50 protein-coding genes and 2 pseudogenes (1 of these 52 only partly in view) are annotated in these 57,671 nt (G+C 69.5%); 24 read left to right on the top strand and 28 right to left on the bottom strand.

Translation table 11 applies throughout. The annotated features are described in order from the left end of the window. The 8 genes from gyrA to dnaA all read right to left on the bottom strand — a co-directional run. Positions 1 to 297: the start of a DNA gyrase subunit A gene (gyrA, locus tag ABD808_RS28705; protein WP_344902906.1), read on the bottom strand. It extends 2,208 nt beyond the left edge of the window; 297 of the gene's 2,505 nt are visible here — the first part of the coding sequence; it begins with the start codon at positions 295 to 297; its stop codon lies off the left edge, out of view. Positions 298 to 563: 266 nt separating this feature from the next. Beyond that, on the bottom strand, positions 564 to 2,501 hold the full coding sequence (gene gyrB / locus ABD808_RS28700; protein ID WP_344902903.1) for a DNA topoisomerase (ATP-hydrolyzing) subunit B: 1,938 nt from the start codon (positions 2,499 to 2,501) through the stop codon (positions 564 to 566). 410 nt (positions 2,502 to 2,911) lie between these two features. Continuing rightward, positions 2,912 to 3,394 (bottom strand): DciA family protein, encoded by a 483-nt coding sequence (locus ABD808_RS28695; RefSeq protein WP_344902900.1) that lies wholly within the window; start codon positions 3,392 to 3,394, stop codon positions 2,912 to 2,914. Continuing rightward, positions 3,391 to 3,597, bottom strand: a complete 207-nt coding sequence (locus tag ABD808_RS28690; RefSeq protein WP_344902897.1) for a hypothetical protein — start codon at positions 3,595 to 3,597, stop codon at positions 3,391 to 3,393. The genes ABD808_RS28695 and ABD808_RS28690 overlap by 4 nt, the downstream gene beginning before the upstream one ends. A 50-nt stretch (positions 3,598 to 3,647) precedes the next feature. Beyond that, positions 3,648 to 4,790, bottom strand: coding sequence for a DNA replication/repair protein RecF (recF, locus tag ABD808_RS28685; protein ID WP_344902894.1), 1,143 nt, complete (start codon positions 4,788 to 4,790; stop codon positions 3,648 to 3,650). 46 nt (positions 4,791 to 4,836) lie between these two features. Further along, positions 4,837 to 5,757 carry a phosphogluconate dehydrogenase (NAD(+)-dependent, decarboxylating) gene (gene gnd / locus ABD808_RS28680; protein ID WP_344902891.1) on the bottom strand — a complete coding sequence of 307 codons (921 nt, stop codon included), beginning with the start codon at positions 5,755 to 5,757 and terminating at the stop codon, positions 4,837 to 4,839. A 193-nt stretch (positions 5,758 to 5,950) separates the two neighbouring features. Further along, positions 5,951 to 7,093, bottom strand: coding sequence for a DNA polymerase III subunit beta (gene dnaN, locus ABD808_RS28675; RefSeq protein WP_344902888.1), 1,143 nt, complete (start codon positions 7,091 to 7,093; stop codon positions 5,951 to 5,953). A 676-nt stretch (positions 7,094 to 7,769) separates the two neighbouring features. Then, on the bottom strand, positions 7,770 to 9,959 hold the full coding sequence (gene dnaA, locus ABD808_RS28670) for a chromosomal replication initiator protein DnaA (protein ID WP_344902885.1): 2,190 nt from the start codon (positions 9,957 to 9,959) through the stop codon (positions 7,770 to 7,772). 622 nt (positions 9,960 to 10,581) lie between these two features. On the opposite strand from dnaA, the gene rpmH reads away from it, so the two are divergent. The 5 genes from rpmH to ABD808_RS28645 are packed head-to-tail and all read left to right on the top strand — an operon-like array spanning position 10,582 to position 13,095. Next, positions 10,582 to 10,719 (top strand): 50S ribosomal protein L34, encoded by a 138-nt coding sequence (gene rpmH / locus ABD808_RS28665; protein ID WP_344902882.1) that lies wholly within the window; start codon positions 10,582 to 10,584, stop codon positions 10,717 to 10,719. A gap of 34 nt (positions 10,720 to 10,753) precedes the next feature. After that, positions 10,754 to 11,107 carry a ribonuclease P protein component gene (rnpA, locus tag ABD808_RS28660; protein ID WP_425548989.1) on the top strand — a complete coding sequence of 118 codons (354 nt, stop codon included), beginning with the start codon at positions 10,754 to 10,756 and terminating at the stop codon, positions 11,105 to 11,107. Positions 11,108 to 11,121: 14 nt separating this feature from the next. Next, positions 11,122 to 11,517 (top strand): membrane protein insertion efficiency factor YidD, encoded by a 396-nt coding sequence (gene yidD, locus ABD808_RS28655; RefSeq protein ID WP_344902876.1) that lies wholly within the window; start codon positions 11,122 to 11,124, stop codon positions 11,515 to 11,517. After that, a complete protein-coding gene (yidC, locus tag ABD808_RS28650) occupies positions 11,510 to 12,571 on the top strand; it encodes a membrane protein insertase YidC (RefSeq protein ID WP_344902873.1) in 1,062 nt (353 codons plus the stop codon). The genes yidD and yidC overlap by 8 nt, the downstream gene beginning before the upstream one ends. Before the next feature lie 38 nt (positions 12,572 to 12,609). After that, a complete protein-coding gene (locus tag ABD808_RS28645; RefSeq protein WP_344902870.1) occupies positions 12,610 to 13,095 on the top strand; it encodes a Jag family protein in 486 nt (161 codons plus the stop codon). 461 nt (positions 13,096 to 13,556) lie between these two features. Here ABD808_RS28645 and ABD808_RS28640 read toward each other — a convergent pair whose 3' ends face one another. Then, entirely contained in the window at positions 13,557 to 14,027 is a 471-nt protein-coding gene (locus ABD808_RS28640) for a DUF6458 family protein (protein WP_344902867.1), read from the bottom strand. A gap of 183 nt (positions 14,028 to 14,210) precedes the next feature. Between ABD808_RS28640 and rsmG the strand changes: the two genes are divergently transcribed. From rsmG to ABD808_RS28625, 3 genes are all read left to right on the top strand, one after another. After that, complete coding sequence (rsmG, locus tag ABD808_RS28635; RefSeq protein ID WP_344902864.1) at positions 14,211 to 14,888, top strand: 16S rRNA (guanine(527)-N(7))-methyltransferase RsmG; 678 nt, start codon at positions 14,211 to 14,213, stop codon at positions 14,886 to 14,888. Between the two features lie 275 nt (positions 14,889 to 15,163). After that, positions 15,164 to 16,042, top strand: coding sequence for a ParA family protein (locus ABD808_RS28630; RefSeq protein ID WP_425548996.1), 879 nt, complete (start codon positions 15,164 to 15,166; stop codon positions 16,040 to 16,042). Further along, on the top strand, positions 16,039 to 17,052 hold the full coding sequence (locus ABD808_RS28625) for a ParB/RepB/Spo0J family partition protein (RefSeq protein WP_344902861.1): 1,014 nt from the start codon (positions 16,039 to 16,041) through the stop codon (positions 17,050 to 17,052). Before ABD808_RS28630 ends, ABD808_RS28625 begins: the two co-directional genes overlap by 4 nt. Positions 17,053 to 17,202: 150 nt before the next feature. On the opposite strand, the gene ABD808_RS28620 is transcribed toward ABD808_RS28625, so the two are convergent. Continuing rightward, positions 17,203 to 18,144 (bottom strand): D-alanine--D-alanine ligase family protein, encoded by a 942-nt coding sequence (locus ABD808_RS28620; RefSeq protein ID WP_344902858.1) that lies wholly within the window; start codon positions 18,142 to 18,144, stop codon positions 17,203 to 17,205. Positions 18,145 to 18,303: 159 nt separating this feature from the next. Beyond that, positions 18,304 to 19,536: an aminotransferase-like domain-containing protein gene (locus tag ABD808_RS28615; RefSeq protein ID WP_344903528.1), complete on the bottom strand. Its 1,233-nt coding sequence runs from the start codon at positions 19,534 to 19,536 to the stop codon at positions 18,304 to 18,306. Positions 19,537 to 19,722: 186 nt separating this feature from the next. Between ABD808_RS28615 and ABD808_RS28610 the strand changes: the two are divergent. Further along, positions 19,723 to 19,884: pseudogene (locus ABD808_RS28610) on the top strand (phospho-N-acetylmuramoyl-pentapeptide-transferase); the annotation flags it as partial. Positions 19,885 to 21,077: 1,193 nt separating this feature from the next. Further along, positions 21,078 to 21,605: a GNAT family N-acetyltransferase gene (locus tag ABD808_RS28605; protein WP_425548988.1), complete on the top strand. Its 528-nt coding sequence runs from the start codon at positions 21,078 to 21,080 to the stop codon at positions 21,603 to 21,605. Positions 21,606 to 21,695: 90 nt separating this feature from the next. On the opposite strand, the gene trxA is transcribed toward ABD808_RS28605, so the two are convergent. After that, positions 21,696 to 22,010: a thioredoxin gene (gene trxA, locus ABD808_RS28600; RefSeq protein ID WP_344902853.1), complete on the bottom strand. Its 315-nt coding sequence runs from the start codon at positions 22,008 to 22,010 to the stop codon at positions 21,696 to 21,698. A 137-nt stretch (positions 22,011 to 22,147) separates the two neighbouring features. Further along, positions 22,148 to 23,101 carry a thioredoxin-disulfide reductase gene (trxB, locus tag ABD808_RS28595; protein ID WP_344902850.1) on the bottom strand — a complete coding sequence of 318 codons (954 nt, stop codon included), beginning with the start codon at positions 23,099 to 23,101 and terminating at the stop codon, positions 22,148 to 22,150. Positions 23,102 to 23,228: 127 nt separating this feature from the next. On the opposite strand from trxB, the gene ABD808_RS28590 reads away from it, so the two are divergent. Next, complete coding sequence (locus ABD808_RS28590) at positions 23,229 to 23,801, top strand: dienelactone hydrolase family protein (RefSeq protein WP_344902847.1); 573 nt, start codon at positions 23,229 to 23,231, stop codon at positions 23,799 to 23,801. Positions 23,802 to 23,884: 83 nt separating this feature from the next. Here the strand turns inward: ABD808_RS28590 and ABD808_RS28585 are convergent, their stop codons facing one another. From ABD808_RS28585 to ABD808_RS28560, 6 genes are all read right to left on the bottom strand, one after another. Beyond that, positions 23,885 to 24,652, bottom strand: a complete 768-nt coding sequence (locus ABD808_RS28585; RefSeq protein ID WP_344902844.1) for an anti-sigma factor family protein — start codon at positions 24,650 to 24,652, stop codon at positions 23,885 to 23,887. Next, positions 24,649 to 25,272, bottom strand: a complete 624-nt coding sequence (gene sigM / locus ABD808_RS28580) for an RNA polymerase sigma factor SigM (protein ID WP_344902842.1) — start codon at positions 25,270 to 25,272, stop codon at positions 24,649 to 24,651. Before sigM ends, ABD808_RS28585 begins: the two co-directional genes overlap by 4 nt. 282 nt (positions 25,273 to 25,554) lie before the next feature. Further along, positions 25,555 to 27,150: a protein kinase family protein gene (locus ABD808_RS28575; protein ID WP_344902839.1), complete on the bottom strand. Its 1,596-nt coding sequence runs from the start codon at positions 27,148 to 27,150 to the stop codon at positions 25,555 to 25,557. A 172-nt stretch (positions 27,151 to 27,322) separates the two neighbouring features. After that, positions 27,323 to 29,008 (bottom strand): murein biosynthesis integral membrane protein MurJ, encoded by a 1,686-nt coding sequence (murJ, locus tag ABD808_RS28570; RefSeq protein ID WP_344902836.1) that lies wholly within the window; start codon positions 29,006 to 29,008, stop codon positions 27,323 to 27,325. A gap of 445 nt (positions 29,009 to 29,453) precedes the next feature. After that, a complete protein-coding gene (locus tag ABD808_RS28565; protein WP_344902833.1) occupies positions 29,454 to 31,823 on the bottom strand; it encodes a DUF6049 family protein in 2,370 nt (789 codons plus the stop codon). Between the two features lie 175 nt (positions 31,824 to 31,998). Further along, complete coding sequence (locus ABD808_RS28560) at positions 31,999 to 32,541, bottom strand: YbaK/EbsC family protein (protein WP_344902830.1); 543 nt, start codon at positions 32,539 to 32,541, stop codon at positions 31,999 to 32,001. A 375-nt stretch (positions 32,542 to 32,916) separates the two neighbouring features. On the opposite strand from ABD808_RS28560, the gene ABD808_RS28555 reads away from it, so the two are divergent. After that, positions 32,917 to 34,515: a CCA tRNA nucleotidyltransferase gene (locus ABD808_RS28555; protein WP_344902827.1), complete on the top strand. Its 1,599-nt coding sequence runs from the start codon at positions 32,917 to 32,919 to the stop codon at positions 34,513 to 34,515. A gap of 20 nt (positions 34,516 to 34,535) precedes the next feature. After that, a complete protein-coding gene (locus ABD808_RS28550; RefSeq protein ID WP_344902824.1) occupies positions 34,536 to 35,825 on the top strand; it encodes an adenosylmethionine--8-amino-7-oxononanoate transaminase in 1,290 nt (429 codons plus the stop codon). 50 nt (positions 35,826 to 35,875) lie between these two features. On the opposite strand, the gene ABD808_RS28545 is transcribed toward ABD808_RS28550, so the two are convergent. The 4 genes from ABD808_RS28545 to ABD808_RS28530 form a co-directional block, all read right to left on the bottom strand. Beyond that, entirely contained in the window at positions 35,876 to 37,201 is a 1,326-nt protein-coding gene (locus ABD808_RS28545; RefSeq protein WP_344902821.1) for an MFS transporter, read from the bottom strand. Between the two features lie 216 nt (positions 37,202 to 37,417). Further along, positions 37,418 to 39,187, bottom strand: a complete 1,770-nt coding sequence (locus ABD808_RS28540; protein ID WP_344902818.1) for an ABC transporter substrate-binding protein — start codon at positions 39,185 to 39,187, stop codon at positions 37,418 to 37,420. Positions 39,188 to 39,348: 161 nt separating this feature from the next. After that, positions 39,349 to 40,428, bottom strand: coding sequence for an inositol-3-phosphate synthase (locus ABD808_RS28535; protein WP_344902815.1), 1,080 nt, complete (start codon positions 40,426 to 40,428; stop codon positions 39,349 to 39,351). Positions 40,429 to 40,539: 111 nt separating this feature from the next. Next, complete coding sequence (locus tag ABD808_RS28530) at positions 40,540 to 41,139, bottom strand: PadR family transcriptional regulator (protein WP_344902812.1); 600 nt, start codon at positions 41,137 to 41,139, stop codon at positions 40,540 to 40,542. A gap of 101 nt (positions 41,140 to 41,240) precedes the next feature. Here ABD808_RS28530 and ABD808_RS38665 point away from each other — a divergent pair. The 4 genes and pseudogenes from ABD808_RS38665 to ABD808_RS28515 form a co-directional block, all read left to right on the top strand. Beyond that, a pseudogene (locus tag ABD808_RS38665) lies at positions 41,241 to 41,339 on the top strand (hypothetical protein); the annotation flags it as partial. A gap of 889 nt (positions 41,340 to 42,228) precedes the next feature. After that, positions 42,229 to 44,817: a transglycosylase domain-containing protein gene (locus ABD808_RS28525; protein WP_344902809.1), complete on the top strand. Its 2,589-nt coding sequence runs from the start codon at positions 42,229 to 42,231 to the stop codon at positions 44,815 to 44,817. Between the two features lie 370 nt (positions 44,818 to 45,187). Further along, positions 45,188 to 47,683, top strand: a complete 2,496-nt coding sequence (locus ABD808_RS28520; protein ID WP_344902806.1) for a transglycosylase domain-containing protein — start codon at positions 45,188 to 45,190, stop codon at positions 47,681 to 47,683. A gap of 182 nt (positions 47,684 to 47,865) precedes the next feature. After that, a complete protein-coding gene (locus ABD808_RS28515) occupies positions 47,866 to 49,287 on the top strand; it encodes a glycosyltransferase family 87 protein (protein ID WP_344902803.1) in 1,422 nt (473 codons plus the stop codon). 159 nt (positions 49,288 to 49,446) lie between these two features. On the opposite strand, the gene ABD808_RS28510 is transcribed toward ABD808_RS28515, so the two are convergent. The 3 genes from ABD808_RS28510 to ABD808_RS28500 form a co-directional block, all read right to left on the bottom strand. Beyond that, positions 49,447 to 49,836, bottom strand: coding sequence for a DUF4190 domain-containing protein (locus ABD808_RS28510; RefSeq protein ID WP_344902800.1), 390 nt, complete (start codon positions 49,834 to 49,836; stop codon positions 49,447 to 49,449). A 250-nt stretch (positions 49,837 to 50,086) separates the two neighbouring features. Next, positions 50,087 to 50,854: a deoxyribonuclease IV gene (locus ABD808_RS28505; protein WP_344902797.1), complete on the bottom strand. Its 768-nt coding sequence runs from the start codon at positions 50,852 to 50,854 to the stop codon at positions 50,087 to 50,089. A 95-nt stretch (positions 50,855 to 50,949) separates the two neighbouring features. After that, entirely contained in the window at positions 50,950 to 51,255 is a 306-nt protein-coding gene (locus ABD808_RS28500; protein WP_344902794.1) for a hypothetical protein, read from the bottom strand. 230 nt (positions 51,256 to 51,485) lie between these two features. Here ABD808_RS28500 and ABD808_RS28495 point away from each other — a divergent pair, with 230 nt between their 5' ends. The 6 genes from ABD808_RS28495 (at position 51,486) to ABD808_RS28470 (ending at position 54,701) form a co-directional block, all read left to right on the top strand. Beyond that, a complete protein-coding gene (locus ABD808_RS28495; protein ID WP_344902791.1) occupies positions 51,486 to 51,650 on the top strand; it encodes a hypothetical protein in 165 nt (54 codons plus the stop codon). A gap of 268 nt (positions 51,651 to 51,918) precedes the next feature. Beyond that, positions 51,919 to 52,209: a 30S ribosomal protein S6 gene (gene rpsF / locus ABD808_RS28490; protein WP_344902788.1), complete on the top strand. Its 291-nt coding sequence runs from the start codon at positions 51,919 to 51,921 to the stop codon at positions 52,207 to 52,209. 40 nt (positions 52,210 to 52,249) lie between these two features. Further along, entirely contained in the window at positions 52,250 to 52,822 is a 573-nt protein-coding gene (locus ABD808_RS28485) for a single-stranded DNA-binding protein (RefSeq protein WP_344902785.1), read from the top strand. Between the two features lie 123 nt (positions 52,823 to 52,945). Further along, positions 52,946 to 53,182: a 30S ribosomal protein S18 gene (rpsR, locus tag ABD808_RS28480; RefSeq protein ID WP_019631633.1), complete on the top strand. Its 237-nt coding sequence runs from the start codon at positions 52,946 to 52,948 to the stop codon at positions 53,180 to 53,182. Positions 53,183 to 53,198: 16 nt separating this feature from the next. Next, positions 53,199 to 53,645 (top strand): 50S ribosomal protein L9, encoded by a 447-nt coding sequence (rplI, locus tag ABD808_RS28475; RefSeq protein WP_344902783.1) that lies wholly within the window; start codon positions 53,199 to 53,201, stop codon positions 53,643 to 53,645. Between the two features lie 273 nt (positions 53,646 to 53,918). Further along, entirely contained in the window at positions 53,919 to 54,701 is a 783-nt protein-coding gene (locus ABD808_RS28470) for a peptidoglycan recognition protein family protein (protein WP_344902781.1), read from the top strand. A 104-nt stretch (positions 54,702 to 54,805) separates the two neighbouring features. Here the strand turns inward: ABD808_RS28470 and ABD808_RS28465 are convergent, their stop codons facing one another. Together ABD808_RS28465 and ABD808_RS28460 are read right to left on the bottom strand one after the other, a co-directional pair. Further along, the gene (locus ABD808_RS28465) at positions 54,806 to 54,994 is read right to left on the bottom strand and encodes a hypothetical protein (protein ID WP_344902778.1); all 189 of its coding nucleotides are present in this window, start codon (positions 54,992 to 54,994) and stop codon (positions 54,806 to 54,808) included. 76 nt (positions 54,995 to 55,070) lie between these two features. Next, positions 55,071 to 56,399 carry an MATE family efflux transporter gene (locus ABD808_RS28460; RefSeq protein WP_344902775.1) on the bottom strand — a complete coding sequence of 443 codons (1,329 nt, stop codon included), beginning with the start codon at positions 56,397 to 56,399 and terminating at the stop codon, positions 55,071 to 55,073. Between the two features lie 339 nt (positions 56,400 to 56,738). Between ABD808_RS28460 and ABD808_RS28455 the strand changes: the two genes are divergently transcribed. Then, the coding region (locus ABD808_RS28455; protein ID WP_344902772.1) for a DnaB-like helicase N-terminal domain-containing protein at positions 56,739 to 57,671 on the top strand (933 nt) is incomplete at its 3' end.

Raw genomic sequence — 57,671 nt, 5'->3', positions numbered from 1 at the left:
GAGGCGGACGAGCGCGTCGTAGATGGCGGAGTCGCCGTGCGGGTGGTAGTTCCCCATGACGTCGCCGACGACGCGCGCGCACTTGAAGTAGCCGCGGTCGGGCCGGTAGCCGCCGTCGTACATCGCGTACAGGACGCGGCGGTGGACGGGTTTCAGGCCGTCGCGGACCTCCGGAAGCGCCCGCGCGACGATGACCGACATCGCGTAGTCGAGATAGCTCTTCTGCATCTCGACCTGGATGTCGACCGGTTCGATCCGCTCGCCGGGGCCGCCGCCCTCTGTGGTCACGTCCGTCACTCTGAAGACCTCTTCTGCTCGTTGGGATGCACGTACGGGTACCCGCGCGGGTCAGACCGGCGGGAGCTCAGCCGTCGACCGGGACGCTCCCCGCCGGGCCATCCCCAGCCGGGGCGCCCCCGGCCGGGGCGTTTCCCGCCTTGCCGACCGCCGCCGGAAGGGCGGCCGCTGGGAGCCGGGAGCCAGGTGGCCCGCCGTCGGGAGCTCGCCGCGGCCCGTTCCGGGGAGCGTGGGGGTTCGTGCCCCCACCCGGGACCGGCCCGTACTCAGATGTCAAGGAAGCGCACGTCCTTGGCGTTGCGCTGGATGAACTCCCGCCGGGGCTCGACCTCCTCGCCCATCAGGACGCTGAACAGCTCGTCCGCCTGGGCGGCGTCGTCGAGCTGGACCTGGAGCAGGACCCGGTTGTCGGGGTCCATCGTGGTGTCCCACAGCTCGTTGGCGTTCATCTCGCCGAGGCCCTTGAAGCGCTGCACCTGGTCGCGGGGACGGGGGTCGCGGCGGCCCGCGGCGATCCCGGCCTCGATGATCGCGTCCCGTTCGGCGTCGGAGTAGGCGTAGTCGGCCTCCGAGCCCCGGGCGTCCCACTTGATCTTGTAGAGCGGCGGCTGGGACAGGTACACGTGCCCGGCCTCGATCAGCGGCTTCATGAACCGGAACAGCAGCGTGAGCAGCAGCGTGTTGATGTGGTGGCCGTCGACGTCCGCGTCCGACATCAGGATGATCTTGTGATAGCGGAGCTTGCCGATGTCGAACTCGTCGTGCACGCCGGTGCCGAGCGCCGTGATGATCGCCTGCACCTCGTTGTTCTTCAGGATCTTGTCGATCCTGGCCTTCTCCACGTTCAGGATCTTGCCGCGGATCGGCAGGATCGCCTGGAAGTGGGGGTCGCGGCCGCCCTTGGCGGAGCCGCCCGCCGAGTCGCCCTCGACGATGTACAGCTCCGACTTGGCGGGGTCGGTGGACTGGCAGTCCGACAGCTTGCCGGGCAGCGACGTCGACTCCAGCAGGCTCTTGCGCCGGGTCAGGTCGCGCGCCTGCCGGGCCGCGACCCGCGCCCGCGCCGCCTGCGAGGCCTTGTTGATGATCTCCTTGGCCTCGCCGGGGTTCTCCTCGAACCAGTCGCGCAGGTGCTCGTTGCAGGCCTTCTGGACGAACGACTTGGCCTCGGTATTGCCGAGCTTCGTCTTCGTCTGCCCCTCGAACTGCGGGTCGGCCAGCTTGATCGAGATGATCGCGGTGAGGCCCTCACGAACGTCCTCACCGGTCAGGTTGTCGTCCTTGTCGCGCAGCAGGCCCTTGTCGCGGGCGTACCGGTTGACGATCGTGGTGAGCGCCGCCCGGAAGCCCTCCTCGTGGGTGCCGCCCTCCGCCGTGTTGATCGTGTTGGCGAACGTGTGGACGGACTCGGCGTAGGACGAGTTCCACTGCATGGCGATCTCGATCGACATGCCGGTCACGTCGTCGTCGAAGTACACCACCGACTCGTGGACGGCGTCCTTGCGCGCGTTGATGTAGCGGACGAAGTCTTCGATGCCGCCCTCGTAGTGGTACCGGACGACGTTCGGCTCGCCGTTGATGTGGTCGGGCCGCTCGTCCTGCAACGTGATGGCGAGGCCGCGGTTCAGGAACGCCATCTCCTGCATGCGCCGCGAGAGCGTCTCGAAGTTCCACTCGGTGGTCTCGAAGATCTCCGGGTCGGGCCAGAACGTGATGAGGGTGCTGGTCTCGTCGGTCTCCTCGCCCTGGTGGAGCTCGGTCTCGGGGCCCTGCCAGGTGTAGGACTGCCGCCAGACGTGGCCGTTGCGGCGGACCTCGGCCTCCAACCGGCTGGAAAGCGCGTTCACCACCGCGGAGCCCACGCCGTGCAAACCGCCTGAGACGGCATAGGACTTGCCGTCGAACTTGCCGCCCGCGTGCAAAGTGGTCAGCACCAGCTCAATGGCGGGCCGTTTCTCCACCGGATGCTCGCCGACGGGGATACCGCGCCCGTTGTCGAACACGCTCACCCCGCCGTCGGCAAGCAACGTCACCACGATGGTGTCGGCGTAGCCCGCCAACGCCTCGTCGACCGAGTTGTCGACGATCTCGTAGACGAGGTGGTGCAGGCCGCGCTCGCCGGTCGAGCCGATGTACATGCCCGGGCGCTTGCGAACCGCCTCAAGCCCTTCAAGCACAGTGATCGAACTAGCGTCGTACGCCAAAGGAAGATCCTCCTGCCGGGGATGTCTGCCGCTCCGCGCCCGAGGGAGGCACGGTGTGCCCCGTAACACATGAGAGGGCGCCCGCGTGCTCTGTACGTGTTCGGTCAGAGCCCTGGGCACCCGATGGCGGCGCAGCATCCTGAACCGATTTCATTCTACCGGGTCATGCGGCGAAAAGTGGCACTGTCGAGCGCTGTGTGCGCGTGTGGCGGCCGACCGTCCCCGGAGATGCATCCCCCCACAGGGCCGGGGGTGTTCTCTGGCCTACGCGCCGCTCGCCGCTGAACCCATCACCAGGAGCCACGAACGGAAGCTCTCCGCGCGAACGACGCGCGTACACGCGCGCGTGCGCACGCCATCCCGCGCGGGTTGGAGACGTGTCGGGCGTGGCGCGCATCTCGGTGGACGGCCTAACGGGCGCGCCAGGCACCGGTTCGGCGCGGTCCGGAAGGGCCCGCCACCTTCACCCGGCGGACGGTGCCGTGGCCGAGTTCCTCGTTCAGGCGCCGGACGAGGTTGGACGACAGCAACCGAAGCTGCGTCGCCCAGACCGGCGAGTCGGCGGCGATGGTGAGCTCGCCGTCCTCGAAGTGCTCCGGGCGGGTGTGCTCAGCCAGTTCCGGGCCGACGATGCCCGCCCAGTTGCCGAACACGCCGCCGACGGCGGCGCGCTGCTCCCAGCCGCGGGTCGCCATCAGCTCGCGGATCGCCGCGCTGAACAGCTTGGGGTCACCGCCGCGCCCCGGGTCACTCACGCGGACGACACGTCCCGCGCCCCTGCGACGGCCCTTCTGGCCGGGGATGGTGCCGCGTTTCACGGCGTCCGCCTTGGCCTGGGCGAGGGCCTCACGGGCCAGCTCGATCCCCGACTTGACCGGGGGATCGCTGCTCACGGGGCCAGCCACGGCATCGCCTCCGGGATCGCCTCCGGGATCGCCTCCGGGATCGCCTCCGGGATCGCCTCCGGAATCGCCTCCGGAATCGCCTCCGGGATCGCCTCCGGAATCGCCTCCGGGATCGCCTCCGGGATCGCCTCCGGGGCCGCCGGCGGGATCGCCCACGTCCGGTTCAGGTGACTCGGGGGAGTTGTCCACACCCTGTGGATCGTCGTTCACACGCCCGCCCCTTTCCCAGTAGGACGCCTGGTCAGCCGTCCACGGCCGGTCGGCCACGAACGACCTGACCGTCGGAGACGGTATACGAGCCCCCTGTCAGTTCGGCGGGGACGTCGGCGGGGACGGCCGCCGTGATCAGCACCTGCTCGGCCGGGACGACCAGCTCCGCCAGCCGGGCGCGGCGCCCGGTGTCCAGCTCGGCGAACACGTCGTCCAGGATCAGCACCGGGTCGTCGCCGTCCGCCCTGAGCAGGTCGAACGCGGCGAGCTTCAGTCCGAGCGCGAACGACCACGACTCGCCGTGGCTGGCGTAGCCGCGCGCGGGCAGCTCCCCCAGCCTCAGGACGAGTTCGTCCCGGTGCGGGCCGACGAGGCTCACGCCCCGCTCCAACTCCTGCTTGCGGGACTCGCCGACCGCCGTCAGCAGCTGCTCGGCCAGTTTTCCACGGTCTGTGGACAACTCGACCTCCCCGAGCGAACTCCGGTAGAGCAGGTCGACCGCGTCACCTCCCGGGGCGAGCGCCGCGTAGGCGTCGGTGACAAGTGGACGCAACGCCTCGACAAGGTTCAACCGTGCCGCCAGCAGCTCGGACCCAGTACGCGCCAGATGCGAATCCCACACGTCCAGGGTCGCGAGTACCTCCGGGCCTGGGGAGCGCCTGTGCGCGGCCGCCGATTTCAGTAGGGCGTTGCGCTGTTTCAGGACGCGGTCGTAGTCGGAACGCACTCCGGCGAAGCGGGGAGTCCGTGCGGTCAGCAGTTCGTCCAGGAAACGCCGCCGCTCCCCCGGGTCGCCCTTCACGAGCGAAAGGTCCTCCGGGGCGAACAGCACCGTCCGCAGCATGCCGACGATCTCGCGCGGCCGGGGGACGGGGGCCCGGTTGAGTCGCGCCCGGTTCGCCTTCCCCGGATTGATCTCCAGCTCGATCAGGGCCTTGCGGTCGTCCTTGACCACCCCGGCCCGCACGATCGCGCGCGGTGCCCCATGCCGGACGAGCGGAGCGTCCGTCGCGGCACGGTGGCTGCCGTGCGAGGCCACGTAACCGATGGCTTCGACCAGGTTCGTCTTCCCCTGCCCGTTCGGGCCCACGAACGCCGTGACCCCCGGCTCCAGCGCCACTTCGGCGGCCGGATACGAACGGAAGTCCTGCAAGGAGATGTGGGCGACGTGCACGGGACACGAGCGTAGAGCAGCCCGTGCCGGGCCGCGCCGTCCGGCGTCAGACGGCCGGGGGAGTGACGTCGGCGCCGGGGGAGTCGCCGTCACCGGCGCCTTCGACGGCGTGGCCGCCGAACTGGTTGCGGAGGGCCGCGACGACGCGCATGGCGGGGGAGTCATCCTGGCGGGACGCGAACCGCGCGAACAGGGACGCGCTGATCGCGGGCAGCGGAACGGCGTACTCGACGGCGGCCTGGACCGTCCAGCGGCCCTCCCCCGAGTCGTTGGCGTAGCCGCGCAGGTCGTCCAGCTCCGGGTCGGCGGCGAGCGCGCGGTTCAGCAGGTCGAGCAGCCAGGACCGGATGACCGTGCCCTCCTGCCAGCTCAGGAACGTCTCCGGCACCTTGGTGACGAGGTCGCTGGCCTCGATCAGCTCGAAGCCCTCGCCGAACGCCTGCATCATCGCGTACTCGATGCCGTTGTGGACCATCTTCACGAAGTGCCCGGCGCCGACCTTCCCCGAGTGGACGAAGCCGAACTCGCCCTCCGGCTTCAGCGTCTCGAAGATCGGCATCAGGCGTTTGACGTCGTCGTCCCCGCCGCCGACCATCAGCGCGTAGCCGTTCTCCAACCCCCATACGCCGCCGCTGACGCCGCAGTCGACGAAGCCGATGCCCTTCTCGGCGAGCTGCGCGCCGTGCTTCTGGTCGTCCACATAGTGTGAATTACCGCCGTCCACGACCAGGTCACCAGGCTGGAGGGCTTCCCCCAGGCTGTGGATGGTGTCCGCGGTGGGTTGTCCGGCGGGCACCATCACCCACACGGCGCGCGGCGGGGTCAGCCGCTCGATGAGCTCCTCGACCGAGGAGACGTCGCTGACGTCCGGGTCGCGGTCATAGCCGACGATCGTGTGACCGCCGCGGCGCAGCCGCTCGGCCATGTTGCCGCCCATCTTGCCCAGGCCGATGATCCCGAGCTCCATGAAGACCCTCCCTGTGGATAACTTGCCCGTGCGTTCTTGCCCCGTGCGTACTGGCGCACGCCGGTCGACGCGCGGGCGCGTCCGCGAGGGCGGTTCCCCCGCGGAGACATAATCCCCAACCGTGTCAAAGCGCGTGCGGGCGCGTCACCCGGCTCGCGTCCGGGCGGCGTCCAGACGCTGTCTGCGCGTGCTCTTACCCGGACAGCCGGACGGGCATGATCAGGTAACGGTAGTTCGGGTTCTCGCCGTCCTGCGGCGGCTTGCCGGTGAGGACGGCGGGCTTCGTCGGCGTGGTGAACGACAGCCGCGCGACGTCCGAGCCGATCGCGGAGAGCCCGTCGAGGAGGAACGCGGGGTTGAAGGCGATGTCGATGTCGTCGCCCTCCAGCGTCGCCTCCAGGGCCTCCACGGCCTGTGCCTCGTCCCCGGTCCCGGCCTCCAGCACGACCTCGCCCTGGCTGAACGAGAGCCGCACGGGGGTGTTGCGTTCGGCGACCAGCGAGACGCGCTTCACCGCTTCGATGAACGGCGCCGACTGGATCTCGGCGAGGCCCGCGTACTCGCTCGGCAGCAGCGACCTGTACTTGACGAAGTCGCCGTCCAGCAGGCGGGACGTGGTACGGCGGCCGCCGCCCTCGAAACCGATCATGCCCTCGCCGGTGCCGCCCGTCCCGCCGAGCGCGATCGAGACCTCCGCGCCCGCGGTCAGCGACTTGGCGGTGTCGGCGAGCGTCTTGGCCGGGACGAGCGCGACGGCGGAGAAGTCGGGACGCTCCGGCTTCCAGTGCAGCTCACGGACGGCCAGGCGGTAGCGGTCCGTGGACGCCAGCGTCACGGTCTCGCCCTCGATCTCCACACGGACACCGGTCAGCATGGGGATCGTGTCGTCCTTGCCGGCGGCGATCGCGACCTGGCTGACGGCCGCGGCGAACTCGTCGCTGCCCACCGACCCCGCGGCCGGAGGCATCTCCGGAAGGGTCGGGTAGTCCTCCACAGGCATGGTGAGAAGTGTGAACTTCGCGCTGCCACAGCGGAGCATCACCTTCGCGCCGTCCGTCGTCACCTCCACAGGGTGGGGAGGAAGGCTGCGGGAGATCTCGGCGAGGAGCCGTCCGGAGACCAGGGCCGTTCCCGCCTCCTCGACGTCGATGTCCGTGGACACCTGGGCCGAGACCTCGTAGTCGAACGCGGACAGCTTCAGCCGGTCGCTGTTGTCCTCACCCCCGGCGACGATGTGCATGCCCGCGAGGACCGGCACGGGCGGACGGACGGGGAGCGTACGCGCGGTCCAGGCGACGGCGTCGGCCAGGGCGTCTCTGTCGATGCGGAACTTCAAGGGGACCCGCCTCCTGTAGGTGTCGGACAAGGCTCAGGTGATCCTGGCACGGCTGGGGCGCTCCGGTCGGGTTGTCCCCAGGCCCTGACTTGAGATGGATCTTTTCTTAGGTAGAGAAGTAGTGCAGTACTAGTAATAGGGGCTGTGCATACTGTGGACGAACGCCGTTTTCCCAGGTGAGACCCCGTTTCTCTGTCCACCGGGGCTGTGCATAGGCGGTGGACGGCGCGGCGGCGCCTGGGGACGACGAAATAATCCCCACACGTCATCCCCAAGTCATCCCCCGGTTTTCCACGAGTTCTCCACGGGTATCTCACCCGTTTGGGCCGCCTGTGGACACTGGACGGTCGAACCGGGGTTCGGCCTGAAGTTCGTCCCCAGGCAATCCCCAGGTTGTCCACCGGTCATCCACGGGTTTTCCCCAGGGTTCGGGGCGCGTGTTCGCGGCTGTCCACATCTATCCACTGCTCATCCTCAGGTTCTCCAGGGGTTGCCCACCGGGTTATCCACGAAAATCCCCAGAGTTTTCCACAACTTGTGAGTAACGACTCCGGTTCTCGGGGGATGCGCGGCTTTTGTCGGTTCCGTCTGGTGGGACGGGGTGTGGACAGGGCGATCGGTGCTCGTCCACAGGCGTCGCGCGGGGTTGTCCACAGTGTGCACAACGCGGTGCCGGTCAGTGTTTGCGGGCCTGATGCTTGATGCGCCCGGTCAGCTCCGTGACCTGGTTGTAGATGGCGCGACGCTCGGCCATCAGCGAGCGGATCTTGCGTTCGGCGTGCATGACCGTGGTGTGGTCGCGTCCACCGAACTGCTGCCCGATCTTGGGCAGCGACAGGTCCGTCAGCTCGCGGCACAGGTACATCGCGATCTGCCGGGCGGTGACCAGCATCCGGGAGCGGGACGGGCCGCACAGGTCCTCGATCGTCGTCCCGAAGTACTCCACCGTCTGCGCCATGATCATCGCGGCGGTGATCTCCGGGCCCGAGTCGTTCGGGATCAGGTCCTTCAGGACGATCTCGGCGAGCTTCATGTCGACCGACTGCCGGTTCAGGCTCGCGAACGCCGTCACCCGGATCAGCGCGCCCTCCAGCTCGCGGATGTTCGTCGCGATCTGCGAGGCGATGAACTCCAGCACGTCCGGCGGCGCGGCGAGGCCCTCCTGGCGCGCCTTCTTCTGGAGGATCGCGATGCGCGTCTCCAGCTCGGGCGGCTGGACGTCGGTCGTCAGCCCCCACTCGAACCGGTTGCGGAGGCGGTCCTCCAACGTGACCAGCTCCTTGGGCGGACGGTCGCTGGAGATCACGATCTGCTTGCTCGCGTTGTGGAGCGTGTTGAACGTGTGGAAGAACTCCTCCTGCGTCTGCTCCTTGCCCTCAAGGAACTGGATGTCGTCGACGAGGAGGATGTCCACATCCCGGTAGCGGCGCCGGAACCCGTCGGCCTTTCCGTCGCGAATCGAGTTGATGAAGTCGTTGGTGAACTCCTCGGAGCTCACATAACGGACACGCGCCCCATTGAAGAGGCTCTGCGCGTAATGCCCGATCGCGTGGAGAAGGTGCGTCTTGCCGAGGCCGGAGTCGCCGTAGATGAAAAGCGGGTTGTACGCCTTGGCCGGTTGCTCGGCGACCGCGACGGCGGCCGCGTGCGCGAACCGGTTGGACGACCCGATGACGAACGTCTCGAACGTGTACTTGGGGTTCAGCCGCGCGTGCTCGGACGCCCCGGCCCCTCCCGCGCCACTCGCGGGCGCCGGAGCCGCGGGAACACGGCTGTCGGGAACACGGCTCTCAGGGACGCGGGCGTCGGAGCCCTCCTCGTCCCGAAGCGCGCCATCACCGCGGTAAGGCTCCTCGCGATACTGCTCAACGCCACCAGCGACGCCTCCGTACTGCTCGGAGCCATACGGTTCGGAGCTGCCGCCGTACTGTTCCTGCCCTGGGAAGGCCTGCCCTGGGAAGGCCTGCTCGCCGCCGGTGAACGACGGCTCCGCGCTAGGGAACGTGTCCTCCACATGCCCGAGGGACGGTTCGTTCCCACCGTGCTGGGTCTCGCGGCCCTGCTGCTCGGCGCCACGTCCACGCTGCTCCGCATGACGGCCACCCTGATGGAGCGGCCCGAGCGTGCGGTCGTTCAGATGCGATTGCGGGGGCCGTCCAGGTGGCTCGCCACCGAAGCCCTCCTGCGTGCCGTACCCCGGATACCCCTGCGGCCCCCGCCCCTCATACGGAGACGGCCCGCGCCCAGACGCGGGCCCTGGACCAGAACCGTAAGCGGGCGGATAGGCCGCCCGCTCGTCATCCTGAGCCTGTGGATAACTTCCGGGCCCGCCCGGGCTGTGGGTAACTCCCGACTGACCCCGGAAACCAGGGTCGCCGTATGGCGGTTGCTCCGGATACGGGCGGTCCGACCGCTCCCCGTAGGGCTGATCTGTGTACGGACGGTCGCGGTCAAGGTCCCGGTCGTCGCGGGACGGATCCGCGTAGGAATCCCCATAGGAAGAAGGCGCGGACTCGTGCATTCCGGGCCCCACCCCAGGCCCCGGGATCGGCGCGGTCAGAGGTTCTCCCGCCGCCGCCCTGGGTGCCCCTCCGGCCCCGCCGCCGGGCGGTTCCGGCTGGACGGTGACCGCGACCCGGATCTCTCTGCCCAGCTCACGCGACAGGGCCTGCGTGATGAGGTTGCGTAGGCGAGTCTCCAGCGCGTCCTTGGCGAAGTCGTTCGGCGCGGCGAGAAGCGCCGTCCCCTCCACCAGTGCAAGCGGTCGAACCATTGGCAACCATGCGCGGTAGCTCGGAGACAGGTCGCTCTCGGACAGTGCAGTGAGGGTGCGGGCCCAGACCGATCCGAGATCCTGACCGTCCATGCGCAAGGTCCCCTCCCCCTCCGTCCGACGGAGTACCGAACTGCCCGGCTCTCCCACTGGACGCGAACGACCTCACAGGGCACGGCCGCGACGCGGAAGCCTTACTCTCTCACGAGTTGTCCACAGAGTTGTCCACATGCTGTGCATAGACATAGGGCACCCTGTGTAAAACCCATGAGGCGGGCTTCTGCGGACAGGGTCGGGAGGTCTCCGGCCTTTGCGCGGCCGGTGTGGGTGTGGTTCTCGAACGGGGGCTTGAGGGGCAGAACACCGACGGGGTTCGTCGAATCGTCGAAGAGCGTCGGTTCGCCCGGACGACCCTAACCGCTGCGCCCCACACCCGCAACACGTCCGACAAGACGTCCGAGACGTATTCGCGAAGGCGATAAGGATGCGGTGGGGAAGTGGTGGCGGAACGAGTGGCGGTCGCCGCTCCGTTTGACCGTGTGCGCTGGAGCCCGTAACGTTCTGAGGTCGAGTCGCATCGACGGGGATGACGCGTGCCCGCCGAAAGTCCCTTCGGATGGCTCGGGCGGGCCCCCGCTGCGGGGGACCGAACGCGGCCCTCGATGCGAGCTATCGATCCCTTTGACGATCATCGACCGCAGCACTGGAGCCTCAAGTGAGCAAGCGTACTTTCCAGCCGAACAACCGTCGTCGCCACAAGAAGCACGGCTTCCGGCTGCGCATGCGCACGCGCGCCGGTCGCGCGGTCCTGTCGAACCGGCGCGGCAAGGGCCGTGCTCGTATCGCGGTCTGAGCCTCCGCTCACTGTGCTGCCGTCCGGAAACCGGATGCGGCGGCGGGACGACTTCTCGTTGGCCGTCCGGCGCGGTCGCCGCGCCGGACGGCCAACTGTCGTGGTTCACCTGCTCCCCCGAGACCGGGACCGGGATCCGGACGCGCCCGCACCGCCGCTGGTCGGGTTCATCGTGGCGCGGACCGTGGGGAACGCGGTCGTCCGCAACACCACGCGCCGCCGCCTCCGCCATCTGGTGCGCCCGCACCTGGACCGGCTCCCAGCGGGTAGCCTGCTCGTAGTACGCGCCAACCCCCCGGCGGGGACGGCGCGTCCTGATGATCTGGCCGCGGATCTGGAGTCGGCGCTCGACCGGCTGCTGCGGCCCGCGTCCAAGGGGCGGAGATGAGGAGTCGGCAGGGGATGACGTTCCCCTCGCAACACCCGGCGGGTCGGCCGGGCCCTGCCGCGAGCCTGCTGATCCTTCTCGTCCGCGCCTACCGCCGCTTCTTGAGTCCCCTGCTCGGGCAGCAGTGCCGATTCCAGCCCAGCTGCAGCGCCTACGGCCTGGAGGCCCTCCAGGTACACGGAGCGTTGCGCGGCACGTGGCTGACGGTCCGCCGGATCGCGCGGTGCCACCCCTTCCACCCCGGGGGTTACGACCCGGTTCCGCCGAAGAAGTCGGCGCGTGAGGCGCACCTCTCCGGAGAACCCGGGGAAACGTCCGCCCAGGCGCGACCCGCGGCGGCCTCCTCGAACTTTGGCCGCGACGACAGCGGCCCCGCCCTAGCAGAGCCCAAGGAGCTGCCCGGTGCTTGATTGGTTGTACGAGATCGTCTCTCAGCTCATCGTGTGGATCCACACGGGGCTGAGCGCCGTCCTCCCCAAAGACAGTGGATGGGCCTGGGGCGGCTCGATCATTCTGCTGACCGTCCTGCTGCGGCTCGCCCTGGTGCCTCTCTTCGTGAAGCAGATCCACGCCTCGCGCAAGATGCAGGAGCTGAACCCCAAGGTCCAGGCGCTGCGCAAGAAGTACAAGAACGACAAGCAGCGCCTCAACCAGGAGGTCATGAAGCTCTACCAGGAGAACGGCGCGAACCCGCTGTCGGGCTGCCTGCCGCTCCTGGTGCAGATGCCGATCTTCATCGGCCTCTTCCAGACCCTGAAGCGGATCTCGGACGCCAAGCCCGGCGAGAGCGTCTTCGCCGTCTCGTCCGACCTGGTCGCGAGCGCCCAGCACGCCAGCATCTTCGGCGCCCACATCCCGGACACCTTCCTCAACGCCTGGGGCTCGGACCCGAAGAGCTGGACCGCCGTCGTCATCACCGGCATCGCCGTGGTGATCAGCTCCTGCACGACCTTCTTCACCGTCCGGGCGAGCATGAAGCGGCAGCCCGTCACCGACGACGCCAACCCGATGATGCAGGCGCAGAAGATGATGGTCTTCCTCGCGCCGCTGTTCGGTCTCTTCGGCCTCGGTTTCCCGCTGGGCGTGCTCATGTACTGGGTCACGTCCAACAGTTGGACGCTGGCGCAGCAGCACTACATCTACAAGCGGTACCCACCGCCCGGCAAGGACGGCGAGCCCGCGACGACTCCCACCACGGGCAAGTCCACCGGCACGAAGACCGGCTCCAAGACCGGCACGAAGTCGACCGGTACGAAGACCACGGGCACCAAGGCCACCGGTTCGAAGCCGACGGGTGCGAAGTCGACGGGCTCGAAGAACGGTCAGGCGTCGTCGTCCGGTATCAAGGCCAAGCTGCGGAAGGAACCGGAGCCCGAGCCGGAGCCGGAGGAGAAGCCGAAGGCCGTCCGCAACCAGCCGAGCCGCAAGCCGCGCAGCAAGCGCAGCGGCACCCAGAAGCGCTAGTTTGAACCCCGAGTACGTGCCGGAGAAGGAGAACCCCGTTGAGCCAGACCGACACCACCGAGGTCGACGTCCAGGAGCTCGAACAGGAAGGCGAGATCGCCGCCGACTACATCGAGGGCCTGCTGGACATCGGTGACTACGACGGCGACATCGACATGGACGTCGAGGGCGAACGCGCGATGGTCGCCGTCGTCGGCGGTGCCCTGGACGAGCTGGTCGGCAAGCGCGGCGAGGTCCTGGAGGCGTTGCAGGAGCTGACCCGGCTGGCGGTCCACCGCCAGACCGGCAACCGCACCCGCCTCATGCTCGACATCGGCGGCTACCGTGAGCGCCGCCGCGCCGAACTCACCAAGCTCGGCACGGATGTCGCGGACGAGGTCAGGCAGGCCGGCGAGCCGAAGCCGCTGGCCCCGATGACGCCCTTCGAGCGCAAGGTCGTCCACGACGCGGTCGCCGCCGCGGGCCTGCGCAGCGAGTCCGAGGGCGAGGAGCCCGACCGCTACGTCGTCGTCTACCCCGCCTGACGACCGGGGACCCGGCGTCCGCGACCAAAGGGCCACCGCGCCCGGCGGTCCGGACACCACCTCACCACGTTGGACAAGGCACACCCCGCGCCACCGTCCGCGCCGAACATGCCTGCGCCGACATTTCGCGACGAGCACGCCCATACCCGCAGCCCGAGGCACACACCCTCGCAGCCGCACTCCCCCTCGTTGATCCGCACGATGACCGCGAGGCGTGTGGGGCCCCACCCGGCGAGCCGTCCTTCGGCAGCTCCGCCGCTCTCGATCAGCCCGAACAGCGGGTTTCCCCGAGACCACGGGCAGACGAGCTGCGCCTATGTTGGGCAGTCGTGCGCGATTTACGTCATCCTTCGGGACAGGAGCCCCGCGCCCTGGGTTGGACGCGGGGCTCTTGGCCGCTCGGGCGGTGCCATCGCCGGATCAGACTGGACGGATCGGACGGGGCCGCCGACCGGTGATGGTCAGCGGGTCGTCCGGCGCCACCGGCGGCGCGGTGGCGGGACGGGACGTTGCACGTCCGAATCGACGATCGACGGGTTGTTCTGCTCGGCGGGATCCTGCGCGTACCGCGGATCCTGGGAGAACGCGGGGTCCTGTACGACATGACCTCGGTGTCCGACCTCACCCGCAGGGTGTTCGATCACACGTTCGACTCGTTCGCCGGGACGACCGACGGGCGCCGGGTCCTCGATGATGTGCTCCTCACGGATCACCGTGCCCGGCTCGTCCCCATAAGCGGGGTCTGCGCCGACTATGCGACCAGCTCGGCGCCGCGGCCGCGTGTACTTGAGGGTGAAACCCATGCTGACCAGGCCCACCAGGATGAGGATCCAGCCGACCAGGTGAATGTCAACGCCGCTGAGATCGACGCGGAGTGCGAACGCGAGGATCGCACCGAGCGCGATGAATGCGAGACTGACTCCGATTCCCATCTGTCGGAGCTCCTTCCGGGGGACAAGAGGCGACAAGGGCGCTCTACCCACGGAGCCCGGGATATGCGGTGGGGTCATGTGGTCCTCGCCATAACGCAAGGTACGTCCGTCCATGCGGCTTGAGGCCGTCCGGCGACGTTTCGCGTGCACGCACCAGGCCGGTTATGTGGAACGATTCGTCTGGTGGGGATTGGACGTGAGGTCTTTGGTGATGCGCTCCCGGTCGCGGAACGCTACGCGGCGTTCCTCGAAACGGCCGGCGTCGAGCGTGGGCTCATCGGGCCGCGCGAGACCGACCGTCTCTGGGAACGCCATCTGATCAACTGTGCGGTGGTGTCGGAACTGGTTCCGGCGGACGCGCAGGTCGTGGACATCGGTTCCGGGGCGGGCCTGCCCGGCATCGTCCTCGCGATCGTTCGGCCCGATCTGCGGATCACCCTGCTGGAACCGCTCCTGCGGCGCACCACATTTCTGGACGAATGCGTAGAGATGCTCGACCTGCGCAACGTCGAGGTGCGGCGCGGACGGGCCGAGGACCTGGCCGCGGAGATCACGGTGGACGTGGCCACGGCGCGCGCCGTGGCACCGCTCAAACGTCTCGTGACCTGGGCTCTTCCATTGCTGCGTCCCGGCGGCGAACTGCTCGCGCTCAAGGGCGAACGGGCCGCCGCCGAGCTGGACGAGGCGGAGGTCGTGCTGAAGCGTCTGGGGGCGCGAAGCACCGAACTGCTTCAAGTCGGGCGCGGTATGGTCGATTCTCCGACAACGCTCGTCCGTGTCGTCGCCGGCCGGGGCGAGGTCGTCGGGCGACGAGAGCGCGCGCCCCGGCGCGCCAAAGGGTCGAGGAAGAGGTCTTCATGAGCACGGGACCAGGGCTTGGCACGCCTGACCGCGCCGACGAATCCCCCGACGAACAGCCGTCCGGCCTCGGCGAGGACGCCGTTCGCGTGACCGCGCCCACTGGGACGCAAGGGGAGCCGGGTCCGGGCGCCGCGCCGGGGACCGCGCCCTCCGGACACGCGATGTGGAGTACCACGACGTCCGGAACTGCGGAGAACGTCGGTTATGTACCGACGAACACCGGTGCTCAGCCACCGGCTCCGCGCAAGGGACCAAATCAGGGGGAGTCAGAACTCGTGCGCGAGGCGCTCAAGGACGCCAAGGTTTCACATGAAACAACGGCCACGGCGGTCAGGCCGGTAACCGGCCGCAGGGACAGGGAATGGCCGCGGCCCGACAGCTGCCGCATCATCACCATCGCCAACCAGAAGGGCGGCGTGGGCAAGACCACCAGTTCGGTGAACCTCGCCGCGTCGCTCGCCATGCACGGCGCCCAGGTCCTCGTGGTCGACCTCGACCCGCAGGGCAACGCCTCCACCGCCCTCGGTGTCGACCACCACGCGGAAGTCCCCTCGATCTATGACGTGTTGATCGAGGACATGGCGCTGGACGACATCGTCGTCGCGGCGCCGGACATCCCCAACCTGTTCTGTGCGCCGGCGACGCTCAACCTCGCGGGCGCCGAGATCGAACTGGTCTCCAAGGTGGCGCGCGAGTCGCGACTGCGGCGGGCACTGGAGGCCTACGACACGGACAAGTTCGACTATGTCCTGATCGACTGCCCACCGTCCCTCGGGCTGCTCACCGTGAACGCTCTCGTCGGCGGGGACGAACTGCTCATCCCCATCCAGTGCGAGTACTACGCGCTGGAGGGCCTCGGGCAGCTGATCCGCACCGTCGACCTCGTCAAGGCGCACCTCAACCAGCAACTGAAGGTGTCGACGATCCTGCTCACGATGTACGACGCCCGGACGCGCCTCGCCGCGCAGGTCGCCGAAGACGTCCGCAACCACTTCGGCGACGTCGTTCTCAACACCGTCATCCCCCGCAGCGTCCGGGTCTCCGAGGCCCCGAGCTACGGGCAGTCCGTTATGACCTACGATCCCGGTTCGAGCGGCGCACTCGCCTACAGCGAAGCCGCCTCGGAAATGGCCCATGGAGGAGCCGTCCAGTGAGCCAGCAGCGACGCGGTCTCGGCAGGGGACTCGGCGCCCTCATCCCCACGGCCCCGCCCCCGCCGACCGTCGAGGAACCGGGAGACGCGAACGAACCGGGCTTTCCGGGCGGTCCTCCTGGGGCGGACGGGCACCCCGGGCCGAACGGCGTCGGCTCGCCAGGGCCGGGGCTGGAGCCGGTCGAGGGAGCGCATTTCGCCGAACTCCCCGTCCGCTCGATCACGGCCAACCCGCGTCAGCCGCGTACGCACTTCGACGACGACGCCCTGGAGGAACTCGCCGAGTCGATCCGCATCGTCGGGCTCCTGCAACCGGTCGTCGTCCGGCCGACCCCGGCGGGGACGCACGAGTACGAGCTGATCATGGGCGAGCGCCGTCTGCGGGCGGCCACCCAGGCGGGGCTGGACGTCATCCCCGCCATCGTCCGGGACACCGGCGACAACGATCTCCTCCGTGACGCCCTCATGGAGAACCTCCACCGGCAGCAGCTCAATCCGCTGGAGGAGGCGGCGGCGTACCAGCAACTGCTCCAGGACTTCGGTGCCACGCACGAGCAGCTCGCCGGACGGATCGGACGGTCGCGACCGCACATCACCAACACGCTCCGGCTCCTGAACCTGCCGCCGACAGTCCAGCGCCGTGTCGCCGCCGGGGTGCTGTCCGCCGGACACGCCCGCGCCCTGCTCTCGCTCGACAGCATCGAGGCGCAGGAGCATCTGGCGCAGCGGATCGTTCAGGAAGGCCTCTCCGTCCGCGCCCTCGAAGAGCTCATCGCAATCCGCGAGGTCGACGAAGAGCCCAAGGGCCCACGGCAGGGCCGTCGAAAGCAGCCCGTCGCTCCCGGACTCCGGGAACTGGCCGACCGTCTCTCCGACCGCTACGAGACCAAGGTCCGCGTCGACATGGGACGCAACAAGGGCAAGATCGTGGTCGAGTTCGCCACGCTGGAAGACCTCGACCGCATCATCAAGTCCATGGTCCCCGACGAGGACGGCCTGGGCACCACCTGACGTCCACCCGCGTCAAGCGCCCCGGAAGCCGAACCACGGCCTCCGGGGCGCTTTGCTTGCCAGGCCCCGATGTTTCCCGTGAAACATCACCCGTCCGAGCGCGAGCAAGAACGACGACCATGCCGCCGCCTGACCGCGTGCCGGTGGCGATCAGGGGAAGCGGGAGAGGAGGAGGTCTCGGCAGACCTCGCCCAGGTCCAGACCGGCGACGCTGACGGCCCGGGGGAAGAGGCTCGTCTCGGTCATTCCGGGAGCCACGTTGACTTCGAGGAAATGGACGTCGCCGTCGGGCGAGATGATGAGGTCGGTCCGGGAGAGGTCACGGAGACCGAGGGCCTGGTGCGCGGTGACGGCGGCGGCGGTGGCGCGGGCGGTGGCCTCCGGGCTGAGCCTGGCCGGTGTGACGAACTCGGTGTCGCCCGCGTCATACCGGGCGGTGTAGTCGTAGAGGCCGCCGGGAGCGACGATCTCCACCGCTGGAAGGGCGATGGACTCGCCATCGCGGTCGAAGACGCTGACGGAGACCTCGGTCCCGGCGACGTACTGCTCGACGAGAGCGGCGTCGCCGTAGGCGAAACAGCCGACCATGGCGGCCGACAGGTCGGAGGCCTCATGGACGGCGGAGGCGCCGAGCGCGGAGCCGCCACGGGTGGGCTTGACGAACAGCGGCAGGCCGAGACTGCGAATGATCTGGTCGAGAACGGACGAGGCGCCGAGGTCATGGAAGACCTCTTTCGGGAGGGCGACGGAGTCCGGTGTTCGGAGGCCCGCCCGGCGGACGACGGACTTGGCGGTCGGCTTGTCCCAGGCGACCCGGCAGGCGTCGGGGCGGGCGCCGACATACCGGACGTCGAGAAGTTCGAGAACGTCGCGGATCGAGCCGTCCTCTCCGGCCGCGCCGTGCAGGACGGGGAACACGGCGTCCGGCGGATCGTCGGTGAGCGAGTCCAGGAGGGTGGCGTCCGCATCGCGGAGTTCGACGGGAATGTCGAGGGCGCGCAGCGCGTCCGTGATCCGTCGACCGGAGCGGAGCGAGACCTCACGCTCGTAGGAGAGCCCTCCGGCCAGTACGACGACATGCCCGAGTTCCACTGATAGTGCCCCTCTACCTGTTGTGGTGACGGACGAACGCACCGGCCCGCACGTGCGATAAGTGCGGAACCGGGGCGTTCGACGCGATCATGATGTCACCCTCTCTCCGAGGGACCGGTGACGTCCCCGCGGGAACCGACGTGTTTCACGTGAAACACGTCAGATGACGTCCGGCCCTGGAGCCTGGAAGCCGGTGCCGCCGTCGGTGACGGCTCCACCGAAAGTGTCCCTGAGACGGACCTCCTGTTCCACCACCGCCGCGAGGCGGCGGACGCCCTCCCGGATCCGGTGCGGCTCGGGGAAGCAGTAGGACAGGCGCATGTGCCGGTGGCCGGTGCCGTCGGCGTAGAAGCCGGTACCGGGAACGTAGGCGACGCGCTCGGCGATCGCACGAGGAGCCATCGCCTTGGCGTCGAGCCCCTCCGGGAGCGTCAGCCAGACGAAGAACCCGCCCGCCGGACGAGTCCAGGTGCAGCCGTCCGGCATGAGCTGCTCAAGGGATTCGAGCATCGCGTCGCGGCGGGCGCGGTAAAGCTCACGGAAATCTTTGATCTGTTCCCGCCACGGCTGCGTGGCGAGGTACTCGCGGACGGCCAGCTGCGAGAAGTTCGACGGACACAGGATCGCGGACTCGGCGGCCAGGACGAGCTTCGCCCGCACCGCGTGCGGCGCCAGCACCCAGCCCACCCGAAGCCCGGACGCGATCGTCTTGGAGAACGAGCCGAGGTAGATGACGCGCTCGGCGTCGTCCGCGCGAAGCGCGCGCATGGGCTCGTCCTCGAAGCCGAGGAGCCCATACGGGTTGTCTTCGACGACGAGCACGTCGTACTCGGCGCAGATCTCAAGGATCTGGCCGCGGCGGGCCGTGGTGAGGGTGACGCCCGCGGGATTCTGGAACGTCGGAACGGTGTAGAGGAACTTGACCCGGCGGCCGTCCGCCCGGAGGCTCGCGAGGGTTTCGCGGAGCGCGTCGGGGATGAGGCCCGCCTCGTCGAGCGGGACATGGACGACGTCGGCCTGGTATGAGGCGAACGTACCGAGCGCCCCGACATAGGACGGCGCCTCCGCGAGGACGACATCGCCCGGATCCACGAAGATCTTGGTGATGAGGTCGAGCGCCTGCTGCGCGCCGACCGTGACGACGACGTCGTCCGCGTTCGCCCGGACGCCTTCGAGCGACATCACGTCGCAGATGTGCTCACGGAGCTGTTCGTCGCCCTGCGCCGAGCCGTACTGGAGCACCTCGGCGCCCTTGCCCGCGACCAGCTCGCCGATCATCTGGCCGACCGCGTCGAGGGGGAGCGCGGACACATAGGGCGCCCCGCCCGCCAGCGAGACCACCTCGGGACGAGCGACCATCGCGAACAGAGCTCGGATCTCCGAAGGCACCATGCCGGCGGCACGGGCAGCGTAGCGATCGGTGTATGCATCCGTACGCGAGTGCTGTTCCACGAGGCACCTCCGAAGTGAACTGACTTCCCTGCAAAATACGGCATCCACCGCCCCCACCCTCCCCGAACCACCACACGAGCCCCCCAGCCGCCCCGCCCTCCCCCACCCAAAGCCACACACCTCCGCCGCAACAGCTGCACCGACTTAGCCCTCGCCCCCAACTGCTACAGCGTCCGCGACCCCCTCGACCTCGCGGTCGTCGCGGCAGGCGTGCTCGGCGGCGTGTTCGGCTTCCTGTGGTGGAACGCGCCGTGCGCGAAGATCTTCATGGGCGACACCGGCTCGCTTGATCGCCAGCCCCACCGCAGACCCACCCGTACCCCGCACATCCACCGCGCCCCCGCCCAGCCCGCGCTCCGCACGTCCACCGCGCCGCCCCGAACTCAGTCCGCGCCGCCGAGCACCTGGCCGTGCCGCCCAGCACCTGGCCGTGCCTCCCCGCCCAAGGCCAACCCCGCCCACGCGACGCCTGGACTTGGGCGACGCGATGACCACGACACGGCACAAGCGGTCGCGCCATGGCGCCACCCTCGCGGGCGACACGCGAGCACGCGGCGGCGCGACCAGTCGTGGCGGCCGGGGTGGTCGCGCGACGGCTCGGCTGATTGCGGGCGGCACGGCCGCTGGCGCGGCGACATGATCGGTCACGACCAGCACCCCCCCATCAAGCGGTACTGCGACCAGGCCGCAGGCGACAGGTTAGGCGCGCCGCGGCGCGGCCGCTCAGAGACGACACCAATAGCTAGGCGAGGGTGCGGCGAGCACGGGCGAGCCAATTGGTCCTCCAGCGGCATGACGAACGCTGGAGCCATGGCTGGGTCGCGTGGTCCTCGGCGGGGCGCAGGTGTCGTAGGTGATCGTCAGACGCCGTGGCCACTCAGGGGCGACACAGCCGGTCGTCCAACGGTGCGGGCGGCTGCGAGCGGCGCGGCCGGACGCGCATGACGACAGGGCAGAAGCGACATCGCGGACGGACGACACAGCGACATGGCCGAGCGCGGGACGACGCAGGCAGGCACGCGACGACACGGGCTGACGCGCGACGGCCACGGGCTACCCCATGTCGCCGTGGACGAACGCCACGACGGCACGGGCAAGCTCGTGACACTGAGGACGAGCGCGCGGCGGCACCGGTAGGTGCGCGGCGGTACGAAGGAGCGCGCGGCGGCGTCGGCGAGTGCATGGCGGTATGGACGAGCGTGCGGCGGTGCGGGCGAGGCGGGGTGGTGTGGGGCTCGGGGGGTGGGGGGGTTGTCCGATACGATGCCCACGGAGCCTGGAAAGGTGTTGGGGCTTCAGCGAAATGGCGTTCCGCCTGTGGAACCGACGGCCCGGCCCGGTCGCGGGTTTCAGGACGGCGGGCGAGGATCGCAACAGGGGGTGCCGGCCCGGTGTCGCGTCGTCTCGTCAATATCACGCTGGACAATCTGAACGATCTGCCGCATCGGTGTCGTGGCTGCGTGTTCTGGGAGCTGGATCCGGTGAGCCGGGATCGGGCGTTGGAGAGCGGCGACTCGGGGCTGGAGAAGGAGGCGTGGATCTCCTCGACGCTGCTGGAGTGGGGCAGCTGCGGCAAGATCGTTTATGTCGACAATGTGCCTGCGGGCTTTGTGTTGTACGCGCCGCCGCTGTACGTGCCGCGGTCGGTGGCGTTCCCGACGAGTCCGGTCAGCGCGGACGCGGTGTTGCTGATGACCGCGCACATCCTGCCGGAGTTCTCCGGTGGTGGGCTGGGGCGGATGCTCGTCCAGGGCGTCGCGAAGGACCTCACCCGGCGGACGGTGAAGGCGATCGAGGCGTTCGGTGATCTGAAGGGCGAGGACGGCGGGTGCATGGTGCCCGCCGACTACCTGCTGTCGGTCGGGTTCAAGACGATTCGCCCGCATCACCGGTATCCGCGGCTGCGGCTGGAGCTGAAGTCGGCCCTGTCGTGGCGTGAGGATGTCGAGGTCGCGCTGGAACGGCTGCTGGGGTCCATGACCCCGGAGGGAGCGCTACGACCCGTCTGAGGGGATCTGAGGCGATTTGCGCGTGTGGCCCGCGCTCTCGATGAGAGCACGGGCCACACGCTTTCGCGCTCGCCGCGGGAGACGACGAGGTCAGATGAACTCCGCCAGGTCGCGCAGGAGGGCGGCCTTCGGCTTGGCGCCCATGATCTGCTTCACGACCTGACCGTCCTGGTAGACGTTCAGCGTCGGGATCTGGACGACGCCGTACTCCTGCGGCACCTTCGGGTTCTTGTCGATGTCGAGTTTGACGATCTCAAGCTTGTCGCCGTGCTCCTTGGAGATCTCCTCCAGGATCGGCGCTACCATCCGGCACGGCGCGCACCATTCGGCCCAGAAGTCGACGAGAACGGGCTTGTCGCTGCCCAGGACCTCGGACGCGAAGTCGGCGTCGGTCACGGCTTTCATGCTTCTCCTTCTCTCTGCGTCCGGCGGCATGCCCGATGCCGCCGGACGATCATGCTCGCCCGTCGAACCCACCGGACGCTAGCCCGTCGAACCCGTCAGACGCTCGGCCGTTCGACGGGCGGGTGGGACGGGGCTCCTCAGGCCTGGGGGGTGGTTTCGGCGGCGTCCCGGTCCTGGAGCCAGTGTTCGGCGTCGATGGCGGCGGCGCAGCCGGTTCCGGCGGCGGTGATGGCCTGGCGGTAGACGTGGTCCACCACGTCCCCGCAGGCGAACACGCCGGGGACCTTCGTCCGCGTGGTCGGCGCGTCGACGAGGAGGTAGCCGTCGGTGTCGGTCTCCAGCTGGCCCGCGAACAGCTCGCTGCGCGGGTCGTGGCCGATCGCGATGAACAGGCCGGTGATCTCCAGCTCGGACTGCTCGCCGGTCTTGGTGTCGCGGAGGGTCACTCCGGTGACGCGGTCGTCGCCGTGGATCGCGGCGACCTCGCCGTCCCACCGGAACTTGATCTTCTCGTTGGCGAACGCCCGGTCCTGCATGATCTTGGACGCGCGCAGCTGGTCGCGGCGGTGGATCACGGTGACGGACCGCGCGAACTTGGTGAGGAAGATCGCCTCCTCCATCGCGGTGTCGCCGCCGCCGACGACCGCGATGTCCTGCTCGCGGAAGAAGAAGCCGTCACAGGTCGCGCACCACGACACGCCGCGTCCGGAGAGGCGCTTCTCGTCCGGCAGGCCCAGCTCGCGGTACCCGGACCCGGTCGCGACGATCACGGTCTTGGCGAGGTAGGTCTCGTCCTCGACCTTGACGACCTTAGGGTCGGCGGTGAGGTCCACCTCGGTGACGTCGTCGGTGATCAGCTCGGCGCCGAACCGTTCGGCCTGCTTGCGCAGGTTGTCCATCAGGTCGGGGCCCATGATCCCGTCCGGGAAGCCGGGGAAGTTCTCCACGTCGGTGGTGTTCATCAGCGCACCGCCCGCCGTGACCGACCCTTCGAACACCAGCGGTTTCAGATCGCCGCGGGCCGCGTAGACGGCGGCGGTGTAGCCCGCGGGGCCCGAGCCGATGATGATGACGTTACGGACGTCGCTCACAGTTCTGCCTCTCCTCAATGGCCGTCGGTGCCGCGCGACCCGACCTGCCCAATCGCGTCAACCGATCCTAGGCCCCGGGGATTCCCGGCACACCGTGCCACCACGCCCCTTGTCTAGGGTGGGACGCATGGCGCGCGTTCTGCTTTTTCACTCGATGTACGGGTTGCGTCCCGCGGTCTCGCGGGCGGCCGACAGGCTGCGCGAGGCGGGGCACGAGGTGCACGTCCCGGACTTCTATGACGGACGGGTCGTCGACACCGCCGAGGAGGGCATCGAGATCAAGGACGAGATCGGACGCGACGAGCTGCTGCGCCGCGCGGTGGCCGCGGCCGCCCCGCTGATGGGCGACGGCGGCCTCGTGTACGCGGGGTTCTCCCTCGGCGGCTCCCTCGCCCAGAATCTCGCGCTCGTCGACCCGAAGGCGGGCGGCCTGCTGCTGATGCACGGGACGTCCGACATGGCGGACGACGCCTCCACCGAGATCCCGGTGCAGCTCCACGTCGCCGACCCGGACACGTGGGAGCCCGCCGACTGGTTGAACGCCTGGTATCTGCGGATGCGGCGGGCGGGCGCCGACGTGGAGGTCTTCCGCTACCGGGGCGCCGGGCACCTGTTCACCGACCCTGACCTGCCCGACTACGACGCGGAGGCCGCCGAACGCGCCTGGACGGTCGCGCTGGGCTTCCTGGCGTCCCTCTGACCGAAGGCCCTGGCGCCCCGTTGACCAAAGGCCATGGACGGGCGGCGTGGCAATGACCCGCCGGTGTCCATGGCCTTCAGAGGTCAGGCGTTCTTCACCGTCTTCAGGACGTGCTGGTTCTGGGCCGAACAGGTGGGCCCGACCACCCACAGGTGCAGTTTGCCCGCCGTGTCGCCGCGGACGGCGATCACGGTCGCCGGTTTGCCCTCGTAATCGGCGCGGTCGACGAGGACGGGTTTGCGTTCGCCGGTGATGCTGAGGACGCAGCCGCGAAGACGCGTGTCCGGCGCGTCCGCGGTGCCCAGGTTGTGCATGCCGGACACGATCTTTCCGGCCTGTGCGGCGAGGGTCGCGGTCCGGTAGTCGGTGCCGCTGTGGGTCACGGCGAACGGGGCGGCCGGTGCCGCGTTCGGCACCGCGCCGCGCTCCCCGGACATGCTGGGGTGTGCGTTGTCCTGCGGTGGTGTCGCCGCCTGGCCGTTGCCGCCGCTCGTGTCGTCCATGGCGATCGTGCCGACCGCCGCTCCGCCGCCGAGCACGACCACGGCCGCGGCGGCGGCCGACAGTATCCGCCAATGGCGCCGTCCGCGCCGCTGTTCCAGGCTCGCCACGGTGGCCGTGTTCAGCGACTCCGCCGCGATGGCGGTGTCGATGCGGTCGGCCAGTTCGGCGGGCATGGACGGCGCGGGTGCCTCCGCCAGCAGCCGGGACACGTCCACGAGATCGTCGGACAGGTCACGGCAGTCGGCGCAGGTGTCGAGGTGCGCGTTGACGGAGGCGGCTTCGTCGTCTTCGAGCAGTCCTTCGGCCAGGTCGGCGAGGATGTCGTAGTCAAGGTGTGCGGGGTTCACTTTGGCATGCCACCTCCTTCCACACCTCCGACGTTTTTGTGTTCCCGTCGGTTCCGGTGGTGGCCGAGAAGGGGGGCCAGCCGGGCGCGTCCACGGGCGCACCGGCTCTTGATCGTTCCGGGCGGGACGTCCATGACCTGCGCGGCGTCGTCGACGGAATAGCCCATCATGTCGACGAGGACGAGCGCGGCCCGCTGCTCGAACGGGATCTGCCGCAGCGCGGAGTGGACGTCGAGGGACACCCCGTGCGCGTCGGTCGGGTCGGGCATCTTCGGCGCGACGGCGTCGAACGTGGCGTCGTCCCCCATCGGGGTCGCCGGGCGGACGGACTTGCGCCTGATGCGGTCCAGGCAGGCGTTCACGACGATCCGGTGCAGCCAGGTGGTGACGGCGGCGTCGCCACGGAACCGTCCGGCCGCGCGGAACGCCGACAGGCAGGCGTCCTGAAGCGCGTCGGCGGCGTCCTCGGGGTCGCCGAGCGTCCGCAGCGCGACGGCCCACATGCGGTCCCGGTGGCGGTGGACGAGTTCGGCGAAGGCGTGCGGGTCCCCCTCGGCATGACGGGCGAGGAGCTCCTTGTCGGGCACCTCGTCGACGCGACGCATGCTCACCGACGTCATGAGCGACCGCTTTCTCGTTCGGGACGCCCGAAAGATGCCGGACGTCCGCGACCGGCTGCTGGGGTTTGCACCACAGATTCCTGGGGGCGAAGGGACATTCTGCTTACAGGCACGATACAGACATAGGCCATGCCACGTCACAGCCCTTGTCGTCCGCGTGGAGCGTGATCAGCCGGCGGAACCGCAGACGGCGATCCCGCCGAGTCGCCCCCCAGAAGGACGCGGAAACTCGGTGAAGCAACCCGGTGCCCGACGCGTGTGCCGGTAAGAGGCGAAATCCGATCAGTTCGACGGGCCGTGGACGGAGACCTCGCTGACCTCGGCGCGCAGTTGGCCGTCCGTGCCGTTGGAAATCTTGGTGAACCAGAGCAGGACGTACCGTGCGCTGGGCCGTCCCGGAACCTGGAACGTCGAGGCACGCGACCCAGACGTGGTGAGCGTCTGAACCTTCTTCATCGCCTTCGGATCGGGCGTGTCACCGATCTTCAGCTGAATGGTGGCGCCGGGCGCCTCGGGGAGCAGCGCCTTGACCTCGCTGATCGAGACCTGGTGGCCCATGTCGAGCAGCAGGCCGACGCCCTCCTTGAGGTTCCCGAACTCCGGCGAGGTGTAGTACGAGCTCCGCCAGGCGGTGCCCTCCTTGCCGTCGATGGCGAGACGGCCCTTCTCCTGCCCCTCGCCGCCGTCCTGGCCGGCGGGGTCGACGCCCGCCGCGCTCTGGACGGGGAGCTTGGTGGTGGCCGGTGTGGCGGGCGCGGACGACCGCTTGGGGTCGGCGGCGCCGGGGTTGGTGGGGTCGTTGTCGCCGCTGCCGCGCAGGAGGGCCCAGGCGCCGAGGCCGACGATGACCGTGAGCGCGGCGGCGGCGATGCCGAGCAGGGCGCGGTTGCCGCCGCGGCCGCCCGGACCGTGGGCCGGGGTCGTGCGGGTGGACGTGCCCGGGGGCGCGACGTCGTGCCGGTCGCGCGTGCGGGGCGGCGGGACGTGCGACGTCGCCGCGGTCTCGGCCGCGTGGTGCGGGCGGTTGTTCTGCGCCGGGCCGCGGTGCCGGGGCTGCGGGTTCGGGGCGGGACGCGGCGACGGCGGCTGGCTGTGGCCGAGGCCCGCGAACAGCGGCAGGGGGGTGCGGGGCACGTTGCGCAGCGCCTTGGCCAGGTCGGCGGGCGTCGCGAGGGGCTCGGCGGGGCCGATGCCGAGGCAGCGGCAGACGATCGCGTCGACCGCGTGCGAGATCCCGGCCTGGACCTGGCGGGGCGCGCGCGGGACGCCATCGGCGGCGGGCGCGGCGGGCAGGTCGGACCGGTCGTCGGCGCCCGGCCAGTGCGCGGTGAGCGCCGCGTACAGCATCCGGCCGAGGCAGTGGACGTCCTCGGCGGCGGGGTCGTCGGCGTGCCAGTCGTTGAGGACGGCGTCGGTCGCGACGCCGAGCAGCTTGACGGTGCCGCCCGTCGTCCACACGAGGTCGCGGGGGGTGAGGCACAGGTGCCACAGCCCGGCGGCGTGCGCGGCGGCGATCGCCTCGGACGCCTCGTACAGCAGCGTCGCGGCGCGCCCGGGTTCGAGGGGCGCCTTGGCGAGCATCCCCTCCAGGTTCTCGCCGACGACCCATTCGCTGACGATGTAGGCGCTCTCGCCGCTGTCGTCGGCGTCGAAGACCTGGGTGAGCCGCGGGTCGGTCAGCCGGCTGGCCGCGCGGGCGGACGTGACGGCGTCGGCGATCCGGGGGAACTCCGGTTCGAAGGTGCGGACGGCGACCGCCCGCGCGAGGATCTCGTCGATGGCCTTCCAGAGGGACGATCCGCCCGAGTCGCGGATGCGCTCTTCAAGCCGGTAGCGGCCGGCCAAACGGGTGCCGGGCTCGATGACTGACGTGCTCACGGCAACGTCCTGCACAGGTGGTCAGATCCCATGTTCGTGGCGTGGCAGCTTACGCCTCCGACCCTCCTCTTTGCGTTCCCCAGGGTGTCGCCCCGCAAGCCGTAGTCCCCCACATGGTAGTGGCTAGTCGTACAAGTGGCCCGCCTTATCGCGGCGCGTCCTGTTTACTTTGTCAGCGGCCCGGGAGGCGGCGGGCGAAAGTGGCGATGGTCGCCTGGACCTCGTCCACCCGCATCAGCTTGGCGAAGACCACGTACAGCAGGCCGCCGCCCGCCGAGCCGACGATCAGGGTGGCGAGTGCCGGGAACAGCCTGTCGGTGTCGCCGACGGCGTCCGCGACGGTGCGGGTGGCGTAGGCGAAGCCGATCAGCGGCCAGATCGCGACGAGCAGCTTCAGGTGCCCGCCGACGATGCGGCGGCCGTCGATGCCGCCGAGCTTGCGGCGCAGCACCAGCCAGCAGGTGACCGCGCCGACCGTGTTGGTGACCGCGAACCCGCCGGCGATGCCGACCACGATCCACTTGACGTCGAGCACGTTGTACGCGGCGAACGCCAGAAGGATGTTGCACGACACCGACACGATGCCGACCAGCGCGGGCGTCCGGGTGTCGCCGTGCGCGTAGAAGACCCGCAGCATCAGCTGGTACGTGGAGAACGGCACGAGCGCGATCGCGAACATCTGCATGATGCGCGCGATGACCAGCGCGTTGTCGGACGTCGTGTTGCCGTGCGCGAGCAGCACCGTGGTGATCTCGGGTCCGAGCACCAGCATCAGCGCCGCCGCGGGCATGATGATCACCGAGGCGAGCCGCAGGCCGCTGGAGAACGCGGCGCGCACGTCGGCGGTCTTGCCCTCGGCCGCGAACCGGCTCATCCGCGGCAGCAGCGCGGTGATCACCGAGACGCCGACGATGGCGTAGGGGAGCTGGAAGAGCTGGTAGGCGTTGAAGTACGGCGTGTACCCGTAGCCCTCGCCGAGGTTCTGCGCGACGCCGAGCTTGCCGGCCCGGTTCGTGAGCGCGGTGACGACGGCGAGCCCCGTCTGCGCGGCGACGACGTACAGCAGCGTCCAGCCCGCCATCCGCGCGACCTCGCCGATCTCGCCGCGCTGGAAGTCCAGGCGGGGCCGCCACCGGAACCCGACCCTGCGCAGCGACGGCCACAGCGCGACCGTCTGTAGGACGATCCCGCCGGTGGTGCCGATGGACAGCAGCATCAGCTGCTGGTCGGAGATGGTGGACGGGTCGACCCGTCCCGTGGTGATCGCCAGGAACGCGCCGCCGACCGCGATCACCACGAGGTTGTTCAGGACCGGCGCCCACATCGGCGCGCCGAAGCTGCCGCGCGTGTTGAGGATGGCCCCGGCGAACGCGCCGACGCCGTAGAAGAAGATCTGCGGCAGGAAGAACCGCGCGAACAGGACGGCGACCTTGCGCTGGTCGGCGCCGTAGCTGCCCGCGAGGACGTCGATGAACAGCGGCGCGCACGCGACCGCGACGATGGTGAGCACCGCGAGGCCGATCACCGCGATCGTGAAGACGCGCTGTTCGTACCGTTCGCCGTAGGCGCGGTCGCGTTCCTTGGCCCGCACCAGCAGCGGGACGATCACGCTGGTCAGGATGCCGCCGAGCAGCAGGTCGTAGATCTGGTTCGGGATCGTGTTGGCGGTGTTGTAGGCGTCGGGCAGCAGGCCGGTGCCGAGCGCGGCGACGATGACGGCCGTGCGCAGGAACCCGGTGACGCGGGACGCGAGCGTGCCCACCGCCATGATCGCGCCGGAGCGCAGGATGCCGCCGGACCCGCCACTCTTGCCGTCCGGTTCGTCCGCGCTGGGGGGCTGGCCCGGGAGGGAGTCCACGACGGTCTCGCCGACGGGCGTCCTGCCGCCGGGGGCGGGGATGTCGATCGCCGTCTCGGACGCGACGTTCCCCGCGCCCGGGGGCCGGTTCGCGGGCGGCGGGCCCGGCTGCCGTGCCGGGTTCCACGGCGCCCGAGGATCATGCCGCGGCCCCGGCGCCGGATACCCCGAGGGCGGCGGACCCTGCGGCGGTGGGCCCTGCGGCGGGCGACCTTGTGGGGGTCGGCCCTGGGGCGGTCGGCCTTGGGGTGGCGGGCCTTGGGGTGGCGGGCCTTGCGGCGGGCGGCCCTGAGGTGGCGGGCCCTGCGGGGGTCGCCCCTGGGGGGGACGGCCCTGAGGTGGGCGGCCTTGGGGTGGTGGGGGGCCGTTGCCTCCCGCCGGACGTCCCTGGGGGCCGCCCGGTGGCGGATACCGGTGGGAGCGGTGGCGTCCCTGCCCGGGCGGGTCAGGCGGGCCCGTCGGGTTGCTGCCCTGGGCCTGGGGAGCGCCCTGCGCCGGATATCCCTGACCCTGGGGGTGGCCCGGACGCGGGCCCGGGCCCGGGGAACCGCTCTGGCCCTGGGTCGGATAGTCCTGTCCCGGTTGCTCCGGGGAACTCGGCGGCTGATCGCCCGGGCCCTGGGAACCCGGGCCCGGGGTACCCGTTCCCCTGGCCCGCCGTCCCCGACGATCCCGTTCCGGTCGACCCGTCACCGGCTGCCTCCGACTTCCGGCGGCGCCTCGCTCTGATGGCCCGCACTCCGACGCCCACGAAGAGTACGGCAAGTCCGCCACCGGTGATGAGAAGGGCGAGGCGTCCGTAACCGGTGGTGCGGACGACGATGGTCTCGCCGCCCCCGAACGTCCGGCCGCCCGAGTCCGGGATGACCAGCGACAGGTGCACCTCGAAGTTGCCGTTCCCCGCCGCCTTGGCCGGAATCCACCGCTGGGCCCGTTCGCCGGGGCGCAGTTCGATCACCGCGTCCTCGTCGTCCAACTGCCCGAGTTGCAGTTTGGCGGTGTTCTCCGATTTCGCGACGAGCCGGACCCGCACGGACTGGTTCGTCAGGCGGTTCTCCACCAGCACGGGCAGCTTGCCCGTGCTGCCGCCCATCAACACCCGTTTGTTCTTGGTCGTGACGATGCGGACATGGTTCATGTCGTCGGAGAGCTCTTTCGCGACCGTCTTGCGGGCCCCCCTGGCACGGCCGGGCATCGTCCGCCACGAGACGGACTCCAGGCGCAGGACGGCCCGGTCGTAGGAGACCACGACGTTGCCGGTCATGATCGACCGGAACGTCGCGGCCTGTCGCGCGATCTCCCGCGTCTGCTCCAGGTGGGCGTCGCTCAGCTCGTACGCCTCGTAGTCGTCGTCGTAGATCTTGAGGAGCCGGTCCTGCGGCCGCGCCGAGGAGATCCTGCTCAGCGGCGCCTCCCGCAGCCAGGGCGCGCCCTTGGTGTAGGACAGCAGCTTGCCCGCGAAGCCGGGCGCCGGGTTCCAGTGCCGGTCGGGCGCGACGACCACGGTGCGCGGCAGGCTCGGCGTCTCCGCCGCGATCATCGCCGTCTCGGCGAGGAAGCGCTGCTCGGCCAGCGTCGCCCCGGCGTCGGTCTTGGTGCCCTTGCTGACGATCTCGCTGAGCTTCTCGTCGTAGATGAGCGCCGTCTTCTTGCCCGAGTTCGTCTGGACGGTCGTGGTCGCGTTGGCGGGCGTCCCCTGCGGCGGGTTCTCGAACTGCTCGCTGCTCATCAGGAACGCGCCGTCGTTCTTGAGGGCGTGTCCGGCGAGCTGTCCGATCGTCCCGCCGCCCGCCATGCCGTAGGGCGGCCAGGCGACATGGGTGTCCGGCGCGCGTCCGAGGGACTTGGTCGCGACATCGGTGTACCTGGGGTCGAAGGCGGTGTTGATGTCGCGCCACATCTTGTGTCGCACGAGGGCGACGACGTCGGGGTCGGCGTAGGGGACGGTGAAGTACGGGTCGCCCTTGGACGCGGCCTTCAGCGACGCCAGCCAGGTCGTCGCGACTGTGCTCTTCTCCTTCTTGGTGGACTTCCCGTTGGACGACTTCACCGTGTAGTCGCCGGACGCCATCGTCTGGGCGTCGTCCAGCAGCGCCGGGTCGATCGCCCACGTGATCGGGGTGCCGCTTCCGGCGGCGGCGCCGAGGAGCTTGCCGAGCCGCCCGCCGGGAGCCATGTCCGTGTTGAGCTGGTCGTCGACGAAGGTCTGGTCGTTGGTACGGTGCATCCGGTCCATCAGCGGCCACACCCAGCTGATCGTCACCGGCTCGAAGTGGGTTCGCTTCGGCACGAACGTCACGAACGTCGTCAGCCCGCCGACCACCTGCTGGGCGGAGTTCAGGACCTCCACACCGACCGGGTAGACGCCGGGCGCGCCCGCCGTGGCGCGCAGGCCCAGGGCCTTGGTGCTCGTCTTGAACGTCCAGCTCTGCGTGGTGCCGGGCGCGGCGACGCGCGGCAGTTGCAGTTGCGGCCCGATGTTGGGCAGCTGGCTCGGCTGGCCGGACGCGAGCTGGTCGAGCTGGCCGCGGCTGATGACGGGCCGCGCGCTGTAACGCAGCCGCATCGTGACCCCGGTGAGCTGGTCGTCCGTGCGGTTCCTGGCCAGCCCCGAGATCTCGATCTTCGAGTTCTCCCGGACGGGCTTCGGGCTGACCTTGGTGAGCGCGAGGCCCACGGGCGCGCGCCGGGCCGCCGTGGCCGCTGGGGACTCGGGGGCCCGCGCCGTCGCGGGGGAGGCCAGCGTCACCGGCGCCGCCATCGCGATGCAGGGCAGCAGCGCGGCCAGCGCGACCGCGCGCCTGACCCTCCTCACGCCGGTTCCGACCAGGAGGCGCCCGAAGCCGCGTCGATCACGGAATCGGCCGCCCCGGGACGGCGGGCGTTGTTTTCCCGCACCACGGCCCCGATGTTAGTCGGCTACGCGGCGCTGTCAGACCGTCCCGTCCACCTGCGGCGTGGATTGGGGCCGCATGCCCGCCGCAACCGGGTCAGGCGACGGGGTGTCGGGGTTCTCGCGGGTCGGTCCTCGGGGACGGGACGTGAAAGAGGTCGTACGGTCGCGCGCGGCAGAGCGCGTACAGGGTGCGGGCCCTGATGCCGAGGGCCGTGGACGCTTCGCCGGTGGCCGTGTAGACGACGTCGTCCTGGGGGAGTCCGTCGACGACGCGGCGGTCGATGAGCAGGGGCATGTCGTCCGGCAGGAGGAGCGGGCAGACCAGACCGGCCGCGTACTCGGTGACGGCGTTGACGACGTCGGCGCGGGCCTGGCGGATGGTCGCGGCGCCGACCGCGCGCCGCACCGCGTCCATGGACGGACGTTCGCCCGCCCGCACGATCGCCCCGGTCAGGAACGCCCGGTCGCGGTAGCGGTCGTCGCAGGCGTAGACGCGCGTCACCAGGCAGCGGTCCGCGGGGAGGCCGAGCGCCTCGGGCAGCCCGTCGGCGTCGCCCAGCGCGGTGCGCAGCCGCACGATCTCGTGCATCGCCTCCCGTTCGAGCAGCGCGCGGTGGATGGTGAGGGCGTCCTTCATGATCGCTCCATCCCGCGGGGTCTCGCCCCGCTCAGCCCCCGACCTGGTTTCCGTGACCCCGTGCTGAGCACTCTGTGGGATGTCCCCACATACCTGAGATGTCCGGCTAACCCAGAGCGTGTTTCCCGTGAAACCCTCGCGCAGAGCCGGTGCCGCGTGCGCGGCGGCTCGTGGCCCGCCGGGATCCCGATACCGTTGTGGTGCGGGAGGCTCACCGGCGGTCGCGCTGGCGTTCATCGGAGTGCCCAGAACGTAACTCGGGGATCGCCGCATGTGAAGGGTCTCGTTCCGCCTCGGTCCGCAAGGACTCCCGTCCCACCCCCGCTGATCACCAGAAAGTCCTTTGTCAGCCCGTCTACCAAGGAAATACGCTCGATGGTCGTGCCCAACCAGAACGTGACCACGGAGGCCTCGCGGCGCACCGCGATCGCCGAGCTGCTGCACCACGTCGCGCCCGTCGCCGACGACCTCGGCGCCCTGTTCGCGGCGGCCGGACACGAGCTGGCGCTGGTCGGCGGACCCGTCCGGGACGCGCTGCTGCGCCGTCCGAGCAAGGACGTCGACCTCACCACCGACGCGCCGCCCGAACGCACCCTGGAGATCATCCGCGGCTGGGCGGACGCGCACTGGACGATCGGCATCGAGTTCGGCACGGTCGGGCTTCGCAAGAACGGCGTCGAGCTGGAGATCACGACGTACCGCAGCGAGTCCTACGATCCGAAGTCGCGCAAGCCCGAGGTGTCGTACGGGACGTCCCTCGTCGAGGACCTGCGCCGCCGCGACTTCGCCGTGAACGCGATGGCCGCCCGCCTGCCCGGACACGAGTTCGTCGACCCGTTCGGCGGCCTGGTCGACCTCCAGCGCAAGCTGCTGCGGACGCCCGGCCGTCCCGAGGACTCCTTCAGCGACGACCCGCTCCGCATGCTGCGCGCCGCGCGGTTCACGTCCCAGCTCGGCTTCACCGTCGCGCCGGACGTCGTCCGGGCGATGACGGACATGGCGGAACGCATCGAGATCGTCTCCGCCGAGCGGATCCGCGACGAGCTGTCCAAGCTGATCTGCGGCCGGTACCCGCGGCAGGGACTCGCGCTCCTGGTCGACACGGGCCTCGCCGCGCACGTCCTGCCCGAGCTGCCGAAACTCCGCCTGGAGATCGACGAGCACCACCGGCACAAGGACGTGTACGAGCACTCGCTGATCGTCCTGGAGCAGGCCATCGCGCAGGAGAAGGAAGGCCCCGACCTCGTCCTGCGGCTGGCGTCGCTCCTGCACGACATCGGCAAGCCGCGCACCCGCCGGTTCGAGGCGGGCGGACGGGTGTCGTTCCACCACCACGAGGTCGTCGGCGCGAAGCTGGTCCGCAAGCGTCTGACGGCGCTGCGCTACCCCAAGGACGTCATCGCCGACGTCTCCCGCCTCGTCGAGCTGCACCTGCGTTTCCACGGCTACGGCACCGGCGAGTGGACGGACTCGGCCGTCCGCCGCTACGTCCGCGACGCGGGCCCGCTGCTCCCCCGCCTGCACAAGCTGACCCGCGCCGACTGCACCACCCGCAACAAGCGCAAGGCCGACCGGCTCCGCCGCACCTACGACGACCTCGAACTCCGCATCGACCGCCTCGCGGAGGAGGAGGAACTCGCCGCGATCCGCCCGGAACTCGACGGCAACGAGATCCAGGAGATCCTCGGCATCACCCCGGGCCCCCTCGTGGGCAAGGCCTACCGTTTCCTCCTGGACGTCCGCCTCGACCGAGGCATGATCGGCAAGGAAGCCGCCGCGGAAGAACTACGCCACTGGGCCGCCACCGAAGGCATCCCCACCAGCCCCTCCAAGACCAACCCGCCCGCGGAGCAGGACGAGGATTCCAAAGGCGGCCTGCCCAATGGGCAGGAGCGCGCGGCTTCTGAGGGTGGGCTGGTCGAGGAGGAGGGAAGCGCGGGTTCTGAGGGTGGCGTGGGTGGGGGGTCTTCGTGATCTCGTTGCAGCTTGGGCGGATGAGTCCGGCGGAGGCCCAGCGGATGCTGGAGTTCGACCGTGAGCACATCTGGCATCCGTACTCGCCGATGCCCGCGTCCGCGCCCGTCCAGCCGGTGGTGTCGGCGGACGGGGTGCGGCTGACGCTCGCCGACGGGACCGAGCTGATCGACGGCATGTCGTCGTGGTGGGCGGCCGTGCACGGCTACAACCACCCGAAACTCAACGCGGCGGTCACCGGGCAGCTCGGCAAGATGGCGCACGTGATGTTCGGCGGGCTCACCCATCCGCCCGCCGTCCGGCTCGCGGAACGGCTGGTCGAGATCACGCCTGAGCCCCTGACGAAGGTGTTCTTCGCCGACTCCGGGTCCGTCGCGGTCGAGGTCGCGATCAAGATGGCGTTGCAGTACTGGCGGTCGAAGGGGCGGCCCGAGCGGCACCGGCTGCTGACCGTCCGCGGCGGCTACCACGGCGACACGTTCGGCGACATGGCCGTCTGCGACCCGGTCAACGGGATGCACCACATCTTCAACGACGTCCTCGCGCGGCACGTGTTCGCTCCCCCGCCGCCCCTCGGCTACACCACCGAACCCGACCAGGCGTACCTGGACGAGCTGTCCCGGCTGGCCGCCGAGCACGCGGACGAACTCGCCGGGATCATCGTCGAACCGGTCGTGCAGGGCGCCGGTGGCATGCGGTTCTACGCCCCCGAGTACCTGGACGCGCTCCGCGGCATCGCCGACGAGCACGGCCTTCTGCTCATCCTGGACGAGATCGCCACCGGGTTCGGCCGGACGGGCGAACTGTGGGGCTGCGACCACGCCGAGGTCGTCCCCGACATCATGTGCCTCGGCAAGGCCATGACCGGCGGATACCTCACCATGGCCGCCACCCTGTGCACCGACCGCGTCGCCCACGGGATCACCTCGGGCGAGGCGGGCGTCCTCATGCACGGGCCCACCTACATGGCGAACCCGCTGGCCGCGGCGGTGGCGTCCGCCTCCATCGACCTGCTGCTGTCACGCGACTGGCGTTCCGAGGTCGACACCGTCGAGGCGATCCTCACCAGCGAACTGCACGGCGCCGCCGACCTTCCGGGGGTGGCGGACGTCCGCGTCCTCGGCGCCATCGGGGTGGTGGAGGCGCGTGAGCCCGTGGACGTCCCGTCCGTCCAGGAGATCGCGATGGCGCACGGCGTGTGGCTCCGCCCGTTCGGCACGCTGATCTACACAATGCCTCCCTATATCTGCACGGACGACGAGGTCCACCACATCGCGGACGCCCTGTACGCCATCGCCGAGTCCCTCTGACCGCAGGCGCGGCGACGCGGGGTGCTCGCGTGCGTGCGCCGGGACGCGGTCTAGCGGAGCACCGGGGCGGGACGGCGGACTCTCGCGGTGGCCGCCCAGTAGGTGACCGCGCCCGCGGCGTAGGCGGCGATGACCGCCAGCAGGGTGAGCGAGGCGCGTCCGTCCGACGGGAGCCAGCTCGCGGCGGCCGCCGCGGCGGCGGCGAACATCGCGTTGAACAACATGTCGTAGACGGCGAACACCCGGCCCCGGTAGGCGTCGTCGATGGTCTCCTGCAAGGTCGTGTCGACGCACAGTTTCACGCCCTGCGACACGATCCCCAGGACGAAGCCGCTGGCGGCCCAGGGGCCCTCGGCGAACGGCATGCCGAGCGTGACCAGGCCCAACGCCGAAGCGCCGAGCAGGCACGCCACCCACGCCTGCTTGCTGATGCGCCGCACGACCGGGGGAGTGATCAGCGCGGCGGCGAAGTAACCGGCGCCGGACAGCCCGAGCATCAGCGCGAACGTTTGCAGGCCCGCGTCGGCGTCGTCCGCGAAGTGGTTGCGGCACAGCAGCAACGTCATGATCAGGATGACGCCGTACAGGAAACGGTGGAACGCGATCGCGGCCAGCGCCAGCGCCGCCTGGGGCCGCTGCGCGAGGTGCCGCGCGCCGTCCACCAGGCCGTCCAGCACGGTGCCCAGCGACTCGACGAACCGTGGCGCCTCCGGCCGGACAGTGCCGGGCACGGCGTCCTCAGAGGGGTGCGGACCCAGCAGGCGCCTCGGCAGCGTCGTCGCGATCAGTCCCGCGACGAGGAACATCCCGGCCGCCCACAGGAGGATCAGCGCCGTCCCGTCGTTGCCCGCGCCGAACACGCGCCGCAGGAGGTAACCCGCGCCGCCGCCGAGGAACGCGATTATCGTCCCGGACGTGACCGAGAAGGCGTTCGCAGTCACCAGATGGTCGCGCCGCACCACATGTGGAAGCGCGGCGGACAGCGCGGACAGGAAGAACCGGTTCACGCCGAGGACGACGAGCACACCGACGAAGAAGCCGGGACCGTCCCGCCCGGCCGCCACCACACCCGCGACGAAGACGACCAGGACGGCCCGCAGCACCGGCGTCCACACCAGGATCTGCCGCCGCTGCCACCGGTCGATGAACACCCCCGCGAACGGGCCGAGCACCGAGTACGGCAGCAACGTCACCGCGAACGCGACCGCCGCCCTGGCCGCCGTCGTCTGCCGCTCCGGTGAGAAGAACACGTACCCCGCGAGCGCGACCTGGAAGACGCCGTCGGTCATCTGCGATGCCAGGCGCGTCCCGTACAGCCGTCGAAAATCCCGCCCGCGCAGGATCTCCGGCAGCTCAGTAGCCCTCCCTGTGCTCATTGCAGTGTCCTCCTCCTTCGGGCGTTGAACGCCCTCCATCGTCGGAAACTGCGTGCGATCGCTGCATCGACTTCGACTCGCCTAGCGGCTCGCTGCGCGATCAGGTTTCTCGCGAGCTCGAAACCTGCCTTCGGACGCGATCGCAACAGTGAGGTCTCCGCGTGGTCGCGGAGGGGGTTGGGGTGTCTGCGTCTGTGGGCACGGTGTGCGCTGCGATCAAGACAACCACAACTGAGTGTAGTCGTAGGCGGCGGTTGTGGGGAGGAAGCGGGTGCCGTGGACGCGGGAGGAGCGGAAGATCGTGTGGGCTCGGTTCAGGAGCGGGACGATGGCGGCGTCCGCCATGATCGTTTGGTCGGTGCGTTGCCAGTAGGTGGCGGCGGTGGCCGGGTCGGGGGCGGTGAGGGCGGCGTCGATGAGGGCGTTGACCTGGGGGTTGTCGTAGCCGCCGTAGTTGGTGGAGTTCTGCCCGTAGGTGCGGCCGTCGAACAGCGGCTGGATGATCGAGCGGCCGTTGTTGCCGTACCAGTCGGGTGTCCAGCCGGGGGCGGCGATGTCCCATTCGCCCGCGCGGGAGCGGGCGGGGGTGGCGATGGTGGTGGAGTAGAAGGTGCCGCCGGAGTCGGCGGTGAGCTCGGTCTTCACGCCGCACGCGTCGAGGTTCTCGGCGATGGACTGGGCGATCAGCTTGTGGACGCTGTTGGTGCGGTAGGGGAACTTCAGCGTGAGCTGCGGGTGGTGTGCCTTCGCCAGGAGTTCGCGGCATTTGGCCGGGTCGCCGGACTCGTTGGGGGTCGGGTAGTGGTCGGCGGGCGCGTAGCCGGAGTTGCCGGGTGGGATCACCGTGTGCAGGGGCTTCGCGACGGAGGGGCCGCCGACGATCTTGATGAGGGCGCTGCGGTCGACGGCGTACTCCAGCGCCTGCCTGACCTCGCGGATGCCGAGCGCTCCGCCGTTGTTGGGGCTGCGGGTGTTGAACACCAGGTAGGGGCTGTTGTTCGGCGTCTCCATGATGGCGAACCGGGGGTCGTCGCGCAGGTCGGGGATCGCCGACGTCGGGACGGGCTGGTCCCAGGCGAGGTCGGCGACGCCCTGTTCGATCTGCTGCTGGACGGCCTCGGGCGAGTCCTGTCCGAGGGTGATGCGGATCTTCTCGACATGCCGTTCGCGGAGCGGGTCGCTGTCCGCCCGCCACGCCGGGTTGTGGGTGAGCATGTACGACATTCCCGGCCTGTAGTCGCTGATCCGGTACGGGCCGTCCGAGATGGTGTGCTGGCGGAAGTCCGGCCCGTCCGGTATGTAGCGGTCGTACTCCTGGGGTGCCGCGGCGGTGGGCGGTAGCGAGAGGAGGTGCAGGAAGTCGCTGGCGGGGACCTTCAGCTCGAAGACGAGCGTCGCGTCGCCCTTCGCGTGGACGCCCCTGATTTCGTGGGTCCGTTGGTAGGCGGCCATGGCGGCGGCGTCGTGGGCGTTGACGGCCGCATAGCCGCGGCAGAACTCGGCCATGCCCTTGAGCGTGGAGACGAAGTATCCCTTGGCGGCGGACGGCGACGCCGGGTTGCACAGTCGTTGGAACCCGCGGACGAAGTCCTGCGCGGTGACCGGACGCGGCGGCTCGGTGTCCCACCGGACGTCCTTGCGCAGCCGCACCGTGTAGGTACGGCGGTCCTTGCTGACGTCGCCGTTCTCCCGCGTCGGGACGCGGACGGCCACGTCAGCCCGCACGGGAATCGTCTCCTGGAAGTTGTTGGACGCCCGCGTCCCGAACAGGGTCCGCGCGAACGTACGGGCGAGCCCGTACGCGCCGACGCTGGCCACGGACGTGGGATCGAGGTGCTCGACGTCGGACGAGCCGACGACGCGAAGCGTGCCGCCGTCGCGCGGGTGTCCGGCCGCGGCGGCGTCGTCGCCTCCCCCGGCGCATGACGTCAGGACGAGGACGAGGCCCGTCAGCCCTGCGGCAACCCTGAACAGCTCGCGTCCCATCGCGTTCCCATCTCAAGCGGTAACCCGTGGTGTCACAGTAGGGCCAGAGCGTGACAAAGGACTGGTACATCACCGTTTTCTCAGGAGACGCGAAGACGCCCTGACAGTGGATGTCCACTGTCAGGGCGTCCTGGAAACGCTCTATCGACCCTCGGCGCGGGTCAGCGGTCGATCTCGCCGCGGATGAACTTCTCCACGGCGTCGTGCGCCTGGTCGTCGTTGTACTGCTCCGGGGGCGACTTCATGAAGTAGGAGGACGCCGACAGGATCGGGCCGCCGATGCCCCGGTCCTTGGCGATCTTCGCGGCGCGCACCGCGTCGATGATCACACCGGCGGAGTTCGGGGAGTCCCAGACCTCGAGCTTGTACTCCAGGTTGAGGGGGGTGTCGCCGAACGACTTGCCCTCCAGCCGGACGTAGGCCCACTTGCGGTCGTCCAGCCACGGCACGTGGTCGGACGGGCCGATGTGCACGTCGGCCTTCGCCATCTCGTGCGGGATCTGCGACGTCACCGACTGCGTCTTGGAGATCTTCTTCGACTGGAGCCGCTTGCGCTCCAGCATGTTCATGAAGTCCATGTTGCCGCCGAAGTTGAGCTGGTAGGTGCGCAGCAGCTCAACGCCGCGGTCCTCGAACAGCCGGGCCATCACGCGGTGCGTGATGGTCGCGCCGACCTGCGACTTGATGTCGTCGCCGACGATCGGGACGCCCGCGTCGGTGAACTTCTGGGCCCACTCGGGGTCGCTGGCGATGAACACCGGCAGCGCGTTCACGAACGCGACCTTGGCGTCGATGGCGCACTGGGCGTAGAAGCGGTCGGCATCCTCGGAGCCCACCGGCAGGTACGACACGAGGACGTCCACCCGGGCGTCCTTCAGGGCCTTCACCACGTCGACCGGCTCGGCGTCCGACTCCTCGACCATGTCGAGGTAGTACTCGCCGAGGCCGTCGAAGGTGTGGCCGCGCTGGACGGTCACGCCGGTCGGCGGGACGTCGGCGAACTTGATCGTGTTGTTCTCGCTGGCGTGGATGGCCTCGGACAGGTCCATCCCGACCTTCTTGGCGTCAACGTCGAACGCCGCGACGAACTCGACGTCGCCCACGTGGTAGTCGCCGAACTGCACGTGCATCAGGCCGGGGACTCGTTTGTCGGGCGCCGCGTCCTTGTAGAACTCGACACCCTGGACGAGCGAAGAGGCGCAGTTGCCCACACCCACGATGGCTACGCGCACCGAACCCATCCGGTTGCTCCTTCTCTTTTGCGGAACATGTGGTGTTTCTTCACCCGATCCCCGATGGCACCAGGTCGTGGTTCGACGACCCTCGGCCCGAGGCATGTCCTGTGTGGTTTCTTAAGTCTTGGTCTCTGCGGATCTGGCTTGCTGTTCCTGCTCGGCCCGCTCGCGTCCGATGAGCTCGTTGAGCCACCTGACCTCGCGTTCGACGGACTCCAGCCCGTGGTTCTGTAGTTCCAGCGTGTAGGAGTCGACCCGCTCGCGGGTTCGCGCCAGGGCGGCGCGGACGCTTTCCAGACGTTCCTCCAACCGGCTGCGCCGGCCTTCGAGGATCCGCAGCCGGACGTCGGCGCGGGTGTGCGAGAAGAAGGCGAAGTGCACGCCGAACCCCTCGTCCTCCCACGATGCCGGACCGGACTCGGTGAGGAGCTGCTGGAGCCGCTCCTTGCCGTCCGCGGTGAGCTTGTAGACGATCTTCGACCGGCGGCTCTGCAACGCCAGCGCCGTCGTGTTCGGCTCCTCCGGCCGGTCCTCGATGATCAGCCCGCTCTCCAGGAGCTGCTTGAGGCACGGGTAGAGGGACCCGTAGGAGAAGGCGCGAAACATGCCCAGCAGGGTGTTGAGCCGCTTGCGCAACTCGTACCCGTGCATCGGGGACTCGTGCAGTAGGCCGAGCACGGCGAGCTCCAGCACGCCCGCGCCCTTCCTGGCCGCCATCGTCCCGCCTTCCGCAGAGCCGGATGCCTCGATCCGATGTATCGAGTGAATGTATCGACTCGATACATCGACAAGATACGTAGTCCGGCGCGCCCTGGCAAGTGGGGATCTGTGCGCGACGGGAGACGGCCACCGCCGAACCCGTCGAACTGGCCCACAAATACGGCGAATTCAGGGTGTATGTGGCTGAAGTGTGTCAAAGTTGCGCGTGGAATCATCTGGCCACGTCATCCGTCCGCGGCCGCGGGGAGCAGCTCCCCGAGCGGTGGACGAGCAAGGAGGATCCACCGGCCGCAGCGTCCGGCCGGGACGTTGACCAGCCAGAACAGTACTTCGCCGTGCACCTGCTCCCCCCGCTCACCAGCTCGCACAGTACGCTCGGACGGCGCACGAGCCGCCCCCGGGCCGGTGGGTGTTCGACCCCGGCCCTCGGCAGCAACCGTTGTCCCCTGTTGATGAGGTCGCGTGAGTAATCCAAGCCAGCCCCGACCGGAACCCGGTTCGCAGAGGCCGGGCGGGCAGCAGAACCCCCGTCCCGGCGATTCCGACGACTCCGGCGATCCGGGACCACAGGACCGACCGTCGGGGTTCATGGGCGGCCAGCCCGTCCCTGATCCCGCCCCGACCAATCCGCTACCGGCCGTGCCGCCCGCACCGCCGAGCGGCCACGGCATCCCGAGCGGCCCCGGCTCGCTCGGCGGCCCCGGAGCCTCAACGGGATCCAACGCGCTGAACCCCCCGCCCCCGGGCGCTCCTCGTGGCTCCGACCCCCTGGGCCTGCCGTCCGCACCGGGCACCCCTGGCCCACGGCCGGGCTCCGGCGCGGTGCAGAACCCCGGTTTCGGTGGCCCCGCCGCTGGCGCTGGTGACCCCGCGGGCCCCACCAACCCTGGTGGTCTTAGTGGTCCTGGGTCGTCTCCCGGGCCAGGCCGGGCGCAGGGGCCCGGCTTCGGCGGTGCTGCCGGTCCTCCTGGTGGGCCCGGTGGTGGGATGCCTTCGGGGCCTGGTGGGGCGCCTCGTCCTGGGCCTGGTGGTCCCCTCGGCGGTCCGGGCGGGCCTGGGCCGGGTGGCGCGCCTGGCGGGTCCGGTATGGGACGGACGGGTGGACGCGCGGGCAGGCATGCCGCCGGTGGAGCCGGAATGGCCGGTGCCGCCGGGGCCGGGGCGTCCGGGAACGGCGTCCGGGAGAAGCTCGGCGAGCTGGGCAAGCGTGGACAGGACCTCGGGTCGAAGGTGACCGCGAAGTTCCGCAGCAGCGGCACTCGCGCGGCCCATCGCTCTGGCGGGCCAGGAGGTCCCGGAGGGCCAGGAGGCCCCGGCGGACCTGGAGGTCCCGGGGGTCCGGGACGGCCCGGTAAGGGGACGCCCGGAGCGGGCAAGCCCAGGCCGAAGACCTTTGTCGATCACCTGCGGTCGCGGGGGACGGGATGGCGCAAGTACATCCCGTCCTGGAAGGTCGTGGCCGGTGTGTCCGGGCTCGGGTTCGCGGCGTTCTGCACGCTGATCTGGGTCGCGTACACGAACACGCCGACGCCCGCGGAGCCCACGGTCGCGGGCGTCGAGGACCAGGCGTCGATCTTCTACTACACCGACGGCACAGAGATCGGCCGGATCGGCAAGAAGCGGCAGAGCGTCGAGCTGAACAAGGTGCCGCCGATCGTCCAGAACGCGGTGCTGGCGGCGGAGAACCGCAGCTTCCGCACCGACCCCGGATTCTCCATCAAGGGGACGACGCGGGCCGTGTGGGACAACCTGACCGGCGGGTCGGGCGGCGGGTCCACGATCACGCAGCAGCTGGCGAAGAACTACTACTCCGACCCGAACAACCGGACGGTGAACCGGAAGTTCAAGGAACTCTTCATCTCGCTGAAGCTGGAGGACAAGTACAGCAAGGACGAGATCCTCAAGCTGTACCTGAACACGATCTACTTCGGCCGCGACACCTACGGCATCCAGGCGGCGTCCCGCGAGTACTTCGGGACGGACGTGTGGAACCTGAAGCCCGACCAGGCGGCGCTCCTCGGCGGCCTCATCCAGAACCCGAACCGCGACCCGGGTGACAAGGACAACCAGGCGTGGGTGACCGGGCGGTACCAGTACACGCTCAAGGGCCTGGTCTCGATGGGCAAGCTCAGCCAGGCCGACGCCGACAAGTACATGAACCGCCTCCCCAAGATCAAGGAGGCGGGCACGGGCAACCAGCTGTACGGCGGGCAGCGCGGCTACATGCTGATGCGGGCCAAGCTGGAGCTCAGCAGGCTGGGGATCGACAACAAGGAGCTGACGACCAAGGGTCTGCGCGTCTACACCACGTTCGACCGCAAGCGGATGGCGATGGCGCAGCGCGCGGCGGAACGGACGATCCCGCAGCTGAACCCGAAGAAGCTGGCGGCGAAGAAGATCCGCGTCGGCCTGGTCTCGGTGAACACGGCGAACGGTGAGGTCATCGCGTTCTACGGTGGCCGCAACTATCTGGACCGGGCGTTCGACAACGTCTGGAAGGGGTCGGCGCAGGCGGGGTCGGCGATGAAGCCGTACGTGCTCGCGACGGCGCTGAAACAGAACTACAGCCTGAAGAGCATGGTGGAGGGCCGGTCCAAGATCCCGATCGACCCGCAGGGCAACGTCGTCTCGGAGGACGACCCGAAGGGCGTGAAGATACCGAACTCGCATGACGTGGCCCCGGCGGTCAACCTCATCACGGCGACCAAGGAGTCGGTGAACACCGCGTTCATCCAGCTGATGGGCAAGGTGGGCATCGAGGAGGTCATCAAGACCGAGACGGACGCCGGGATCGCGTCCGACCTGCTGGAGCCGCACGCCTGCTGCCTGAACCTGGCGCTGGGCGTGAACGACATCCGTCCCATCGAGCAGGCGACCGGGTACGCGGTGTTCGCCAACGGCGGCGTCTACCACCAGCCGCACGTGATCCGTCAGGTGAAGCAGACGGACAACAAGACGATCCGGCTGAAGCCGAAGTACGACAAGCGCCGTGTCTTCAGCACGAAGGTCGCGGCCGACGCCACGTACGCGATGCAGCAGGTCATCCTCAGCGGTACGGCGACGGCGGCGCGGCTCCCGGACGGGCGTCCGGCGGCGGGCAAGACCGGGACGACCGACCGGAACGTCTCGTCGTGGTTCATCGGGTACGTCCCGCAGGTCTCCACCGCGGTGACCCTCTACAACGAGTCGGTGGGCCCGGACAAACGAAAGAAATCGGTGATCCTGCCGGGGATCGGTGAGGTGGAGGGCGGTACGATCCCCGCCCGCATCTGGCGGTCCTATATGACGAGCGCCCTGCGCGGCGTGGACGTCAAGCAGTTCCCGCCACCGGTGTGGGGCGGCATCGTGCAGAAGTGGGCGAAGCCACCGGAGAAGCACGACAAGAGGCCCCCGTGGTGCGACGGCCCACTCGGCCAGTACGACCCGCGCTGTAAGGGTGAAGGCGGCGGAAACGGTGGGGGCGGGGGCAACAAGCCGCCCTGCCAGTCGCCGTTCCCAGACGGCAACTGCAACCCGAACAAGCCGCCGAGCATGCCCCCGCCGGACTGGTGGTGCAACATGCACCAGGGCAGTCCCGCCTGCCGGTTCCGAAGGAACGGTGAGGGCCGTGGTCTCGGTGAGCCGAACACGGTGAGACTCGCTCCGCTGTCGGTCATGGCAAGGCCACCGGAATGAACCGGCGGGCCCTTCCCGTCCGAACCGTCCCGTGGAGGCGGTGGTGTGACGTGAAGCATGTTTACGAGTTGCCGCACGCCAGCGGGGGTGGCGGCGTCCGCCCGGGTCGCCGGGATGAACCGGGCATCGCATCCCCTGCCCCCGCGCCACCGGGTGCGCAGTACTCTCTGACGACGCACAGCCGTACCCCAGTTGATGAGGTCGCGTGAGTAACCGAAGCCCATACGGACCGGAATTCGGAGATGGCCCCGACCGGAGGGGAGCTCATCGCTCCGGTGATTCGGGCTCCCCGGCCGGTGCGCCGCGTGGCGGACCGTCCGGCAGCCCCGGCCGTGGCCCGCGCCCCGGTGGCGGCGGTGGCGGCGGCCGGATGGGCGGACGCGGCGGCCCCGCGCGAGTGGGTGGCGGCGGCGGTCGGCGGCGCGGCGCTCCCGCGCCGATGCGGTCGGGGCCGGGTGGCCGTCCGAACCGCCCAGGCCGACCCGGAGGTCCGGGAGGACCCGGCGGCCCAGGAGGTCCGGGAGGCCCAGGCGGGCCTGGCGGCCCCGGTGGTCCGGGTGGTCCGAGCGGTGGACGCGGTTCCGGCGACGACGGCGACGCTGGTTTCTGGGGCGACGACCGGGAGAAACAGACCACCGACAAGCCGGGGAAGACCGGCTGGCGGCGGTACGTCCCGTCCTGGAAGGTCGTCGTCGCCGTCATCAGCGTGCTGATCCTGGGGATGGCGACGCTGATCATCGTCGCGTACTCCAACACCCCGATCCCGACGGAGAAGCAGCAGGACGCCCTGCGCCAGGAGTCGGTGATCACCTACGCGGACGGTTCACCGCTCGCCCGGATCGGCACCCACCGCGAGGACATCCCCCTCGACCAGGTACCGAAGCACGTGCAGGACGCGGTGCTCGCGGCGGAGGACCGCGGTTTCTGGCACGAGCCGGGCATCTCGCCGACCGGCATCGCGGGCGCGTTCTACCGGGCCGTGGTCGGCGGCGACGTCGCGGGCGCCTCGACGATCACCCAGCAGATGGCGCGGAACTACTACGCGGGCCTCAGCCGCGACCGGACCGTCAGCCGTAAGTTCAAGGAGATCTTCATCGCCATCCGGCTCGGCCGGGAGATGGACAAGAAGAAGATCCTGGAGCTGTACCTCAACACGGTCCCGTTCGGACGGCGGTCGTACGGCATCCAGGCGGCGTCCCGCGCCTACTTCCACAAGCCCGTCACCGAGATCAACGAGTCCGAGGCGGCGATGCTCGCCGCGCTGATCCAGCGTCCCGGATACTTCGCGACCTACGGCCCGGCGTCCAACCCGGCCAAGAAGGCGCTGATCGACCGCTGGAACTACGTCCTGAACGGGATGGTCGACGAGGGCTGGCTCGACTCGGGCAAGCGCGCCCAGGCGAAGTTCCCCCAGACGGAGGAGAACTGGAGCGACGTCCCGGACGACCCGAACACCGGCTTCCTGCGCGACCGCGTCATCGCCGAGCTGCACACGCTGGGCATCGACGACCAGATGCTGGAGACCGGCGGTCTGAAGATCAAGACGACGTTCAACAAGGGGCTACAGGACTACACCAACAAGGCCGTCAATCAGATCAAGAAGGAGAACGGGCTCGGCAAGGACATCTGGTTCGGGCTCGCTTCGATCGATCCGAAGACCGGCGGGGTGGTCGCCGCCTACGGTGGCCCCGACTACTCCAAACGGCAGTTCAACAACTCCTTCCAGGGCGAGGTGCAGCCCGGTTCGTCGTTCAAGCCGATCGTGCTGGCCACCGCGCTCGACCAGGGCATCAGCCTCCAGACGACGATGGACGGCGGCTACAGGCGCACCATCAACGGCGCGACGTTCACCAACGACAGCAGGTCGGAGAACGGCGTCTACAGCCTCAAGCAGATGACGGCGATGTCCATCAACACGGCGTACGTGGAGCTCGGCCAGAAGGTCCAGCTCACCAACGTCATCGACATGGCCAAGAAGATGGGCGTGCCGAAGAACACCAAGAGCCTCGACCCCAGCTACACCTCGCTGCCGCTCGGCGTCATCGACGCGAGCCCGGTCACCATGGCGTCCGTCTACTCGACGTTCGCGGCGGGTGGCAAGCACCGGCAGGCGCACGTCATCGCCGAGATCAGCACGAACAAGGACGCCCCCGTCACGAACAAGGACGGCAAGGTCCTGGAGAAGCTGCCGTGGCAGAAGGCCGACACGGCGTTCAGCCCGGCCGTCGCCGCGGACGCCACGTCGGCGATGCGGGCGGTCGTCACGTCCGGTACCGGTAAGCGCGCGGCCCTCGACGACCGTCCGGTGGCGGGCAAGACCGGTACGACGGACGAGAACAAGTCCGCCTGGTTCGTCGGCTTCACGCCACAGCTCGTGACGTCGGCCGCGATGTGGCGGCAGGACGCGGCGGGCAACCGCAAGTCGCTGATCGGTGTCGGTAACTACAGCCAGGTCTACGGTGGTACCGTCCCGGCCGACCTGTTCAAGCGCTTCATGACGAAGGCGTTGGCGGGCAAGGAGGTCCAGCAGTTCCCGCCTCCCGCCAACGGCGGTCAGATCGCCGGGTGGGCGAAGCAGAAGGAGGCGCCGACCCAGACGAAGTCGCCCGACCCGCAGATCACGCCGACCTGCCAGCCGGGACAGCCGCGGCCGGGGTGCGTGCCGCCGACGTCGGCTCCGCCGTCCTCGCCGCCCCCGACCGGCGACGACGTGCCGTGCAACCGGCTCGGCATGCCGGTCGGCTGCAACTCGGACCTTCCGCCGGACGGCGACAAGAGCTGGTGGTGCGCGGAACCCGCCCACCAGAACCATCCCGCGTGCAAGGACGAGGATCCGCCGAACCCGAACAACCCGAACGGGAACTAGCGTCCCGTCTCGGACGACCGGCCCGGAGCCCACCTCGGCTCCGGGCCTGTCTGTTTTGGGGGGACGACCTGAAACGCCGTTCCGCAGGGGCGGGCCGGGGGTTTCGTGCACATGCGGGGTGGGGTGGGGTGTGATGGCCAATAGTCTTGCTGTCCATGGCGTCGTCATCTGAGAGGCTCGGGATGTCCTCCCCTGAAACCGGCGGCGGTGAGGGAGATGGTCCCGGTCGGCTCGCACGGCTGGCCCCCGTACTGACGGGTGTCACCGCACTGGTGTCCCTGTTGGGCTGGCTACAGAAACAGCCGTGCGCGTCCTCGAAGTTCGACTTCATCAAGACGACGACGAACGCCTGCTACACCGACATCTACCCGCTGTACTACGTGCGTGGGTTGAACGACGGGAAAGTCCCGTACTTCGATTCGTTCACGGGTTCCGACTCCATTCACTACGTCGAGTACCCGGTGCTGAGCGGCTGGTTCATGCAACTGGCCGCGTGGCTGGTGAAACCGTTCGGTGTGGACGAGCGCGGGATGGCGTTCTACAACGTGACCGTCCTGCTGTTGGCGGTGCTCGCGGTCGTCGCCGTCCTCGCCACGGCGTACGCGGCGGGACGGCGTTCGCTGCGGGTCGGCCTGATGGTCGCGCTGTCCCCGTCCCTGCTGCTCACCGCGTACATCAACTGGGACCTGCTCGCCGTGGCGCTGTCGGCGCTGGCACTGGCCGCGTGGTCGGCACGACGCCCCGCGCTCGCCGGGGCGCTGCTCGGCCTGGCCATCGCGGCGAAGTTCTACCCGCTGCTGTTCGTCGGCCCACTGGTGCTGCTGTGCGCGCGCGCCGGACAGTGGCGCACCATGGGACGCATGCTTGCCGGTACCGCCGCCGCATGGCTTCTCGTCAACCTGCCCGTGATGCTGTTCGCCTGGGACGGTTGGAAAGAGTTCTACTCCTTCAGCCAGGAACGCGGCGTCGACTGGGGATCCATCTTCTTCTACCTCCAGGACCACGGGCTGGAGAAGGCGACGTCCGACACCGGCACCCTCAACCTGCTCGGCACGGGGACGTTCCTCGTCCTCGCGGCTGGCATCGCGGTCCTCACGTTCGCCGCGCCGCGCCGCCCCCGCCTGCCGCAGCTGATGTTCCTCGTCCTGGTCGCGTTCATGCTGCCGAACAAGGTGTGGTCGCCGCAGTACGTGCTGTGGCTGCTGCCGCTCGCCGTCCTGGCGCGTCCGAAGATCCCCGCGTTCGTGGTCTGGCAGGCGGGCGAGATCGTCTACTTCTTCGGCATCTGGTGGTACCTGCTGTCGGTGTCCGGGCAGACGCCGGGCACGGACCTGTCCGGCACGCTGTCGGCGGTGCTGAGCCTGGACGCGCCCGCCGGGGGCATCGACCAGGACGTCTACCAGCTTGCGCTGCTCGCGCGGTTCGTGACCGTCCTGGCGCTGGCGGCCCTGGTGGTGGTGGACGTGCTGCGCCCGTCCGGCGACCTCATGCGGGCGGACGGGACCGACGACCCGGCGGGCGGCGTCCTCGACGGCGCGGACGACCTGATCTCGCTGGGACGCTGGCGCGGCGCCCACCGCACCGGCGTCCCCCTCCCGACCTAGCCACCTGCCCGGACCTGGCCACCCGGCGGCGCGAAGCGCGTCAGCGTCCGGATCTGGATGTCCAGCGCCTCGGCGTGCGCCCACCATGAGGGCTCCAGTGACCGGAGACTCAACCCGGAACCGGTCATGAAACGCGGATTCTGGTGGAGACGCGTGGGGTCAGTAGTTGGGATCCTGGCTGAGACTCCACCAGGCCGCCCCGTAGACCCCCACGACCAGAATCCAGTAGAGCAACCCGATGACGGCGAAGATGTAGCCGAGGATCAGACCGGCGATGGCCATGCCGCTCCCGGCCTCGCCCGTCCGCTTGATCTGGCTCTGCGCGACGTGACCCATGATGACGGCGCCGATGGAGAAGAGCAGCAGACCGCAGGAGATCACACCGATGATGCCGAGCACCATCGACGCGATGGCCATGCCGTTGTTGCGCGGTGGGACCGGCGGACCCGAGCCGTAGTAGTGATGCTGGACGGGAGGCTGCTGCGGATACTGCTGGGCGTACGGGTCCTGCGGTCCGTAACCGTAGGGGTCGTACGGGGGCTGTGCCATGTGCATCCCGATCGGTTCGCGCGCCCGCCGCCGAAGAGAACGCGCGTGCGCTGAGGGGCTGGATTCCGATTATGCCAGCGTGACCTGGCCCGCTGAGGTTGGTCGTCCTACGCGCTGTTAGATGCCGCACCACAACAACGGGTTCCCTCCCCCCACCCCCAGACCCGAGAAAGCAACCTGGAACCATCCCCCAGGCCAGGCAAGTAACGCGGCGCGGTCCAAGAGCCGGGAGCCGACACCGGGGGCGTTCTCAGAGGTGGGTGCGGAGATAGGAGATGTCGTCGGCCTGGCCGTCCGCGGGTGTTTCGACGACGACCGGGGCACCGGCGGCCCTCACCACGGACAGGATCAGTTCGGGGTCGATGGTGCCGTTGCCCAGGTTGGCGTGCCGGTCGGCGCCCGAGTCGAAGGCGTCGCGGCTGTCGTTGCAGTGGACCAGGTCGACGCCGCCGGTGATGGCCTTGATGCGGTCGACGGCGTCCACGAGATCCTCCCCCGCCGCGTGGGCGTGGCAGGTGTCGAGGCAGAAGCCGAGCTTGGACTCCAGGCCCGGGACCCCGGTCAGCACCTCCCACAGGCGGGCGATGCGGTCGAACTTGCGCGCCATGGCGTTCCCGCCACCGGCGGTGTTCTCGATATAGACCGGGATCGGGCACTCGACCCGCTCGAACACCTTGCGCCAGTTCTCGAACCCCGTCTCGGGGTCGTCGTCCTTCAGCACGTGCCCGCCGTGCACGATCAGGGCTTTCGCACCGATCGACGCGGCCGCCTCCAACTGCTGCGTGAGGTTTTTGCGGCTCGGGATGCGGATCCTGTTGTTGGACGTCGCCACATTGATCGTGTAGGGCGCGTGCACATAGACGTCCACCCCTGAGCCCGCCAGCGCTTCGACACCCTCCGGCAGGACGGGCTTCTTCCACCCCTGCGGATCGCCCAGGAAGAACTGGACGACGTCGGCGCCGACCGCGCGAGCGTTGTCGAGCGGATTGGTCTGGTCGACGTGGGCTCCGATACGCATGCCCTGAGCCTAGCCGCGCCCTGCGACAACCCGGGCGGACGTCCACAGAACCCGGGCCGGACGAACCGGGCTCGGGTGGGTTGGGGTCAGGCGGGTCAGATGGAGAAACCGCCGTTGCTCACCGCGAAGGCGGCGCCCATGAAGGACGACACCATGCCGATGACGTTCAACCACCGCTCGTTCGTCGTCGCGGAGATCATCTGCGAGTACAGGGCGAGGGGAAGGCCGATCACTCCCGCGACCGCGCCGAAGAAGTGCGTCGCCGGGATCCAGCCCAGGACGAGGGCGGCGAGCCCGATCGTGACGGCGGTGACGGCGAGGACGTCCTGGTAGCGGTGGGACTCGGCCGCGGCCCGGGCCCCGGCGCCCCGCTCCTTCGTGCCTGCTGCCTGCTGTGGCATCGGGATCCTCCTCCAGGTCGCTCTCCCGCGATTCGGGCACGCGTTGCCCGCGGGACCGGACGGACCATGCCAAGAGAGGGCTTCCCACCGGGGCCGAAGATCAACCGACGTGGGCGGGCGAAAATGTCGGCGCCAGACGGTATCGTCGAACACGAGTTCGAGAAACCGGCCCGGTCCGGTCGGGTTCGGCCCCCGAGGGGAAGCGGGGGGAGAGCAGGAGGTGCACCATCGTGACGAAAGCGGAGTTGGGGCTCATCGGTGACGTGGAGCTCGTGGAGGAGCTGTCGCTGCTGACGACCCAGACCGCCCGGATGCGCGCTCGCATGGCCGACATCATGGCGGAGCTGGAGCGGCGGCGCTGCGCCCGGCCCGTCCAGCGGCGGGCCAGACGCTGACGGCACCGCGGCCGGCACCTCGGTTCTCGGCACCCGGACGCGACGGCGAAGGAGGGCCCCGGCTCGTCCGGCGTGTTCCGCGCACGCCATCGTTCATGCGCTGAGCTTTGGGAACCGGCTCGTCCGGTGCCGACTGTTGGTAGCCTGTATCGGTCTCGTGGCAGGTGCGCCCGGCGATCCGGGTCCGGCGCCACCACGGGAGACGCAAGAGCCCTCCTGTCACGGAGAGACCGTGACCGCACCAGTCCAGAGGAGGCAGGGACCCAGTATGCGTCGTTACGAACTCATGGCGATTCTCGAGCCCGGCATCGACGAGCGCACCGCCAACACCGCGCTCGACCCGTTCCTGAAGGTCGTCAAGGACGGCGGTGGCAGCGTCGAGAAGATCGAGGTCTGGGGCCGCAAGCGCCTGGCGTACGACATCCAGAAGAAGTCCGAAGGCATCTACGCGGTGATCGACCTGTCGGCCGAGCCTGCCACGGTCAAGGAGCTCGACCGGCAGCTCAACCTGAGCGAGTCGATCCTCCGCACGAAGGTCATCCGCCCCGAGGTCCACTGAGCCAGGCTCAGCCCTCACAGCAGCAGCCGGAGCGAGCCCCATGGCAGGCGACACCGTAATCACGATCGTCGGGAACCTCGTCGAGGACCCGAATCTGCGTTTCACCTCCAGCGGCCAGGCGGTCGCGTCCTTCCGCATCGCCTCGACCCCGCGCACGTTCGACCGCCAGTCGGGCGAGTGGAAGGACGGCGAGGCGCTCTTCCTCACCTGTAGCGTCTGGCGGCAGTACGCCGAGAACGTGGCGGAGACCCTGCAACGCGGCATGCGGGTGATCGTGCAGGGCCGTCTCAAGCAGCGGTCGTACGAGACCCGCGAGGGTGAGAAGCGCGTCTCCTTCGAGGTCGACGTCGAAGAGGTCGGCCCGGCGCTGCGCTACGCCACCGCGAAGGTCAACAGGACCCAGCGGCAGGGTGGTGGCGGCGGCTTCGGCGGTGGCGGCGGCCAGGGCGGCGGCCAGCAGGGCGGCGGTGGCGGCTTCGGCGGCGGCGGCCAGCAAGGCGGCGGCTTCGGCGGCGGTCAGCAGGGCGGGGGCGGTGCCCCGGCCGACGACCCCTGGGCCACCGGCGGCGGTGGCGGCGGAGGCGGCGGTTACTCCGACGACCCGCCGTTCTAGCCACCGGCTGCCCGCCACCGGCTTCCGGCCGAACGGCTGCTGGGCCACCGACCCGGCGCACCAACAAGATCACACATAACGTCCATTCCCGCGTGAGCGGGGCTCTCCCAAAGGAGCACCACGATGGCGAAGCCACCTCCCCGCAAGCCGAAGAAGAAGGTTTGCGTTTTCTGCCAGGAGAAGATCTCCTACGTCGACTACAAGGACACCGGGCTGCTGCGGAAGTTCATCTCCGACCGCGGCAAGATCCGGGCCCGTCGGGTGACCGGCAACTGCACCCAGCACCAGCGGGACGTCGCCACGGCGATCAAGAACGCCCGCGAGATGGCGCTGCTGCCGTACACCAGCACGGCGCGCTGAGGCAGGAGTCACGACCATGAAGCTCATCCTGACCCAGCAGGTCTCCGGGCTCGGCGAGCCCGGCGACGTCATCGAGGTCCGCAACGGCTACGGCCGCAACTACCTCGTCCCCCGTGGGTTCGCCATCCGGTGGACGCGGGGCGCCGAGAAGGAGATCGACTCGATCAAGAAGGCGCGTTCGGCCCGCGAGATCGCGACCGTCGAGCACGCCAAGGAGGTCGCCGACCAGCTCCGCGGCCTGAGGGTGACGCTGCGCACCCGCACGGGCAGCGGCGGCCGCCTGTTCGGCGCCGTGACGGCCGCCGACATCGCCACGGCGGTCCGCGCGGCCAACGGCCCCGACCTGGACCGCCGCCGCATCGAGATCGGTAACCCGATCAAGACCGTCGGCACCCACCGTGTCAGCGTCCGCCTGCACAGCGAAGTCAGCGCCCCCCTCGACATCACCGTCGCCGAGGCCTGACCAAGCACCAGCACCACCAGTCCTGGCCAGGCCCTTTCGGGCCTGGCCAGACTTTAACCCACCCAAACCAAGCCACCCCGCCCCTACCAAGCCCAGACAGTCGTTGTGGTTTCTCTGCGTTTCATGTGAAACGTCCGCGAACCGCCCTGTGTTTGGATCATGCGCGACTGTCTAACTACGTTCCGTAACTAGAACATCGCGGGACTAAGGGGGACGGTGTTGAACGCGCATATGGGGGAGGGCACGGACGACCGGGATCGCGACGGTTCATCGGTGACGCGCCGGTCGGTCATCGGGGGCGTGATGGGGGCGGGGCTGCTGGAGGTGTTGTCCGTCGCCGGACCCGTCCAGAATGGGGCCATGGCGGATGATCTTTCGGTGGCGCCGGGGCATCATCCCGGTGCCGGTGACCGGGGCCTGTTCTCGGCGGACGCGCCGCACGTGTACACGCGCAAGCAGTGGAAGGCGCGGCGACCGCGCCGTCCCGCCAAGGTGGCCGACCGCCGCCCCGACCACATCATCGTGCACCACACGGCGACGGCGAACTCCGACGACCGGTCGGTCGAGCACGCCTTCGCGCTGTCACGGCGCATCCAGGACATTCACATGGACACGAACGGCTGGGACGACACCGGCCAGCAGCTCACGATCAGCCGGGGCGGCATCGTGATGGAGGGCCGCAACCGGAGCCTCAAGGCGATCCATGACGGCGACCTCGCGATCGGCGCTCAGGTGTTGCACCACAACGGCCACACCATCGGGATCGAGAACGAGGGCACGTACACGACTAAGGCCGTCCCGTCGCATCTGTGGACCTCGTTGGTGGAGGTGTGCGTGTGGCTCTGCCAGGCGTACGACCTGGAGCCGTCCGAGGCCATCGTCGGGCACCGCGACTACAACGCGACCGCGTGCCCCGGCGACGTCCTCTACGCTCGCCTGCCCGAACTGCGCCGGGCGGTGGCGGGACGCCTGGACGGTTCCGGCCCCACGACGCCCGCCGACGGGGCGAAGGATCCCCTCGTGCCCATCCTTCCGGATCTCGACGATCTGACGTGACCCGCCGGAACACGGCCATTCGTGATCACCTCCGTTCGGGGGCCGGGCATCCGCGTTCCGGAGCTCGACGAGGCTCCGGGCTCGGGCCCGCCGCCGGGATTCGCTCAGGTCTCGGGGGTGGTGTAGCGGGTGCGGCGACGCGCGATCTCGGGGTCGATGCCCTCGACCAGCGACCAGATGCCCGCGACCCGTTCCACCAGGGTCTCCGGCGGCAGCCCCATCAGGCCCTCCGCCGCCAGGTCGTCGATCGCCTGTGTCAGCCGGGCCATCCGCTCGCCGTTCGTAGAACACATGTTCGAATAGTAGCGAGTGTGACGGCCGGTGCGGGTGCGATTCGCGGAATTCGGCCGACAGCGGAGGCGGGGCCGGTCAGCGGACGGCTCCCGTGACCATCCAGCGGTCGCCACGGGCACGGAGTCCGAGGGTGAGCATCCGGGTCAGTATCCACAGCCCGATCGCCGTCCAGAGCCCGATCAGTCCCGCGTCGGCCCGGTAGGCGACGATGGCTGCGGGCATGAACACGATCGTCGCGATCAGCGTGGTCACGGCGAGGTAGGTGCCGTCGCCCGCCCCGATCAGGATCCCGTCCAGGACGAAGACCACCCCCGCGACCGGTTGCAGCACCGCCACGACGAGCAGCGAGGCGAGCAGCAGGTCGCGGACGCCGTCGTCCGAGGTGAACAGGCCCGGCAGCCACGGCCGCACGGCGAGGACCGCCAACCCGAACACCACGCCGCATCCCACTCCCCACCACACCATCCGTCGCGTCATGGCGCGGGTGGACGCGAGGTCGGACGCCCCCAGATACCGCCCTGTGATCGCCTGACCGGCGATGGCGATGGCGTCCAGGGCGAACATCAGCAGCGTCCACACCTGGAAACCGACCTGGTAGGCGGCGATCTCCTCGTCCCCCATGCGGGCCGCGATCGACGTGCCCACGATGAGCACGACGCGCAGCGCCGCCGTCCGCACCAGCAGCCCGAAACCCGCTGCGGCGGCCGTCCGCAAACCCACCAAGTCAGGACGAACCAGAGCGCCGTACCGTCGCGCCGCCCGCACCGCCACGGCCACGTAGACGGCGGCGCTGCCGGTCTGGGCGAGCACGGTGCCCCATGCCGAACCGGCGATCCCCCAGTCCAGGACGAGAACGAACACCACATTGAGCAGCAGGTTCAACGAGAAACCCGCGATCGACACGGCCAGAGGCGTGCGAGTGTCCTGGAGACCGCGCAGGACGCCCGTCCCAGCGAGCACGATGAGCATCGAGGGGATCCCGAAGAGGCTCACCCTCAAATACGTCTCGGCGTACGGCGTCACAGAGTGGGACGCGCCGAACGCCTCCACAATCCATGGGATGAGCGGCCAGCCGACCACGATCAGCACGATCCCGATGGCGAGCGCGAGCCACATGCCGTCGACGCCCTGCCGGACCGCCGCGCGCATGTCCCCGGCACCGACCCGCCGCGCGACCCCGGCGGTCGTCCCGTAGGCCAGGAAGATGCTCAGGTAGACGAGCGTGCTCAGCGCCTGACCCGCGATTCCGAGCCCGCCCAGCGGCGCCGTGCCGAGGTGCCCGACGATCGCCGAGTCCGACAGCAGGAACAGGGGTTCGGCGACGAGCGCGCCGAAGGCCGGAACGGCAAGGCGTAGGATCTCGCGATCATGCGCCTTCGCGAGCCGCCGGGGAGTCGTCGTCACCGCGTCGAGGGTACCAGCTCGGTAATCTTCCTAAAGAATTCAAGCCTTACATCACGCCGGATCGCCAACTTTTCTTCGCCCACACCCGGTGGACGAAGTTATCGCAGGTCAGCGAGTCGTCGCGAAACGGGTCACCGGAATGTCCACAGGGTTGTCCACAGGTCGTGCACAACCGATTCGGCGTGTCTGCACAGGAAGTCCACAGGCTTGTCCACAGGGTCCTTTGCCCGTGGCCGCGTCGGGTCGGGAGAATGTCGGACGCTTCCGGTAGACGTGAGATGAACGGTCGGCGATGAGGCGGACGGGGCGCCCGGCGACCGAGATGAAGGGGGTGCGACGGTGAGCGTTGCCGAGATAGGGCCGTCCGAACCCGAGTTCGAACGCACCCCTCCGCACGACATCTCCGCGGAACAGGGCGTCCTCGGCGGCATGCTGCTGTCCCAGGACGCCATCGCCGAGGTCGTCGAGATGCTGCGCGCACCCGACTTCTACCGTCCGGCGCACCAGATCGTCTACGACACCATCCTCGACCTCTACGGCCGCGGCGACCCGGCCGACGCCGTCACGGTCGCGGGCGAGCTCACCAAGAACGGCGAGATCGGACGCATCGGCGGCGCCCCCTACCTGCACACTCTGATCTCCCTGGTACCGACGGCCGCCAACGCCGGGTACTACGCGAAGATCGTCCACGAGCGCTCGATCCTGCGCCGGCTGGTCGAGACCGGCACCCGCATCGTCCAGATGGGCTACGCCGCCGACGGTGCCGACGCCGACGACGTCCTCGACCGCGCCCAGGCCGAGGTCTTCGCCATCGCCGAGAAACGCGCCGGTGAGGACTACGTCGCCCTCAGCGAGATCATGCCCGGCGCCCTGGATGAGATCGAGGCCATCGGCAGCCGCGGCGGCCAGATGGTCGGCTGCCCCACCGGATTCGCCGACCTCGACGCCCTCACCAACGGCCTCCACCCCGGCCAGATGATTGTGGTCGCCGCCCGACCTGCCATGGGAAAGGCCTGTGACCTGGATACGCCCCTTCCTACCCCTTTTGGGTGGACCACGATGGGCGAGGTATCCGTCGGCGACCACCTGATCGGAGCCGATGGCAAACCGACCCGTGTGGTGGCCGCGACCGAGGTGATGCACGGGCGCCGCTGCTATGAGATCGAGTTCTCCGACGGCGAAGTGATCGTCGCCGACGCCGAGCACCAGTGGCGCACCACGACCCGCGCCAGCCGCCGTCAGCAGAGCGAGACGAAGACGACCTACTACTCG

Origin of the sequence: Actinomadura meridiana (assembly GCF_039537545.1) — a bacterium.
Taxonomy (GTDB): Bacteria; Actinomycetota; Actinomycetes; order Streptosporangiales; family Streptosporangiaceae; genus Spirillospora; species Spirillospora meridiana.
Note: the sequence above shows the minus strand (reverse complement) of the source record. Positions and strands in the feature narration are given on the sequence as shown.

Bases quoted from the DNA above. Each gene is read 5' to 3' on its own strand.
- rplI (WP_344902783.1), top strand. From the start codon at position 53,199: ATGAAGCTCATCCTGACCCAGCAGGTCTCCGGGCTCGGCGAGCCCGGC.
- ABD808_RS28535 (WP_344902815.1), bottom strand. From the start codon at position 40,428: ATGGGTTCGGTGCGCGTAGCCATCGTGGGTGTGGGCAACTGCGCCTCT.
- rnpA (WP_425548989.1), top strand. From the start codon at position 10,754: ATGCGGCGGCGGGACGACTTCTCGTTGGCCGTCCGGCGCGGTCGCCGC.
- rpsF (WP_344902788.1), top strand. From the start codon at position 51,919: ATGCGTCGTTACGAACTCATGGCGATTCTCGAGCCCGGCATCGACGAG.
- ABD808_RS28560 (WP_344902830.1), bottom strand. From the start codon at position 32,541: ATGAAGGACGCCCTCACCATCCACCGCGCGCTGCTCGAACGGGAGGCG.
- ABD808_RS28505 (WP_344902797.1), bottom strand. From the start codon at position 50,854: ATGCGTATCGGAGCCCACGTCGACCAGACCAATCCGCTCGACAACGCT.
- ABD808_RS28500 (WP_344902794.1), bottom strand. From the start codon at position 51,255: ATGCCACAGCAGGCAGCAGGCACGAAGGAGCGGGGCGCCGGGGCCCGG.
- sigM (WP_344902842.1), bottom strand. From the start codon at position 25,272: ATGACGTCGGTGAGCATGCGTCGCGTCGACGAGGTGCCCGACAAGGAG.
- ABD808_RS28545 (WP_344902821.1), bottom strand. From the start codon at position 37,201: ATGAGCACAGGGAGGGCTACTGAGCTGCCGGAGATCCTGCGCGGGCGG.
- trxA (WP_344902853.1), bottom strand. From the start codon at position 22,010: ATGAAAGCCGTGACCGACGCCGACTTCGCGTCCGAGGTCCTGGGCAGC.
- ABD808_RS28515 (WP_344902803.1), top strand. From the start codon at position 47,866: ATGTCCTCCCCTGAAACCGGCGGCGGTGAGGGAGATGGTCCCGGTCGG.
- ABD808_RS28520 (WP_344902806.1), top strand. From the start codon at position 45,188: ATGGGCGGACGCGGCGGCCCCGCGCGAGTGGGTGGCGGCGGCGGTCGG.
- ABD808_RS28590 (WP_344902847.1), top strand. From the start codon at position 23,229: ATGGCGCGCGTTCTGCTTTTTCACTCGATGTACGGGTTGCGTCCCGCG.
- ABD808_RS28550 (WP_344902824.1), top strand. From the start codon at position 34,536: ATGAGTCCGGCGGAGGCCCAGCGGATGCTGGAGTTCGACCGTGAGCAC.
- ABD808_RS28510 (WP_344902800.1), bottom strand. From the start codon at position 49,836: ATGGCACAGCCCCCGTACGACCCCTACGGTTACGGACCGCAGGACCCG.
- dnaA (WP_344902885.1), bottom strand. From the start codon at position 9,959: ATGGACGGTCAGGATCTCGGATCGGTCTGGGCCCGCACCCTCACTGCA.
- gnd (WP_344902891.1), bottom strand. From the start codon at position 5,757: ATGGAGCTCGGGATCATCGGCCTGGGCAAGATGGGCGGCAACATGGCC.
- ABD808_RS28615 (WP_344903528.1), bottom strand. From the start codon at position 19,536: ATGGTGCCTTCGGAGATCCGAGCTCTGTTCGCGATGGTCGCTCGTCCC.
- ABD808_RS28540 (WP_344902818.1), bottom strand. From the start codon at position 39,187: ATGGGACGCGAGCTGTTCAGGGTTGCCGCAGGGCTGACGGGCCTCGTC.
- ABD808_RS28530 (WP_344902812.1), bottom strand. From the start codon at position 41,139: ATGGCGGCCAGGAAGGGCGCGGGCGTGCTGGAGCTCGCCGTGCTCGGC.
- ABD808_RS28465 (WP_344902778.1), bottom strand. From the start codon at position 54,994: ATGTGTTCTACGAACGGCGAGCGGATGGCCCGGCTGACACAGGCGATC.
- ABD808_RS28525 (WP_344902809.1), top strand. From the start codon at position 42,229: ATGGGACGGACGGGTGGACGCGCGGGCAGGCATGCCGCCGGTGGAGCC.
- ABD808_RS28485 (WP_344902785.1), top strand. From the start codon at position 52,250: ATGGCAGGCGACACCGTAATCACGATCGTCGGGAACCTCGTCGAGGAC.
- ABD808_RS28640 (WP_344902867.1), bottom strand. From the start codon at position 14,027: ATGGGAATCGGAGTCAGTCTCGCATTCATCGCGCTCGGTGCGATCCTC.
- rpsR (WP_019631633.1), top strand. From the start codon at position 52,946: ATGGCGAAGCCACCTCCCCGCAAGCCGAAGAAGAAGGTTTGCGTTTTC.
- ABD808_RS28555 (WP_344902827.1), top strand. From the start codon at position 32,917: ATGGTCGTGCCCAACCAGAACGTGACCACGGAGGCCTCGCGGCGCACC.
- yidD (WP_344902876.1), top strand. From the start codon at position 11,122: ATGACGTTCCCCTCGCAACACCCGGCGGGTCGGCCGGGCCCTGCCGCG.